This is a genomic window from Rhodococcus sp. JVH1 (assembly GCF_000280725.2).
Classification (GTDB): domain Bacteria; phylum Actinomycetota; class Actinomycetes; order Mycobacteriales; family Mycobacteriaceae; genus Rhodococcus_F; species Rhodococcus_F jostii_A.
The window spans coordinates 634,386-692,056 of the sequence record NZ_CP166290.1 but is presented as its reverse complement, the minus strand read 5'-3'; the positions used below and the strand labels follow the sequence as shown (position 1 = coordinate 692,056).

The 57,671-nt window shown below is 64.3% G+C and carries 50 protein-coding genes and 1 pseudogene (2 of these 51 cut by a window edge); 36 read left to right on the top strand and 15 right to left on the bottom strand.

Going from position 1 to position 57,671, the window contains the following annotated elements; all coding sequences use genetic code 11:
- The 4 genes from JVH1_RS40725 to JVH1_RS40710 form a co-directional block, all read right to left on the bottom strand.
- Window positions 1–193, bottom strand: the start of a protein-coding gene (locus tag JVH1_RS40725; RefSeq protein WP_009472341.1) for a serine/threonine-protein kinase. The gene continues 3,182 nt to the left of window position 1, outside the view; 193 of the gene's 3,375 nt are visible here — the first part of the coding sequence; it begins with the start codon at window positions 191–193; the stop codon falls past the left edge of the window.
- Between the two features lie 226 nt (window positions 194–419).
- A complete protein-coding gene (locus JVH1_RS40720; protein ID WP_009472342.1) occupies window positions 420–1,022 on the bottom strand; it encodes a TetR/AcrR family transcriptional regulator in 603 nt (200 codons plus the stop codon).
- A gap of 220 nt (window positions 1,023–1,242) precedes the next feature.
- Window positions 1,243–2,580 carry a bifunctional lytic transglycosylase/C40 family peptidase gene (locus JVH1_RS40715; protein ID WP_009472343.1) on the bottom strand — a complete coding sequence of 446 codons (1,338 nt, stop codon included), beginning with the start codon at window positions 2,578–2,580 and terminating at the stop codon, window positions 1,243–1,245.
- A 265-nt stretch (window positions 2,581–2,845) separates the two neighbouring features.
- Complete coding sequence (locus JVH1_RS40710; RefSeq protein ID WP_009472344.1) at window positions 2,846–3,892, bottom strand: TIGR03617 family F420-dependent LLM class oxidoreductase; 1,047 nt, start codon at window positions 3,890–3,892, stop codon at window positions 2,846–2,848.
- Window positions 3,893–4,072: 180 nt separating this feature from the next.
- On the opposite strand from JVH1_RS40710, the gene JVH1_RS40705 reads away from it, so the two are divergent.
- From JVH1_RS40705 to JVH1_RS40695, 3 genes are all read left to right on the top strand, one after another.
- The gene (locus JVH1_RS40705; RefSeq protein WP_009472345.1) at window positions 4,073–5,284 is read left to right on the top strand and encodes an acetyl-CoA C-acetyltransferase; all 1,212 of its coding nucleotides are present in this window, start codon (window positions 4,073–4,075) and stop codon (window positions 5,282–5,284) included.
- 17 nt (window positions 5,285–5,301) lie between these two features.
- Window positions 5,302–7,452 carry a 3-hydroxyacyl-CoA dehydrogenase NAD-binding domain-containing protein gene (locus JVH1_RS40700; protein WP_009472346.1) on the top strand — a complete coding sequence of 717 codons (2,151 nt, stop codon included), beginning with the start codon at window positions 5,302–5,304 and terminating at the stop codon, window positions 7,450–7,452.
- A gap of 76 nt (window positions 7,453–7,528) precedes the next feature.
- Window positions 7,529–8,155: a TetR/AcrR family transcriptional regulator gene (locus JVH1_RS40695; RefSeq protein WP_009472347.1), complete on the top strand. Its 627-nt coding sequence runs from the start codon at window positions 7,529–7,531 to the stop codon at window positions 8,153–8,155.
- Here the strand turns inward: JVH1_RS40695 and JVH1_RS40690 are convergent.
- Window positions 8,148–9,101, bottom strand: a complete 954-nt coding sequence (locus tag JVH1_RS40690; protein ID WP_009472348.1) for a nitronate monooxygenase family protein — start codon at window positions 9,099–9,101, stop codon at window positions 8,148–8,150. The genes JVH1_RS40695 and JVH1_RS40690 overlap by 8 nt on opposite strands.
- Window positions 9,102–9,264: 163 nt before the next feature.
- Between JVH1_RS40690 and JVH1_RS40685 the strand changes: the two genes are divergently transcribed.
- The 7 genes from JVH1_RS40685 (at window position 9,265) to JVH1_RS40655 (ending at window position 17,476) form a co-directional block, all read left to right on the top strand.
- Window positions 9,265–10,443: a TetR/AcrR family transcriptional regulator gene (locus tag JVH1_RS40685; protein WP_009472349.1), complete on the top strand. Its 1,179-nt coding sequence runs from the start codon at window positions 9,265–9,267 to the stop codon at window positions 10,441–10,443.
- 261 nt (window positions 10,444–10,704) lie between these two features.
- Window positions 10,705–11,805 carry a LuxR C-terminal-related transcriptional regulator gene (locus tag JVH1_RS40680; protein WP_043777109.1) on the top strand — a complete coding sequence of 367 codons (1,101 nt, stop codon included), beginning with the start codon at window positions 10,705–10,707 and terminating at the stop codon, window positions 11,803–11,805.
- Window positions 11,802–12,998 (top strand): helix-turn-helix transcriptional regulator, encoded by a 1,197-nt coding sequence (locus tag JVH1_RS40675; RefSeq protein ID WP_043777112.1) that lies wholly within the window; start codon window positions 11,802–11,804, stop codon window positions 12,996–12,998. Before JVH1_RS40680 ends, JVH1_RS40675 begins: the two co-directional genes overlap by 4 nt.
- A 348-nt stretch (window positions 12,999–13,346) precedes the next feature.
- Window positions 13,347–13,799: a ketosteroid isomerase-related protein gene (locus JVH1_RS40670; RefSeq protein WP_009472350.1), complete on the top strand. Its 453-nt coding sequence runs from the start codon at window positions 13,347–13,349 to the stop codon at window positions 13,797–13,799.
- Window positions 13,800–13,832: 33 nt separating this feature from the next.
- A complete protein-coding gene (locus tag JVH1_RS40665; protein ID WP_009472351.1) occupies window positions 13,833–14,336 on the top strand; it encodes a ketosteroid isomerase-related protein in 504 nt (167 codons plus the stop codon).
- Between the two features lie 2 nt (window positions 14,337–14,338).
- On the top strand, window positions 14,339–15,913 hold the full coding sequence (locus JVH1_RS40660; RefSeq protein ID WP_009472352.1) for an AMP-binding protein: 1,575 nt from the start codon (window positions 14,339–14,341) through the stop codon (window positions 15,911–15,913).
- A 63-nt stretch (window positions 15,914–15,976) separates the two neighbouring features.
- Entirely contained in the window at window positions 15,977–17,476 is a 1,500-nt protein-coding gene (locus JVH1_RS40655) for an aldehyde dehydrogenase (RefSeq protein WP_009472353.1), read from the top strand.
- Window positions 17,477–18,001: 525 nt separating this feature from the next.
- On the opposite strand, the gene JVH1_RS40650 is transcribed toward JVH1_RS40655, so the two are convergent.
- The 8 genes from JVH1_RS40650 to JVH1_RS40615 are packed head-to-tail and all read right to left on the bottom strand — an operon-like array spanning window position 18,002 to window position 28,433.
- Window positions 18,002–18,604, bottom strand: a complete 603-nt coding sequence (locus JVH1_RS40650) for a TetR/AcrR family transcriptional regulator (RefSeq protein WP_009472354.1) — start codon at window positions 18,602–18,604, stop codon at window positions 18,002–18,004.
- Window positions 18,605–18,608: 4 nt separating this feature from the next.
- On the bottom strand, window positions 18,609–20,213 hold the full coding sequence (locus JVH1_RS40645; RefSeq protein ID WP_009472355.1) for an AMP-binding protein: 1,605 nt from the start codon (window positions 20,211–20,213) through the stop codon (window positions 18,609–18,611).
- 28 nt (window positions 20,214–20,241) lie between these two features.
- Window positions 20,242–21,396 (bottom strand): acyl-CoA dehydrogenase family protein, encoded by a 1,155-nt coding sequence (locus JVH1_RS40640; RefSeq protein WP_009472356.1) that lies wholly within the window; start codon window positions 21,394–21,396, stop codon window positions 20,242–20,244.
- A 38-nt stretch (window positions 21,397–21,434) separates the two neighbouring features.
- On the bottom strand, window positions 21,435–23,225 hold the full coding sequence (locus JVH1_RS40635) for an acyclic terpene utilization AtuA family protein (RefSeq protein ID WP_009472357.1): 1,791 nt from the start codon (window positions 23,223–23,225) through the stop codon (window positions 21,435–21,437).
- Complete coding sequence (locus JVH1_RS40630) at window positions 23,222–24,043, bottom strand: TIGR03084 family metal-binding protein (protein WP_371113138.1); 822 nt, start codon at window positions 24,041–24,043, stop codon at window positions 23,222–23,224. The genes JVH1_RS40635 and JVH1_RS40630 overlap by 4 nt, the downstream gene beginning before the upstream one ends.
- On the bottom strand, window positions 24,043–24,822 hold the full coding sequence (locus JVH1_RS40625) for an enoyl-CoA hydratase/isomerase family protein (RefSeq protein ID WP_009472359.1): 780 nt from the start codon (window positions 24,820–24,822) through the stop codon (window positions 24,043–24,045). Before JVH1_RS40625 ends, JVH1_RS40630 begins: the two co-directional genes overlap by 1 nt.
- Window positions 24,823–26,826, bottom strand: a complete 2,004-nt coding sequence (locus JVH1_RS40620; RefSeq protein WP_009472360.1) for a biotin carboxylase N-terminal domain-containing protein — start codon at window positions 26,824–26,826, stop codon at window positions 24,823–24,825. It lies immediately after the preceding gene.
- A gap of 8 nt (window positions 26,827–26,834) precedes the next feature.
- Window positions 26,835–28,433: an acyl-CoA carboxylase subunit beta gene (locus JVH1_RS40615; protein WP_009472361.1), complete on the bottom strand. Its 1,599-nt coding sequence runs from the start codon at window positions 28,431–28,433 to the stop codon at window positions 26,835–26,837.
- A gap of 226 nt (window positions 28,434–28,659) precedes the next feature.
- Here JVH1_RS40615 and JVH1_RS40610 point away from each other — a divergent pair, with 226 nt between their 5' ends.
- The 18 genes from JVH1_RS40610 (at window position 28,660) to JVH1_RS40525 (ending at window position 46,612) form a co-directional block, all read left to right on the top strand.
- Window positions 28,660–29,220 carry a flavin reductase family protein gene (locus tag JVH1_RS40610; RefSeq protein ID WP_043777116.1) on the top strand — a complete coding sequence of 187 codons (561 nt, stop codon included), beginning with the start codon at window positions 28,660–28,662 and terminating at the stop codon, window positions 29,218–29,220.
- Between the two features lie 47 nt (window positions 29,221–29,267).
- Window positions 29,268–29,855, top strand: coding sequence for a hypothetical protein (locus JVH1_RS40605; protein ID WP_009472363.1), 588 nt, complete (start codon window positions 29,268–29,270; stop codon window positions 29,853–29,855).
- Window positions 29,856–30,292: 437 nt separating this feature from the next.
- Entirely contained in the window at window positions 30,293–30,706 is a 414-nt protein-coding gene (locus tag JVH1_RS40600) for an SCP2 sterol-binding domain-containing protein (RefSeq protein WP_005563683.1), read from the top strand.
- A gap of 46 nt (window positions 30,707–30,752) precedes the next feature.
- The gene (locus JVH1_RS40595; protein WP_009472365.1) at window positions 30,753–31,991 is read left to right on the top strand and encodes an acyl-CoA dehydrogenase family protein; all 1,239 of its coding nucleotides are present in this window, start codon (window positions 30,753–30,755) and stop codon (window positions 31,989–31,991) included.
- 567 nt (window positions 31,992–32,558) lie between these two features.
- Window positions 32,559–33,275 (top strand): ABC transporter permease, encoded by a 717-nt coding sequence (locus JVH1_RS40590; protein WP_230990442.1) that lies wholly within the window; start codon window positions 32,559–32,561, stop codon window positions 33,273–33,275.
- Entirely contained in the window at window positions 33,272–34,126 is an 855-nt protein-coding gene (locus JVH1_RS40585; protein ID WP_009472367.1) for an ABC transporter permease, read from the top strand. Before JVH1_RS40590 ends, JVH1_RS40585 begins: the two co-directional genes overlap by 4 nt.
- A 15-nt stretch (window positions 34,127–34,141) precedes the next feature.
- On the top strand, window positions 34,142–35,335 hold the full coding sequence (locus JVH1_RS40580) for an MCE family protein (RefSeq protein WP_009472368.1): 1,194 nt from the start codon (window positions 34,142–34,144) through the stop codon (window positions 35,333–35,335).
- Window positions 35,335–36,357: an MCE family protein gene (locus JVH1_RS40575; RefSeq protein WP_043777124.1), complete on the top strand. Its 1,023-nt coding sequence runs from the start codon at window positions 35,335–35,337 to the stop codon at window positions 36,355–36,357. The genes JVH1_RS40580 and JVH1_RS40575 overlap by 1 nt, the downstream gene beginning before the upstream one ends.
- Entirely contained in the window at window positions 36,354–37,601 is a 1,248-nt protein-coding gene (locus JVH1_RS40570) for an MCE family protein (protein WP_043777128.1), read from the top strand. The genes JVH1_RS40575 and JVH1_RS40570 overlap by 4 nt, the downstream gene beginning before the upstream one ends.
- A 2-nt stretch (window positions 37,602–37,603) precedes the next feature.
- A complete protein-coding gene (locus JVH1_RS40565; RefSeq protein ID WP_237735051.1) occupies window positions 37,604–38,881 on the top strand; it encodes an MCE family protein in 1,278 nt (425 codons plus the stop codon).
- Window positions 38,881–40,026, top strand: a complete 1,146-nt coding sequence (locus JVH1_RS40560; RefSeq protein WP_043777131.1) for an MCE family protein — start codon at window positions 38,881–38,883, stop codon at window positions 40,024–40,026. The genes JVH1_RS40565 and JVH1_RS40560 overlap by 1 nt, the downstream gene beginning before the upstream one ends.
- On the top strand, window positions 40,023–41,444 hold the full coding sequence (locus JVH1_RS40555) for an MCE family protein (protein WP_043777134.1): 1,422 nt from the start codon (window positions 40,023–40,025) through the stop codon (window positions 41,442–41,444). The genes JVH1_RS40560 and JVH1_RS40555 overlap by 4 nt, the downstream gene beginning before the upstream one ends.
- Window positions 41,444–42,121, top strand: coding sequence for a hypothetical protein (locus tag JVH1_RS40550; RefSeq protein WP_009472369.1), 678 nt, complete (start codon window positions 41,444–41,446; stop codon window positions 42,119–42,121). The genes JVH1_RS40555 and JVH1_RS40550 overlap by 1 nt, the downstream gene beginning before the upstream one ends.
- Window positions 42,118–42,867, top strand: a complete 750-nt coding sequence (locus tag JVH1_RS40545; RefSeq protein WP_009472370.1) for a hypothetical protein — start codon at window positions 42,118–42,120, stop codon at window positions 42,865–42,867. The genes JVH1_RS40550 and JVH1_RS40545 overlap by 4 nt, the downstream gene beginning before the upstream one ends.
- A 34-nt stretch (window positions 42,868–42,901) precedes the next feature.
- Entirely contained in the window at window positions 42,902–43,696 is a 795-nt protein-coding gene (locus tag JVH1_RS40540; protein ID WP_009472371.1) for a hypothetical protein, read from the top strand.
- Complete coding sequence (locus JVH1_RS40535; RefSeq protein WP_009472372.1) at window positions 43,693–44,673, top strand: RDD family protein; 981 nt, start codon at window positions 43,693–43,695, stop codon at window positions 44,671–44,673. The genes JVH1_RS40540 and JVH1_RS40535 overlap by 4 nt, the downstream gene beginning before the upstream one ends.
- 72 nt (window positions 44,674–44,745) lie before the next feature.
- A complete protein-coding gene (locus JVH1_RS40530; protein ID WP_009472373.1) occupies window positions 44,746–45,780 on the top strand; it encodes an ABC transporter ATP-binding protein in 1,035 nt (344 codons plus the stop codon).
- Between the two features lie 223 nt (window positions 45,781–46,003).
- Complete coding sequence (locus JVH1_RS40525) at window positions 46,004–46,612, top strand: TetR/AcrR family transcriptional regulator (RefSeq protein WP_009472374.1); 609 nt, start codon at window positions 46,004–46,006, stop codon at window positions 46,610–46,612.
- Between the two features lie 376 nt (window positions 46,613–46,988).
- Here JVH1_RS40525 and JVH1_RS40520 read toward each other — a convergent pair.
- Window positions 46,989–47,794, bottom strand: a pseudogene (locus tag JVH1_RS40520) (crotonase/enoyl-CoA hydratase family protein).
- A 262-nt stretch (window positions 47,795–48,056) separates the two neighbouring features.
- Between JVH1_RS40520 and JVH1_RS40515 the strand changes: the two are divergent.
- A complete protein-coding gene (locus tag JVH1_RS40515; protein ID WP_009472377.1) occupies window positions 48,057–48,899 on the top strand; it encodes a hypothetical protein in 843 nt (280 codons plus the stop codon).
- A gap of 31 nt (window positions 48,900–48,930) precedes the next feature.
- A complete protein-coding gene (locus tag JVH1_RS40510) occupies window positions 48,931–49,101 on the top strand; it encodes a hypothetical protein (protein ID WP_009472378.1) in 171 nt (56 codons plus the stop codon).
- Between the two features lie 289 nt (window positions 49,102–49,390).
- Here the strand turns inward: JVH1_RS40510 and JVH1_RS40505 are convergent, their stop codons facing one another.
- Window positions 49,391–50,452, bottom strand: coding sequence for an enoyl-CoA hydratase/isomerase family protein (locus JVH1_RS40505; protein WP_043777138.1), 1,062 nt, complete (start codon window positions 50,450–50,452; stop codon window positions 49,391–49,393).
- Window positions 50,453–50,482: 30 nt separating this feature from the next.
- Here JVH1_RS40505 and JVH1_RS40500 point away from each other — a divergent pair, with 30 nt between their 5' ends.
- The 6 genes from JVH1_RS40500 to JVH1_RS40475 all read left to right on the top strand — a co-directional run.
- Window positions 50,483–51,736 carry a CoA transferase gene (locus JVH1_RS40500; RefSeq protein ID WP_009472380.1) on the top strand — a complete coding sequence of 418 codons (1,254 nt, stop codon included), beginning with the start codon at window positions 50,483–50,485 and terminating at the stop codon, window positions 51,734–51,736.
- Entirely contained in the window at window positions 51,733–53,136 is a 1,404-nt protein-coding gene (locus JVH1_RS40495) for an amidohydrolase family protein (RefSeq protein ID WP_009472381.1), read from the top strand. The genes JVH1_RS40500 and JVH1_RS40495 overlap by 4 nt, the downstream gene beginning before the upstream one ends.
- A gap of 650 nt (window positions 53,137–53,786) precedes the next feature.
- Window positions 53,787–54,548 carry an SDR family NAD(P)-dependent oxidoreductase gene (locus JVH1_RS40490; RefSeq protein ID WP_043777141.1) on the top strand — a complete coding sequence of 254 codons (762 nt, stop codon included), beginning with the start codon at window positions 53,787–53,789 and terminating at the stop codon, window positions 54,546–54,548.
- A gap of 153 nt (window positions 54,549–54,701) precedes the next feature.
- Entirely contained in the window at window positions 54,702–55,544 is an 843-nt protein-coding gene (locus tag JVH1_RS40485; RefSeq protein ID WP_043777197.1) for a 3-carboxyethylcatechol 2,3-dioxygenase, read from the top strand.
- 49 nt (window positions 55,545–55,593) lie between these two features.
- Window positions 55,594–57,252 (top strand): FAD-dependent oxidoreductase, encoded by a 1,659-nt coding sequence (locus tag JVH1_RS40480; RefSeq protein WP_043777144.1) that lies wholly within the window; start codon window positions 55,594–55,596, stop codon window positions 57,250–57,252.
- Window positions 57,249–57,671 carry the beginning of an AMP-binding protein gene (locus JVH1_RS40475; protein ID WP_009472386.1) on the top strand. 1,140 nt of this gene lie beyond the right edge of the window, so the window shows 423 of its 1,563 coding nt (coding positions 1–423); it begins with the start codon at window positions 57,249–57,251; the stop codon falls past the right edge of the window. The genes JVH1_RS40480 and JVH1_RS40475 overlap by 4 nt, the downstream gene beginning before the upstream one ends.

Below are 57,671 nucleotides of genomic sequence, written 5' to 3'. Positions count from 1 at the left end.
CGACATCGGTGGTCAGCACTTTGACGGCGACTGTTCGATCGAGGGAACGCTCTGTGCAGCGATAGACCACCCCGAATCCTCCGCGTCCGACTTCCTCCGCGTTCTCGAGTCCGGCCAGGTCCAACTCGGTGGCGATATCGCGGCTCAGATCACGTTGAGTATTCGGCAGGTCGACTTCGTCGAACTCGTCCATCGGTAGCTCAATCCTCGATGTACTTCTACCTCTTTGCGGCAGGTCTAAGGGTGTGTCACGACTGCGGTGCCTCCCATTCGGGGCAAAGTCCGCCGCGAGTGGCTCATACACATCTCCAATCAATGTGATTCAACTCACATGCTAGCGGAGTGCGATTCGGTGCTGTGGCCAAGTCCGAGCCTTTTGACAGCAGAGTGGGGCGGCGGCAGATCGATCTGGTCATCCGCTACCGGCGACGCATGCCCTCGAAGGTCAGGCGTAGGACTGCGTCGCCGAGATCCTCGGATGATCCTTCGGTTCGCGGTCGGTACCACTCGATGAGCGAGTTGAGCATGCCGAACACGAGGCGGCCGGTGAGCGCGGGATCGATGCCTGGCCGGAGGTCTCCCTCCTCGGCGGCCCCGACGACGAGGTCACGCACAAAGAGATCGAACTCCCGTCGCCGGGCGATGGCGCGGCGTTCCACGGGAGTGTTCCCGCGAACGCGCAGCAGGAGGGTGACATAGGGCAGTTCTGCGACGAGGATCTCGGCGGTGCGCCGGAGGAAGTACTCGAGGCGGTCGATGTGTCGGCCGTTGGTGGCCTGCCGTTCGGTGGTGACGGCTAAGAGTGAGTCGAGCGCTCGCGACAATGCTCGCTCCAGCAGTTCGGTCTTACCCGACACGTGGTGGTAAATCGACGACTTCGTGATTCCCAGCCGCTGGGCCAAGGCCTCCATGCTGGTGCCCTCGTAACCCTTGTCGTTGAAGACCTTCACGGTAACGGCGAGGAGTGAGTCGAGGTCATAGCCGGGTCGTCCGGGCCGCTGAGCGGGGTGTGCGGTCCTCATGAGTTACGCACCTTCCCGCGGCGCCCGTGCGACGTTGCAGTGCCCGTCGTGATCGTCAGCCACGTCCGTTCTCGCCGAAGCGACGATCGCGCCGGCTCCGCGGTTTGGCAGGGCTCACCCAGGGTGGTGGTCGAGCCCGTGTCGGAGGCTCCGTGGTGTGTGGGCGGTGTCGGCGTGTCCGTCCGGGTCGGAACACCGCATGGCGCTGGTGGGTGCCGTCTCACACCACTCGCCGAGCCTTCATCCCATCGAACACGGGCGCGATGCGAACCACGTCGCCGGTGGTGGGCGCGTGCACCATTTTGCCGTTGCCGATGTAGATTGCCACGTGCCCGGGGCCGGCGGGACCCCAGTTGCCGAACAGCAGGTCACCTGGCCTTGCGTCGGCGAGGGGAATCTCGGTACCGACGTTCCACTGAGTTTCCGAGGTGCGAGGTAGGGATACGTTCTCTGTTGTTGCGGCGTGGACGGCGTACGAGGTAAGCCCGGAACAGTCGAAACCGCCACCGGAGGGCCCGTTCACGTTGCCGCCGCCCCACACGTAGGGAAGGCCGAGATAGCGCAGGGCGGACTCGACGATCCTGCCGCCGACGCCTCCCCAGTCGCCGGCTCCGGAAGCGAAGAACGACGCGAACCGGGATTCGGCTGCCCGGATCTTCGCCACGTAGGGCTTTGTCTGATTCTCGTAGTCGGGGAGCCCCGAGGGCATTCCGCCCGATCGGCGGACCGCTCCCACGCCGGCGTTGTACCCGGCGAGCGTCAGGTCCAGCACGTCACCTGAGACGATGCCGGCCTGCTTCCACGAATCGATCTCCTCGTACATGTCGCAGAGCAGATGCCCGGACGCCATGACCGAGTCGCCGACAGCAAGTACGTCCGCCTTTCCGTCGCCATCGGCGTCGCGCCCGTATTTTGCCCAGGTGCCGGGCATGAACTGACCGGGTCCACGGGCGCCATCCGGAGACACGGGCGCTGAGGCGCCGTATCGGAAGTTGTTCTCCGCCGAGTACAAGGCCGCCAGGACCGGGGCTTTGATGCCGTCGCAGATACTTCCCGCCTTCTGGAACCAGGGGACGAATACTGCGATCGCCCCCAGCTGTGAGGCTGCCCGGGGGGAGGCGTCGGATACGGTGGGGTGGTAGGAGATCTCGGAGACGGCAAGCGGCGTCGAGTCGAATTGCTCAACGTGGTCACTATATTCGGGGATTGTCCCGTCAGGTTCGGGTTCGTGCACGGTGGAAGGAATCTCGCCCGTGGTGTCACCGGTCGCGTCGGGTGGGGGAGAGGCGCTCTCAGGCGGTGGTGAGTAGGCTTCTATCGTATCCTGGACGGCATCTGCAGTATTGGTGATCGTTTGCTGCACTGCGCCTTGCGTCTCGGGCGGTAGCTGCTCGACGGCGTCGTTGACCTGTTGCCCGATCGCGGGTGCGGCTTCTGTGATCTGTTGTACCTGTTGGGTGCCATAGTCTTTCAAGGCCGGAGGCGCCTCCGATCCGTGTATCGCGCCACCGAGCGCTGTGGCGACTGCGACGATGATCGCCGAAGGATCGACCGACATCTACTTCCTCCCGTGCTGTGACCCAACCCTGTGAAATCTTCTGATGTGATCCAAGTCTCGACCACTGGGCGGCCAAGTTCCTCACACCATTTGGGGATTAGGGTCCACCTTTAGAGAGATTCGCGGGGGTGTGTCGGTACTTCGCCTGTGGGCGAGACGCGCCTCCTCGAATCGAATTGGCCGATCCGACGACCGCGCCAGGCCGGTCCGGCGATGACGTTCGTCGCCTCACCGGGGTGACCGCGGGTGGGCGCGGCCTCGCGGGTCAGGGGGTTGTGGGCCGATTGTGCACTCCGGAGGCAACCGTGCTCTGGGTCGCCGCGTCGAGGCCGTACGGGGTGTACAGGGTGAATCGGTCGATGATGTCGCCGAACCTGCGTGATATCTCGGCCGCGGCCGCGTCGGGCTCGCCGACGACCGCGAAGGTGCGCAGGATGGTGTCGTCGATCAGTCGTGTCATGGACGACCAGTCGTCGAGCTTGGACAGCCGGCGGAGCTCTGTCTGCAGGTCGCCCCAGCCGTGAAGGTCGAGGACTGCCCGGTACGCCGCTGTGGACCCGTAGAAGGCGATCTGTTTGCGCACGGCGGTTGCCGCTTCCTCGAATTGCCGTTCATCTGATCCGGTGACGACGAGTCCGGGATAGGACAGGGTGAAATCCTCGAAGGTCTTTCCGGCCGTGGCGAGGGCGGATTTGATCTGCGGGACGGTCACTTCCCGGAGATATCGTTCGGTGGTGAAGCCGTGGACGAGCATCCCGTCCGCGACCTCGGCGGCGACGGACGTCATCTGCGGGCCTACGGCGGCGATCATCACTTGGGGAGGCCCGAATTCGTTACGCGGAGGTCGGAACATCGGTGTCATCAGGGTGTGGCTGTAGTAATCCCCGCGGAAGTCGAGGGCTGTCTGGTTTTGCCAGCTGTCCCAGATGGCGTGGAGTGCATTGACGAATTCCCGCATCCTCGGCGCCGGCGCGGACCACGGCATGCTGAACCGGCGCTCGATGTGCGGCTTGATCTGTGATCCCAATCCGAGGGTGAATCTCCCGGAGCTGAAGGACTGCATATCGTTGGCGACCGTGGCGAGAGTCATGGGATTGCGTGCAAATGCCACAGCGATCGCGGTGCCCACGTGGAGTCGGGGTGCGTTCTCCGCCGCGAGGAGAAGCGGCAGGAAGGGGTCGCGACTGACCTCCGTCGACCACACCCCGTCGAAGCCGGCCCGTTCCGCGAGTCCGACCTGCTCGTGTATCTCGTGGAGGTTCGCCCCTCCCGTTCCGTCGATGGATCCGCCTATGTTGCCGTCGATCAGCATCCGAACTCCCTAGATTCCAACATCCAGTCAGGGTTGACTGGATGTTGGTTCGACGATACCGTGAGCGAACGGTCGGCGACAGTGGTTCGACCGCAGGTTCTTCACTTCGTCCTCTGTGGCTCTGCGCATCTCGAAGAGCGCCTCCCCAGGGGATTCGTTCACAATCCGAGGAGAGTTGCCTTGTCTGAAGAGGCATTTGTATACGAGGCCATTCGCACGCCTCGCGGTAAGGGCAAGAACGGAAGTCTGCACTCGGTCAAACCGATCGACCTCGTGGTGGGCCTGATCGATGAACTGCGCGCACGGTTTCCGGACCTGGACCCGGGCTACATCGACGACATCGTGCTGGGCGTCGTCTCCCCGGTCGGCGAACAGGGTGGTGATATCGCCCGCGCCGCGGCGCTGGTGGCGGGCCTGCCTCTGACCGTGGCCGGATTGCAGATCAACCGGTTCTGCGCATCCGGACTCGAGGCGACGAATCTCGCTGCACAGAAAGTACGGTCGGGTTTCGAGAACCTCGTGATCGCCGGTGGCGTCGAATCCATGTCGCGAGTGCCGCTGGGCAGTGACGGAGGTGCCCTCTTCAACGACCCGACCACCGCATACGATCTCCACTTCGCTCCGCAGGGAATCGGTGCGGACCTGATCGCGACGATCGAGGGTTTCAGCCGCGAAGACGTCGATGCCTACGCAGCGCGGTCGCAGGCTCGAGCCGAGGCCGCCTGGTCCGGTGGATACTTCGCCAAGTCGGTTGTTCCGGTCAAGGACTTCAACGGTGTCCCGCTGCTCGATCACGACGAACACCGCCGCCCAGGCACCACCGTCGAATCGCTGGCCTCACTGAAACCCTCCTTTGCGACACTTGGTCAACATGGCGGCTTCGATGCTGTTGCACTGCAGAAGTATACGTCGGTGGAGCGGATAAACCACGTCCATCACGGCGGTAACAGCTCCGGCATCGTGGACGGCGCGGCGCTGGTCCTGATCGGCAACGAAAAGGCCGGCAAGCAGTTCGGCCTCACACCCCGCGCCCGGATTATCGCCACCGCTGTCACCGGGGCAGACCCCACGATCATGCTCACTGCCCCCACCCCCGTGGCTCTGAAGGCACTCGATGTCGCCGGACTCACCGTCGACGACATCGATCTGTTCGAACTGAACGAGGCGTTTGCCTCGGTGGTCCTGAAATTCCAGAAAGATCTGGCCATTCCGGACGAGAAACTCAACGTGAACGGCGGCGCGATCGCCATGGGCCACCCCTTGGGAGCGACCGGCGCGATGCTCGTCGGAACGGTGATCGACGAGTTGGAGCGGCGCAGCGACCGGCGCGCATTGATCAACCTGTGCGTCGGTGGCGGCATGGGTATCGCGGCCATCATCGAGCGAGTCTGAAAGGCAACGGCAACAACATGAGTGCAACATCAACCATCACGTGGTCGCAGGATTCGGACGGAATCGTGCTGCTGACCCTCGACGATCCGGCCCAGTCCGCAAACACCATGAACTCGCATTACGTCGAGTCCATGGGCAACGTACTCGACCGGCTCGAGGCCGAGCGTGACTCTGTCACCGGTGTCGTGATCACGTCGGCGAAGAAGACCTTCTTCGCGGGCGGTGACCTCAACGACCTGGTCCGTGCCACCGCGCAGGATGCGGTCAAGTTCACGGACTTCGCGAATGGGATCAAGGCCCAGTTCCGACGTCTCGAGACCCTGGGCCGTCCAGTGGTGGCGGCGGTCAACGGTGCCGCCCTCGGCGGTGGCCTCGAGATCACCCTGGCCACCCACCACCGCATCGCGGTCGATTCGAGATCGGTGATCTTCGGACTGCCCGAAGTCACGCTCGGTTTGCTACCCGGTGTCGGCGGAATCACCCGGACTGTTCGGATGTTGGGGCTCGAGAACGCACTGACGAGCCTGCTGCTGACCGGGAAGACGTTCAGCCCCGCGGCCGCGAAGACGCTCGGCCTCGTCGACGACCTGGTGACCAGCGCCGACGAACTCGTTCCCGCAGCCAAGAAGTGGATCAAGGACAACCCCGAGTCCGGTGTACAGCCGTGGGACCGAAAGGGATTCCGGATCCCCGGCGGCACCGCGCTCAATCCGGCGGTGACGGCGAACCTGCGCCGCACCGTGGCAGGGGCACCCCTCGAGGCGCCGCGGGCCATCCTCGCCGCCGCCGCCGAGGGAGCCTTGGTCGACCTCGACACGGCAGCGCAAATCGAGACACGCTACTTCGTCGGCCTCGTCGCCGGTCAGGTGTCGACGAACATGATCAAGGCACAGTTCTTCGATCTGCAGAGCATCAAAGCCGGCGGAAGCCGGCCGGAGGGGCATCCCAGGTTCGCGGCACAGAAGGTCGGCGTGATCGGCGCCGGGATGATGGGTGCCGCGGTGGCCTACGTCTCGGCCAAGGCGGGAATCGACGTCGTGCTACAGGACGTCTCGATCGAGTCGGCGCGAAAAGGGAAGGCCTACGCCGAAAAACTGGAGGCCAAGGCCCTCGCTCGTGGAACAACGACCGAGGAGAAGTCCGCCGCGCTGCTCGCCCGCATCACCCCGACCGACAATCCGGCCGACTTCGCGAATGTCGATTTCGTCGTCGAGGCGGTCTTCGAGAGCGTGGAGGTCAAACAGGCGGTCTTCAAGTCGATCCAGGACGTCGTCGCCCCCGACGCCGTGCTGGGCTCGAATACGTCGACGCTGCCGATCACCACGCTGGCCGAAGGCGTCGACCGTAAGGAAGACTTCATCGGTGTGCACTTCTTCTCCCCAGTCGAACGGATGCCGTTGGTCGAGATCATCGTCGGCGCACACACCGCACCGGCAACATTGGCGAAGGCGTTCGACTTCGCGCAGCAGATCAAGAAGACCCCGATCGTCGTTAACGACAGCCGCGGCTTCTTCACCAGCCGCGTGATCACGAAATTCCTCGACGAGGCCGCCGCCGCGGTCGGTGAGGGAATCGAACCGGTGATCATCGAGCAAGCGGGGGCCCAGGCCGGCTATCCCGCACCCCCTCTGCAGCTGCTCGACGAGCTGACGTTGACCCTGCCACGCAAGATTCGTCAGGAAGCCCGTGCGGCAGTCGAGGCGGACGGCGGCGTCTGGGTCGAGCACGGATCGGAGGCCGTCCTCGACCGGCTGGTCGAGGAACTCGATCGTCGCGGTCGGTCGACCGGTGGCGGCTTCTACGAGTACGACGAGTCGGGCAGCCGCGTCGGCCTCTGGCCGGGGCTGCGCGAGGCATTCCAGTCGGGGAGCACCGAGATCCCGTTCGACGACCTCAAGGAACGGATGCTTTTCGCAGAGTCCCTCGAGACGGTGCGCTGCCTCGACGAAGGGGTCCTGACCTCGGTCGCCGACGCCAACGTCGGATCACTGCTCGGGATCGGGTTCCCTACGTGGACCGGAGGCGTCCTCCAGTACATCAACGGCTACCCGGGTGGGGTCGCGGCGTTCGTCGAGCGGGCACGCGTACTTGCCGCCCGGTACGGCACTCGCTTCGAGCCGCCCGCCTCACTGGTGGCCAAGGCCGAGCGCGGAGAGACCTACGAGTAACGGCGTCATTTACGATCGGGGTTGGCACCACTGTGGGCAGTGGCGCCAACCCCGTTGAGGGCTTTTCTCCGAACGGATGGAGCTGATGTCGGTGTCGATCAGTGACGCCTCGGTCAAGCGCACCCAGCAAGAACGGCGGGCGATCACACGCAGGCAGATACTCGACGCCGCCGTTGCGGTGTTGTTCCGGGACGGCTACTCCGCCGCCACCACGTTGCGGATCCAACACGAGGCGGGGGTGTCCCGTGGCCGTCTCTTACAACAATTTCCCTCACGCGAAGCGCTGCTCGTCGCCGCCGTCCAGCATCTCGCGACGGCGCGGATGGAGGACATGCGGCATCGCGAAGATTGGCCACACGACCCCACAGAGCGCATCGACTGGGCAATCGAGATTATGTGGCCCACCTTCCACCAGCCGTATTTCTGGGCCGCGACCGAGTTGTGGCTCGCCTCCCGCGCCAACGACAAGTTACGCGAAGCGCTGCTACCGGAGGAGCGCCGGCTGGGCCACCTCGTGAGAGCAACGACCGACGCGTTCTTCGGCAGCGAGTTGTGCGCACGCCCGCGCTACGAGTTGGTACGCGAACAACTCAACACCTCGATGCGGGGTGCCGCACTGACCTATGCGCTCGATCCGCGCGATCCCGCCACCGACCCGCACCTGCACGAGTGGAAACTGATGGCGCGAGAACTGCTTACCTGACGGCCCTTACGGCGGAGCTATCCCGCGCCACCGATCTGGCGCGGGATTCCTCGTATTCCCGGGCGGTCTTCTCGATGAGCGTGGCGACCGAGAGGACCGCGTCCACCCCGGACACGCTGTGCCCACCACTCCACGCCGTGCGGTTGCTGAGCAATCGGTCCTGGCGGAAACCCTCGGATGCGGGATGCTCGGCGGCGTTTCCGGCCTGCCGATTGACCCAGCACTTGAGCAGGCTCGCCGGAATGCCACCTACCTGGGTCGAGAGGACGACGTCGTCGAGGCTCGCCTCGACCAGCGCCCGCCGATAGTCGTTGTCGGCCCGACTTTCGTCGGTGGCGATGAACTTCGTTCCCATGTACCCGAGGTCGGCGCCGAGAACCTGGGCGGCATGCAACGCCACGCCGTCACTGATACCGCCGGCCAGAACGATGGTGCCGTCGAATCGCTCGCGGACGGCGCGGACGAAGGAGAACGGGTTTGCCCAGCCCGTCTGGCCTCCCGCACCCGCGGTCAGGAGCACCAACCCGTCCACGCCCAAGGCGATGGCCCGGTCCGCATGCTGCAACGTCGCGACGTCGGCGTAGACCTGGCATCCGATCGCGCGCAATGGGGCAATAACGGGCTCGGGGGACCCGACACTGGTGATGACGAGTTCTACGCCGTGATCCACCAGGCACGCGAGGTCTTCGCGCAGTCGCCGGTTCGATCGGTGCACCACGAGGTTCGGCGCAAAGGGCGCAGACCTCGGGACCTCGCTCAGGGCCTTCTCGATGCGGGTGAGCCAGTGGTCGAGTTCGCCGGTTGTGACCGCATTGTGGGTGGGCAAGGATCCCACGACGCCTTCGCGGCACGCCGCGATCACCAGGTCGGGGCCGGATACCTCCGTCATCGGGGCGGCGATCAACGGAACGGTCAATCGATTCGTCAACGCTTCGGAAATGGACACGTCAGACTCCTTGCGAGAACCACGAGAGGCAGGTCTGCACCTAAGTAAATGCCGAGAAAGCGGCGATGGCGCATGCTAGGTTGAAAATCAAGCTACAACCCCGGTAAGTAAATCTCAAGCCACATCGAATGCGTCGAAGGGGGCGGGCAGCATCGACGAACTAGTGCGCCCGAGGCGAGCTGGGCTCACGAGCACTCCGCGTCCCCGTAACCGCAGGGCCCAGATCCTGGCCGCCGCGAGCGTCCTGTTCTCCGAACGCGGCTACCACAATGTGGGCACCGAGGAGATCGCCTCGTCCGTCGGGATCACCGCCGGGGCCTTGTACCGGCACTTTCGGAGTAAACAGGAATTGCTCGCCTGCACGGTGGCCGAGAGCTTCGATCAGGCGGGTGAGCTGCTGACCTCACACGGAATCGATGACCTCACGGCACTGCTGCACGGGCTGGCGGAAACGGCCGGCACTCGACGTGACCTCGGAGTTCTGTGGAATCGCGAGATTCGACACCTGCCACCGGAGCAGCAGGCGGGCCTGCGTGACCGATTGCATGATGTGGTGTCGCGTCTCTCCGCAGTGCTCGGCCATTCCGTGCCGGGGGTGAGCGGCGTTGACGCGGAACTGCTGGCGTGGTGCATTCTTGCGGTTCTGACCAGCCCGGGCTATCACCGCACCGAGATCCTGCCGGGCCGTTTGATCGAGCTGCTCGCCACCATGGCCATGGCCGTAGGCGCGGCGCCGTTCGGCAGTGCAGCTGAACCGGCCGCCGATCTTCCCGGACGGACCGGCATGGCGCCGGCATCCCGCCGCGAGGCACTCCTGGGCGCGGCCACCAGACTGTTCAGCGCGAAGGGATACCAGGCAGTCACGATGGACGAGATCGCAGCCGCTGTGCAGGTCCACAGCGCCAGCGTCTACCGACACTTCGATACGAAGGCCGATCTCCTGGCCGCGGTGATCGACCGGGGCGCGGAACCGCTCCAGTTGGGGCTGTCGCAGGCACTGTTCTCCGCGGACACCTCCCAGGAGGCCCTGGACGCCGCGGTCGATGCGTACATTGAGTTCGCGATGATCCACTACGACCTGCTGGCCGTGCTGACCTCCGAAGTACTCAGCCTTCCACCCACCCGACGACACGCTGTGCGCAGCGCGCAGCACGACTACGTCGGGCAGTGGTTCCAACTGCTGCAAGAATCCCGGCCCGAACTCGAGGACACCGAGGTGCGATTTCGTGTCCACGCTGCGCTGACAATCGTCAACGACGTATCCAGGACGGTACGGTTGCGCTGCATGCCCAACGTGCAGGAACGTGTGCGCCTGGCTGCCCGCCGCGCATTGTATGGCTGACTCCCCCTGGCTCCATAGTTAAGGACAATTCACTACCGACCGCGGGTCAACCCTGCGCGATTCCGGCACAAACCCCCTGACAAGGGGGTATTCAAAGTCGCCGCGTTGACAATAGTGATGCGGGTCACCACAATGGCAGACGTAAGTAAATGGTGAGCCACGACATGGTGAATTGAAGGCAGGTGCAGTGCCGCAGCATCCCGAGGATGAACGTCGCCGATATGGCGGCATGGATGCCCCGCACCTCGACATGGAGGAACAGTGAATACTTCCGCCGCCCAGCCGTCCGTCGCCCACCGGCTGAGCGAGATGGCGGCCGCGATGCGAGAAATAGCGGGGGTGGAGTTCACCGAGACCCGAAACGAGGATGACACGATCGATGAGACCGGTACGTTGTCCGCCATTCTCGAGGAGCTCCACCAAGCGCAAGGCGTCCTCTACGAGCAGGCCTGCCTGACTCCCCAGCGCGGTCTGGAACGCGTGCTCGGTTCGCTGGCCCGCCTGCGCTCGTCGGCGGCCGGGCCCGCCCAGTTCTTCAGTAGTTCGGCCGAAGAACTGTGTACTGCAGGAAGATTCGACCGGGTTCTGGTCTCTCGCATCCAGGGTTCGATGTGGATTCCGCACACCCTGCACCTGGTCTCCGAGGCCATCTCCGCCGCGCTGCGCAACTATCTGAGCGATCTCGAGATCCCCTTGAGCGCGTCGCCGCTCGAGGCCGATGTTGTACGGCGCCGGATCCCGATGCTGGTGAGCGATGCCGGTTCAGAAACCCGCACGTATCGTCCGCTCATCAGGTTGTCGAGGACCACCAGCTATGTCGTTGCGCCAGTGGTGGTCGACGGAACAGTCGTCGCCCTGCTTCATGCCGACACCAATATCTCGGGCCGGGTGCTGACGTCCGTGGACCGTGACATCGTTCGGCTCTTCGCCGACGGGCTGGGACCGATCTACGAACGGATGGTGCTCACCGAGCGACTGCGTGAACAGCGTGATCGGCTCGGCATGGTCTTCAGCGCCACGGAAGCGATGATCGACGACGTTCACGGTGGCCCGCTGACCCTCGACCCCCCCGTCGAGATGTTGTCTCCGGCGGCTGTCGATCCTTCTCGCCGAGATCGCAGATCGTCGGAGGTGCCAGTCGCAGGGCGGCCCGAACGGCTCTTGACCGCACGCGAGGTCGATGTGGTGGAACTGCTGTCGAAAGGCGCCTCGAACGCGGAAATCGCCGCCCACCTCACCGTGTCCGAGAGCACGGTGAAATCCCACGTAAAACACATCTTCCGCAAGTTGGGCGCCACCAACAGGGCCAGCGCCATCGCGCGATACGGGAAGATGAAACGCTCGATGGGACGGACGCTATGACACAGGCATTGATCGCAACAGCGCAGCACCAGACGGCACGGGGATCCTTGCAGGGATGGCGACGCAAAGACATCGAGCTGATCACTCGGCTGGAGGCCATCCGGGACGAGATCTTCGCTGATGTCGGTTCCACCACTCTTCCGGGGATTCGGCACGAGCGTCCTGCCCATTCTGCAGAGGCGATCTCGGTCCTGACGCATCACTGCGTCGACGAGCTGCGACGGGCCGCGGCAGCCGACACCGCCAAGGTGGAGCGGCTGACCAAGACTGTGCTCGACCTGCAGCAGTTGGCGATGGATCTGTACCTGAACGAAATGGGCCGCAGGACCGAGCGTCTGGCCGAGTGTTCGGCGGGACTCCACCGGTTGCGGACCGTTCCGAGCACCTCCGACCTTCTCGACCGCCTCTGTGAGGACGTGGCCGTTCGTTGCGGATTCCGGCGGGTGGTGCTGTCGCGAGTCGAGGCGGGAACCTGGAAGCCGTGGAAGGCGTACCTGGGCGAGGGCGATGAATCGGACTCATGGTTCACCGACTGGATCGATCGCGGGATACCGTTCGATGAGCGGGCTCCTGAAGCGCGGCTGCTGACCGATCATCGGCCGGCGATCGTCTACGACACGGAAAGTGCGCCGGTATACCGGCCGATCATCGTCGAGTCGGGTCGCTCACGCTCGTACGTGGTGTCGGCCCTGGTTCTCGACAACAACGTTGTCGGTTTGCTTCATGCCGACCATTTCCCGGTTCCGAGTCGGATCGACGAGATCGACCGCGACGTCCTGTGGGCCTTCACTGAAGGGGTCGGCTACATCTACGAGCGGACGTCGCTGATGGAGCGGTTGCGGAGCCAACGCGACCAGATCAGGGAAATCCTCTCGTCGACGGTGGCGACGATGGACGAGCTGTGCGAATCGGGGATGGCCTCGGCCGGCCGGGCAGACTCCGATCCTGCCGGAGCCGACTCGTCGGCGGAATTCGCCTCGCGTCCTAGCTTGGTCCCTCTCGCCGAATTCACCTCCCGCGAACAAGAGGTGTTCACCTTGATGGCGGCGGGGGCGACCAACAACGACATCGCCGAGTCCCTCGTCATCACCGAGGGGACGGTGAAATCGCATGTCAAGCACATCCTGCGGAAGCTCGGTGCGACCAACCGTTCACAGGCCATTGCCTGGTCGATCGGCAACCGTATCGCGTAGTCGATTTGGCACCATCTGCTCAGCGTCACGCCGTCCGGCACTCTGCCGGGCGGCGGTTCTATTCCGGTGCCAAACCATGTTCCCCGGGTGCGCCCGTTTCGGTACTGACGACCGCTCGCAGCTGCGTCGGCATTCCCGACCGGACCTGCCGGCTCGATAGTCGAAGTCTCCGAGCCCCGGTGCCGCGTCCTCCGAGTATCCCCCTGTTGAGGGGTGGGTTTCCTCCCCAAGTAAGTCGCCGCCGGTGTGACCTACGCAATACCTTGAAGGTGTTCCTGAAGTGAGCGGAGCACATCGATATTCGAGTATCCGCGGGGACTATGACAACCACCGAGGAGAGCGATATTCATGAGTCATTCCTTTGCTGTCAAGTGGCTGAAGGCCTTCCGTGAGAGCCCCGAAGCGGTCGTTGCGTTGTACGCCGACGACTTCCTCTTCGAAGATCCCATCCTCGGCCAGAAGATCACCGACAGGGACGAACTCCTCCGTGTCTTCGGGCCGTACGCCAACAAGGACACCGAAAACGGGATCGGCATCAACAACTTTCGGATCGATGAGGTCGTCGGCGACGAGAAGTCGGCGATCTACCGGTGGACCTGGAAGGCGCCCACGGCGACCGCTTTCGTCGGCGTCCCGACCAACGGGAAGGTGCCCGGAGCGCGGGGACTGACGTTCCACATCTACAACGAAGCCGGCCTCATCACCCGGGAAGCGAGCCTGTGGGACATCGCGACGGCAGCGGCGGACCTGGGACAGCCCGTCGACCCGTCCAGCGTGACCAAGTCCGCTGTTCTCGTCTGACACCGAACCCTGCGAAAGGAAACTACGAGCACCATGAGTAAGCACGAAGAGCACGCCCGGCGCTGGATCACCGCGTTGACCTCCGACACCGCGGCGGCAGTCGCCCTGTACGCCGATGACCTGGTCTACGACGACCACGCCGATTCCGACCACGTCACCGACACCGCCATCACCAAGGATGAGCTGGCGCCGAAGCTCGCCCCGTACGCGAACACCGACACGGCCAACGGTGTCGGCCTACACTCCTTCGAGATCACCGACTCGTTCCCGGTGGCCGGCGTGGCCGGAAATCCGGCCGTTGTGATCCTGTGGAACTGGACGGGCACCGGTCTCGAGACCTACAAGGGAGTTCCGACCGAGGGCAAGACGCTGTCCACCCGCGGCATCACCTGGCACCAGCTCGACAGCGACGGTCAGATCGTCCGCGAAACGACGTACTGGAACGACACCCCTGTGCTGCAGGAACTCGGAATCCCGATCATCACGCCGGAGTACTGGGTCGAAGGATTCGACCCGTCCGTTCTCGTTGGATCCTGACCATGTGGGGGCCGTTGCCGGACGTGCTCGATCGGGCATGTACCTACTACAAGGACAACGTCGCGATCGTCGATGGTGATCGTCGGGTGACCTATCGCGAGCTTCTCGACTGGCGCAACCAGGTAGCGAACGGACTCGTCTCTCTGGGGCTGCAGAAAGGCGAGCGCGTCGGCCTACTGATGCCGAACTGCTTGGAATTCATTCCCACGCAGCACGGAATCTGGGCTGCCGGCGGGGTGTTGGTGCAGATGCCTACACGTAATGCTGCCAACGCATTCCGGTCGAGTCTCTCCCAGACAGATGCCACCACGCTGATCTATCACGCCCAGTTCGACGCAGTCGTCGCCGAGATCAGAGGTGACCTGCCGAAGCTGCAGACCGTGATCCGGATCGGGAGCAGTCCGGCTTCGGCGTCCCCCGAGATCGGCGAAGTGTTCGGCTACGATGGACTCTTCCGATCGCAGCCGACGGTTCGTCCCGAGGTGGAGATCGACGTCCACGACGAGGCGTACGTCCTGTTCACCTCGGGGAGCACCGGGGACCCCAAGGGTGTGGTCAACTCGCACTTCACCTGGGGCCACTACAGCATCACCGCGGGTCTCGAGATCGGTGACATCGCCTGGGGTGAGGTCTTCGCGCACGGTGCGCCATTGACCCACTACACGCAGATCTTCGTCATGCCGACGTTCCTGCGGGGCGGCACCAACGTGATGCTGCCCGGGTTGGACGTGGACAAACTGCTCAGCACCATCGAGCAGGAGAAGGTGACCGCGACCGCCGTCGTTCCCACCATCATCTACCTGCTGCTCGACCATCCGCGCCGCGAAGCGCATGACCTGTCTTCGCTGCGGACTATGGTTTACGCAGGATCTCCCATCTCACCCGACCGGCTGCGTCAGGCGTTGGACGTGTTCGGCCCGATCTTTATCCAGGCCTATGCCGGGACCGAACCCGGTTACGTCTCCTGTCTGCGCAAAAACGAGCACCGGGTGGACAGCGAGGTGTGGATCAAACGGCTCGCCTCGGCCGGACGGCCTCTGTTCCACGTCGACGTGACAATCCAGGACGAAACGGATCAGGTGTTGCCGCCCGGCGAACCCGGCGAGATCGTGTCCCGCCAGCTCGGGCAGATGCTCAGCTACGTCGACGTCTCACGCAACGCCGAGGCGCTGCGTGACGGTTGGGTGCACACCGGCGATATCGGTCGCCTCGACGAGGACGGGTTCCTCTACATCGTGGACCGCAAGAAGGACCTGGTGGTCACCGGCGGGTTCAACGTGTTTCCGCGGCAGGTTGAGGACGCCCTGGCCGGCCACGCCGCAGTTGCACAGGCAGCAGTGATCGGAGTCCCCCACGAGAAGTGGGGCGAAGCGGTACACGCGGTAATCGCTCTCAAGAGCGGTGTCACGGCAACCGAGCAGGAACTGATCGATCACGTCAAAAGGGAGATGGGCAGCGTCCACGCGCCCAAGACGGTGGCATTCGTCGACACCCTCCCGGTCAATCCGGCCGGAAAGATCGACAAGAAATCGATCCGTGCCCCGTTCTGGGAAGGGCGGGCCCGCCAGATCAGCTGACCATCGCAACCTTCGACACCGCACTGCTGTCGCTAGTCACATCAGAGAAAGAGGAGCACGCCGATGAGCGTCCCGCACTACTCGCTCTATATCAACGGCGAATGGGTTGATACCGGCGAGAACTACGAAATTCGCAGCCCTGCAACCGAAGAGCTCGTCGCCACCGTCGCCAAGGGCGGCGTGACACAGGTCGACCAGGCCGTCGCCGCGGCCAAGGCGGCGCACGAAGAGGGCACCTGGCGGCGTACCCCGCCCGCGCAACGCGCGGCCCTGCTCAACGATGTCGCAGGCAGGCTCGGCGGCCGTATCGACGAGCTCGCCGCGCTCCAGACACGGGAGAACGGCGCCACCATCCGGATCACCGGGGCCCTGCATATTGGGTTGTCGATCGCTCAGATGCAGTACCTGGCCGACCAGGCCGCCACGTACGAGTTCGAGACGGCGGGCCCCGAGATCGGTCCGGTGCCGGCCGAAGGCCTCGTCCGGCGCGAGCCGCTGGGTGTGGTGGCGGCGATCGTGCCGTGGAACATTCCGCTGCTGGTCATCGTGTGGAAGATCGCCCCTGCCCTCGCGGCGGGCAACACGGTCGTCCTCAAGCCCGACGAGCATGCACCTCTGGTGGCGCTCGAGCTGGCGAAGGAGTTCGAGGCGGCGGGACTGCCGCCCGGCGTGCTCAACGTGGTGACCGGCGACGGAGAACCCGTCGGCGCGCACCTCAGCGGGCACCCCGACGTGCGCAAGGTGGCCTTCACCGGTTCCACCGCGGTCGGCAAGAGCATCCTGCGCCAGTCGGCCGACACCGTGAAGCGAGTGACCCTCGAACTCGGCGGCAAGGGACCGAACATCATTCTTGACAGCGCCGACCTCGACACCGCGATCGACGGCTCGCTGTTCGCGGCCCTGGCCAACAACGGCCAGGCCTGTGAAGCCGGCACCCGACTGCTAATCCCTTCGAGCAAACGCGACGAGATCGTCTCGCGGCTGGTCGAGCGCGCCCGCACACTGAAGGTCGGTGATCCACTCGACCCCGCGACCGGAGTCGGGCCGATCATCTCCAAAGTCCAGCATCAGCGGATCCTCGACTACTTCGCGATCGCCGAAACCGAGGGCGCCAAGGCCGTGATCGGCGGCGGCGTTCCCACCGGTCCCGGGTTCGACAAGGGCTACTGGATCGAGCCGACGATCTTCGTCGGTGTGACCAACGATGCCAGGATCGCACGTGAAGAGGTGTTCGGACCGGTCCTGGTCGTGCTCACCTACGACTCGGTCGAGGAGGCGATCAAGATCGCCAACGACACCGATTACGGACTGTCCGCCGGGGTATGGGGCGACGAGGAACAGGCGATCGAGATCGCCCGCGAACTCGATGCCGGCATGGTGTGGATCAATGACTGGCACGTCATTCATCCGGCCTACCCGTTCGGTGGATTCAAGCAGAGTGGTCTGGGCCGTGAAGGCGGCCCCCACGCACTCGACGAGTACACCGAGGCGAAGTTCATCTCGTTGAATCGCTCCCCGGGTCCGGAGGCGCGTGCCTTCGCGATCGTGATCGACCCGGTCTGATAGACACGGCCCCTGCACGATTCATCCCTCGGGATCGTGCAGGGGCCGCCATCCGTTCCGCGTCGATATCTGGGACCGCAGCGCAAGTGGTATCGCCACCGTGCAATTGCGGGATAGTGAACCGCGGAAAATTGGCGCACGTATTTCGGATCTTCGACCACCCCGCCCTCAGGTCTCTCGCGGGACCCCGGGTTGTCGCCCTCACGGTCGGCGCCACCGTGCTGCGTCAGCGCTCATGTCGCCCCCGGCCGGACTGTCCGGCACCTTCGTTCTCTTCCCAGGCACTTTCATGGGAGTGAAAAGTCGGCGCCGACTGGGCCAATGATCATTGCACTGCACGACGCGACCCCGTCGACCCGGCTCGTGGCGATCGATTGCCGATCTCGTGGGGCCTCTTGGCGTCATCCGCGGTGCGGCAGTTTCGTTCCGAAGCGTCGGAGACAGCGGCGGCGGCCCCGACTCTGCGGATCCAACAACGAATCCTGCAGCGGTCATCCTTATACCGCCGCAGGATTCGTTGTGGTGCTAGGTCGTTGTCGAACTCACGCCGAGGACCGCGAGTGCCGAGTCAGCGAGGATCTGCCGTAAACGTTCGACTGGAAGCCCGACGCTGTGAAACAGCGTCGATTGAAGTGCACCGATGGCGGCGTGCACGACTGCCCTGGCTTCCCCGTCGTCGAGGTCTGTGCGCAGTTCGTCGACCAGATGTACCCATTCCTCGATGTAGAGCCGCTGCTTCCGCCGCAGGCGTCGGCGGTCGTCTTCGGGGAGGTTGTGGATCTCGTTGTGGTAGACCTGCGCGACCTCGCGTTTTCCCACGACGAATTCGATCTGTCCATCGACCAGCTCACGCAGCGCCTGCTCGAGTCCGATCCCGCTATCCAGGGTTCGTTCAGCGTCTGCGAGCAGGCGATCTATCGCGATGTCGAAGAGTTCGACGAGAACGGCGGACTTGCTGTCGAAGTGCCGGTAGATCGCCGAGCCGGTGATACCGGACGCCGCACCGATGTCGGCCATCGACACGGAATTGAAACCGTTTCGCGCCACAAGGTCCGCCGTGGCGGTCAAGATCCTGTAGCGGCGCGCCGGGTCCCGTGTGCGTACCGGCTCGGTTCTGTCGTCGATCATCCCACTACTCTCCACCATCGTCGTCCCACCTTCTTTCATAGTGCTCGGCAAACCGCTCGCGAACCACATTCTTCTGGATCTTGCCAGTCGAGGTTCGGGGGAGCGCATCGACCACGATGATTGCTTTGGGGGTCTTGTACGGATCGATCAACCGTTTGATCTTGTCGATGAGCGTCGCGGGATCGACCTTTGCGCCGGATGCCGGCACCACGACCGCGGTGATCGCCTCGCTCCATCGGTGGTGGGGGAGCCCTACGACAGTTGCTTCCGCGATGCGCGGATCGGCCTGATAGATGGCGCGCTCCACTTCGAGGGAGGAGACGTTCTCGCCGCCGGTCTTGATGACGTCCTTGAACCGGTCGGTGAACCAGAGGATGCCGTCGTCGTCGAACCGACCGATGTCGCCGGAATGGAACCACCCGTGGTCGAAGGCCTCCGCGGTGGCCTCGGGGTTGTCCAGGTATTCGGTCATGGTGTGCGGGCTTCGGTAGACGATCTCTCCCTCGTCCCCCGTGGGCAGGAGTCCGCCGTCCTGTCCCATGATCGCCGCTTGCACCCCGATCACCGGCGTTCCGACAGCGCCGATGTGGGTCAACTGGTGTTCGGGACGGAACAGCGTGGTCGTCGGACTCATCTCCGTCTGGCCGAACAACAGGTAGAAATCGCATGCAAAGACCTCGATGCAGCGTTCGATGAGATGCCGCGGCATGGGGGCCATGGCGTATAGCGCGCGGCGAAGAGAGGAAAGATTACGGGAACCGATGTCCGAATGCTCGAGCATTTCGCTGTACATCATCGGGAGGGCGAAGATTTGGGTGATTTGTTCGGATTCGATCAGGGCTAACAGGCGGCGAGCGTCGAAGCGTCGTTCGATGAAGATTGTGGCTCCGACGAGGATTGCAGCGGTGCAGTGGGTGTTGAGTTGAGCGGTGTGGAACATCGGCATCATTGCCACGAACCGGTCGTCCTCACGGAACTGCGCCTCGAGCGCCATGGTCATCGACTCGAGGTAGATGGCGGCGTGGTTTCCGACCACCCCTTTCGGGAACGAGGTGGTGCCACTGGTGTAAAGGTACGATAGCGGTGCGCGGTCGGCGATCGCATGCTCAGGTTCGGAATCCGGTGAACCACTGGCCAGCTCCGCGAAGGCGGCGAGTGTGGGATCCCCTGTGTCGACCTCGCCGTCGACGAGAAAGATGTCAACGACGCTGACTGTAGCGCCCAGAGCGTCTTGAACTCTCGGTAGAAATTCGTTCTCGACGACGACCGCTCTGGCCGCCGAATGGTCGAGGACATAGGAGATTTCGCTTGTGCCCCATCCAAGATTGATCGGGACGCACACGAGCCCCAGTTTCGCGCAGGCGTAATAGGTGACGAGGAACTCCGCGCAATTACCGGACGCGAGGGCGAGCGCGTCGCCGCTGCGAAGACCGTGACGATGCAACCCGTGTGAGACCCGGTTGACCCAGCTGTTGAACTCGCGGTAGGTGAATCGGCGGTCTCCGTCGACCAGCGCCAGCGCCTCGGGTCTGCGCCAGGCCGACCGGGTGAGGCTGTCACCGACGTTGATCCGGTGGATCAGATTGCGACCGATTTCGGTGGTGGACATCGTGTTCCTCGGTTCGTGGGAGGCGCTGTCAGTAGGACCGGGGCAGTTGCAGGCTGTGCTGGGCTACGTAGTTGAGGATCATCTCGCGGCTCACCGGGGCGATCCGGAGAAGCCGGGCAAGCCCCCACTGCGGGAGAAGCCCGTAGTCGTTGCTCAGTCCGTTGCCGCCGTGCGTCTGGATGGCGGCATCCGCCGCCGCGACCGCCGCCTCGGCGGCCGCGTACTTTGCCACGTTCGATGCTTCGGCTGCGGGTTTTCCGTGCTCGTACAACCACGCGGCCTTCGCAGTGGCCAGGGCGGCCAGTTGTACCTCGACCTGCGCCTTTGCCAGCGGGTGAGACAGCCCCTGATGCATCCCGATCGGCTGGCCCCAGACCGTGCGTGTCCGGGCGTACTCGGCCGCGCGGCCCAGGGTGAACCGGCCGACTCCGACACAGATCGCGGCGCCGGTAATCCGCTCGGGGTTCAGGCCATCGAAGACTTGGGAAAAGCCCTCGTGTTCGACTCCCAGCAGGCTGTCGGCCGGAACCCGTACGTCGTCGAAGTGCAGGGTGAACTGCCTTTCGGGGAGCGCGACGCCGACCGGGAGCACGTTTTTGACCAGCCCCGGAGCATCAGTGGGGATCAGGAACAACGACAGTTGAGCCCGCCCGGTCACCTCGTCGTGCCCGGTACGGGCGACGACCACAAGCGCCTCCGCCTCATCGACACCCGAAATGTAGTACTTCGTGCCGTTCAGAACGTAGTCGTCGCCGTCGCGAACGGCGTGCGTGGACAGTTGGTGCGTATTCGACCCTGCGTCGGGCTCGGTGATCGCGAAGACCGCCTTGGTCTCGCCCGACGCCATGCCCGGAAGCCATCGCTGCCGTTGGTCGTCGCTGCCGTACTTGGCGATCAATTCCCCGGAGATGGCGCTGGAGACGAGTAGGAGCAGAAGCGGGCAGCCGTGGGCGGCGGTCTCCTCGCACACTAGCGCCAACTCCGTCATGCCGGCGCCGCCCCCGCCGTACTCTTCCGGGAGGTTGATGCCGATGAAACCGCTGTTACCCAGTGCCTTCCAGAGATCCGTGGTCGGTTCGTGGGCCAAGGCGTGGCGGGTGTAATAGTCGGGACCGAACTTGGTGGTGATGGCGGCGACCGCCTCGCGGATCGCGACGTGCTCGTCGGATTCGATGAAATCCATGGTGGTTCCTCCGTGGGGCGGCGGTCGCCGCCGGTGCGTCAGTTGGTCTCGGGGAGCAATGTCGTCGGGATGTCGGTGTGACGGGCGCGTAGGTACTCACCGAGACTCTTGGCCTGTGCATCGGTGCGGGTCGAGGACGCCACGCCGTCGCCCAGGAATCCGACGATGACGAAGTTCAGTGCCCGAAGGTTCGGGAGCTCGTAGCGGTGTACGGGCAAGGACGCCGCCTCGGGGACCAGGTCGATGAACTTCTCGACGGTCAGGTGACGGCGCAGCCAGCTCCACCGTTCCGGGGTATCGGTCCACACACCGACATTCGCCTTGCCACCCTTGTCGCCGGAGCGGGCGGCAACGACGGACCCCAAGGGCAGACGAGTGGTGGATACCATGTCGGCCACGTCCGTGTGCGGCGTCGACGGTGCCGGCGTCAGCGGCGGTCTCTGGGTCCGCGGGCAGTGGTCGATGAGTTCCTTGGTTCCGTTGGCATGGAGGACCACATGTTCAATTTCGTTCGCCGGGATGAGCGAGGGCCAGTAAACACCGAACTCCGATGCCGAAGACGGCGGAGTGGTGGTGTGGAAACCCGCATAGCCGGCGACGGCGATCTCGGTGACCGAGTTGGAGAACGCGCGGTCGACTTTGGCGCGATCGGCATCTTTGACAGTCACCCGCAGGTGCGCTGTCGATTGGGCGGCGGTGGGCGGGTCGGGAATGTCGTAGCGGAGCAGTTGGACGTCGACGTCGTCGAACTTTTCTTTCCCGCCGAGGATCTCGAACAGCTCGTCGATCGCCCAAGCGGCCTTTTCTTCGACGTCGAGTCCGGTGAGGACCAGGGTCATCGTATTCCGGAAGCCGCCGATGTAGTTCATCGCCACCTTCAGGTCGGGCGGCGGGGGACTTCCCGTGGTTCCAGCCACCCGGACCCGGTCGGGTCCTTCTTGGGTGATCTCGATGGTCTCGAAGTGCGCGGCGACGTCCGGGTTCAGGTAGAGGGGGCCATCGATCTCGTACAACAACTGGGCCGTGACGGTTCCCACGGACACCAGGCCTCCGGTTCCAGGGTCCTTGGTGATGACAAAGCTCCCGTCGTGCGCAATTTCGGCGATCGGGGAGCCCGGGTACCGACGATCGTGCACTTCCCGGATTTGTGAATAGTTGCCCCCCGTTGCTTGCGGGCCGCACTCGATGATGTGTCCGGCTGCTACCGCCCCGGCAAGGGCATCGAAGTCGGTGCGTCCCCAGCCGTGCCACCACGCGCTGGTGCCGACAACGAGTGCTGCGTCGGTGACGCGTGGACAGATCACCACGTCGGCACCGTTGTTCAGTGCCGCGGCGATACCCCAGCCACCGAGGTACGCGTTCGCCGACACCGGGTTCACCCCGGCCTCTGCCAGCGTGGTGCCCTTGTCGAGGTGCCGGAACTCGTGCCCGTCGGCCAGGAGTGATTCGAGTCGGGGCCGGATGTCATCGCCCTCGAGATGCGCGACGGACAGGTCGAGCCCCTGATCGGCGATGAGCTTGCGGACCTCGTCGGCTAGACCGGCAGGATTGAGGCCGCCCGCGTTCACGACGATCTTGATTCCCTTGGCGGCGCAATCGGCGAGTGATTGACGGGCCTGGGTGAGGAACGTTTTCGCGTAGCCGGTGGCGGGGTCCTTCTTGCGGGCCTTCCAGAGGATGAGCATGGTCAGTTCGGCGAGGTAGTCGCCGGTGATCACGTCGACCGGGCTGCCGTCGACCATGTCGCGGAAGGCGGAGAGCCGGTCGCCGTAGAATCCCGATGCGTTGCCGATACGGATCGGCCGACGCGGGGCGTCAGACTCTCTCATCGGGTTCCTCCAGTGGTTGACGGTGCGGCGAGACTGGGTCGGCCGGGGCCGGGGGCCCCGGCGAAGGCTTGGGCGATGCCCATCCAGGTGTGGGCGACGGGGCCGGTGACGACGAGGCGGGTGTCGGCCACGTTGCGTCGTTGCGTGACGACGAGGACGAAGTCCTCGGCCGGACCCACGACGGCGTTCTCGGCGTCAGCGGGCCCCCACGTCCACGCATTGGCGTCGGGGTGCGGGGCTTGCAGTACCACCCGGACAGGCTGCTCGGGCACCGGTAGTCCATTGAGCTGATGGGCGAAGGCAAAGGTACTCACCCCCAGGTGCGCGATGCTGCGCAGACCTGGACTGGCCTGGTGTCGTAGGCCGAGGGCATCGTAGATATCCCGGCCGTGGGCCCACGTCTCCATCAACCGTGCGGTTGCCGAGGAGGCGGCACTCATATCGGGTCCGTACCAGGGCATCCGTGCTTTCGGATCGGTTCGTCGCAGCGTCTTGAGCAATTCGCTTCGAGAGTGCACGAACCAGTCGATCAGGTCCTGGTGGGACATTGTTCGCAGGTCACGAGCGATCCGGTCCGGAAAATCCATTCCGCCGGCGATCAGGACGGCGGATTCTTCGCGGAACCGCTGGGGATCGTCCATCGCGGTTTGTGCGGCATCGTCGAAGAAGGCCAGATGCGAGACCTGATCGCGCAGGGCCCAGCCCTCGGCTGGGGTATCGATCTCCCATTGACCCGGTGTGAGGTCGCGAAGAACGAGGATCAGCCGTACCGTCTCGACGTCGAGGTCGTCGAGAAGTGCCTCATAGTCCAGTGCCATCAGTGCCCCTTCCAGTGGGGGCGCCGTTTTTCGTTGAAGGCGAGCATTCCCTCTTGTGCGTCGTCGCTGAGGTACACGGGTTCCCAGATCTTTTCGGCCATCTCGAACGCGCCGGACAGGGGATGCTCGGCGGTCAGCTTGGCCGTCTTCTTTCCCGCACTCACCGACAACGGGGCATTCGCTGCGATCAGTTCGGCGAATTGTTGTGTTGCGTCGGTAAATTCGCAGGGCTCGACGACCTGGTTGACGAAGCCGATCTCGTAGGCGCGCTGGGCGGTAAGGGCCGCGCCGGTGAGCACGATTTCCATCGCGATCCGCGGCGGGACCATCAATGGCAGCGGAGCCGCCCAGGGCGAGCCGCGGCCGATCTTCACCTCGGAAATCGCGAAGGTGGCCGTACTCGAGGCGATGCAGAGGTCGCAGGTCTGTGCCAGTAGGAAACCGCCGGCGAAGGCGGCGCCGTTGACCGCCGCGATGGTCGGCTTGTCGACCTCGATGTTCCGCCCGAACTGGGGGACGAAGTCCACGGGCGGGACGGTGAGTTGTTCCTGGCTCATCTCCTTGAGATCCCCGCCGGCGCAAAACGCCTTGTCGCCGCTGCCGGTGAGGACGAGGACCTTCGCGGACTCGTCGTCGTTGAAGCGCCGGACGCCGGCGAACAGGCCCTCTCGGACCGCGCGGTTGAGACTGTTGCGTGCATCGGGACGGTTGATCGTGAGCCAGGCGACCGAATTGCGTACCTCGTAGGTGACCGCCGCGGTGGAGGTGTCGTGTGCCATCTATGCGTCCTCCTGCCCGTCGTGCACCACAGCGAGCACGGTGCCGGAGTCGACCTGCTGGCCGACGGTGACCGGAATCTTTGTCACCACCCCGTCGATGGGGGCCTTGACCGTGTGCTCCATCTTCATGGCCTCGAGCACGACGACGGCGGCCCCGGCCGTGATTTCGTCTCCCTCGGATACCTCGATCCGCACGACCGAGCCGGGCATCGGCGCGAGCAGGGAACCGGACTCCTGCACATCGCTCGGATCGGGGAATCGCTCCACCTCGTGCAGTTCGGTGGCACCGAGGGCGCTGTTGACGAAGTGCGCGGCACCATCTCGGACGATCGAGTAGCGGCGGCGCACACCCTCGATGACCGCGTCGACGAGAGTGGGGGAGGCCTCGATCAGCTCGATGTCTTCGATGTCACGTCCGTCGGCGGCCGCGTTGATCCGGTCGCGGAGAAACTCGTAGGCGATCTCGATCTCGTTGTCACCGTTGCGGAACAGCACTGCCTGCGGTGCGCTGCGCACGGTGCGGAAGCCGGAGGGTAGTCCAGGCAGCGTCGCCGTCGTCGCTCGGCGCTCGGTCTGAGCAGCGAGTGCGGCGACGAGCGCGTGGGTCGCGGTAGTGGCGTCACCGGTGACGCAGCCGGCGGTCAGATCGGCGACCGAGTGCCGGTCGAGGTAGCCGGTGTCGGTCTGCCCGTTGCGGAACTCGGGTTCGCGGAGAATGCCGATCAACAGGTCACGGTTGGTGGTCACGCCGTGGATGAGTGATTCGTCCAGAGCCCGGGCCACCCGATCGCAGGCTTCTTCCCGGGTCCGGCCGAATCCGATCACCTTCGCCAGCATCGGATCGTAGAAGGTACTGACGGTAGACCCAGACGCGAATCCCGCGTCGACGCGGATACCGGGAAGGTCGGCGATCTCGAAGGTGGTCAGCTTTCCGGACACCGGCACGAATCCGGCCGGTACGTCCTCGGCGTAGAGCCGAACCTCGACCGCGTGTCCGTTGAACTCCGGTGATTCGATCTCGGGGGGCAACTTCTGGCCGGCGGCAACGAGGAGCTGACCGCGCACCAAGTCTGTCCCGGTGACGAGTTCGGTGACCGGATGTTCCACCTGTAGGCGGGTGTTGACCTCGAGGAAATAGAACGCGCCGTCGGGTGCCATCACGAATTCGACGGTGCCGGCACCCTCGTAGTTGAGTGCCTTGCCCGCCGAGACCGCGGCGGCGCCGAGTTCTTCCCGCAACTCCCGGTCGACCGCTGTCGAGGGCGACTCCTCGACAATCTTCTGGTAGCGACGCTGGATGGAGCACTCTCGTTCACCCAGATGAACGACGTTGCCGAAGCTGTCACCGAAGATCTGCACCTCGATGTGCCTCGGCGACTGGACGAACTTCTCGAGGAAGACGGTGCCGTTGCCGAACGCCGACTGTGCCTCGCGGCGGGCGCTGCGGACCGCTTCGACGATCTCGTCGCGGTCGTTGACGATCCGCATCCCGCGGCCGCCGCCGCCGAACGCGGCCTTGACCAGCACCGGCAATCCGATGTCGTCTGCTGCCGACCGCAGCCGCTCCGGATCTTCGTCGGATTCGTTCTCGATCACCATTCCCGGCAGCACGGGAACTCCCGCATCCGCCATGATGCGCTTGGCCTCGATCTTCGATCCCATCGCCGCGATCGCTTCGGGTGAGGGGCCGACAAAGATGATGCCCTCGTCCTTGCATCGTCGTGCGAAGTCCTCGTTCTCAGAGAGGAACCCGTAGCCGGGGTGGATGGCGTTCGCGCCGGTTCGGTGTGCGGCGGCGATAACCAGATCGACCCGAAGGTAGGTGTCGGTGGGAGTGGTGCCCGGGAGGTGGATGGATTCGTCGGCCTCGAGCACGTACGGCGAGTGCCGATCGGCGTCGGAATAGAGCGCCACCGTCGAGATGTCCATTTCGCGCGCCGTCCTGATGATGCGCGACGCGATTTCGCCTCGGTTGGCGATCAGCAGCTTGGTGATCGTTGACACTGCGGTACTCACATTCTGAAGACGCCGTAGCCACGCTGGCCGGCAATGTGGTTGGAATGGGCGGCGGACAATGCGATCGCGAGGATCGCACGGGTGTCACGCGGATCGATGACGCCGTCGTCGTAGAGGCGTCCGGAAATGAAGAAGGGATGTGACTCGGCTTCGATCTGCTGCTCGATTGCTGCGGTGCGCGCGGCATCGGCCTCCACGTCGAATTCACGACCTGCGGCCTCTGCGGAGGTCTTGCCGACGATCGACATCACACCGGCGAGTTGCTGGGCACCCATCACCGCGAGCTTGGCATTGGCCCACGTGAACATGAAGCGGGGGTCGTAGGCCCGGCCGGACATTCCGTAGTTTCCGGCACCGAAGGAACCTCCCACGTTGATCGTGATGTGCGGGACCTTGCTGTTGGTGACCGCATTGATCATCTTGGAACCGTCCTTGATGATGCCGCCCTGCTCGTACTCGGTTCCGACCATGTAGCCGGTTGTGTTGTGCAGGAAGATCAGCGGGGTGTCGGTCTGGTTCGCCAACAGAATGAATTCGGTGGCCTTCTTGGCCTCTTCGCTGAAGAGGACGCCGCGGTGGTTGGCGAGGATTCCGACCGGAAATCCGTGGATCGACGCCCAACCGGTCACCAGACTCGACCCGTAGCGCGGTTTGTACTCGGAGAACCTCGAGCCGTCGGCGACACGGGCGATGACATCCCGAGGATCGAACGGGACCCGCGGGTCCCCCGAGGCGATGCCGAGGAGTTCCTCGGGGTCGTACAGCGGGTCGTCGGCGGCCGCGGACGGGGCGGGCCCGAACTTGCGCCAGTTGAGGCGGCTGACGATGTCGCGGCCGATTCTGATGCAGTCGTTCTCGTCGACGGCGAACTGGTCGGCCACACCGGAAACGCGCGAGTGCATGTCGGCGCCCCCGAGGTCCTCGTCGTTGGCGTCCTCTCCGGTGGCCATCTTCACCAGCGGGGGGCCACCCAGGAACACCTTGGCCTGTTTGTCGACCAACACCGCGTAGTCGCACATTCCTGGGACGTACGCGCCGCCGGCGGTCGCGTTGCCGAAGACCAGCGCGATGGTCGGAATTCCCATCGACGACAGTTCACTCAGGTCGTGGAAGATCTTGCCGGCGAACACGAAGAGTTCTGACTGGGTCGGCAGGTCCGCGCCGCCGGACTCCACCAGGTAGACCACTGGCAGTCGGTTGACGCGAGCGATCTCCAACGCACGCAGATTCTTCTTCAATGTGAAGGGGTTCATCGTTCCGCCCCGCACCGTGGGGTCGTGGGCGATGATCATGGTTTCGACGCCCGAAACGACGCCGACGCCCGTGACGATGGCCGCCCCGACGTTGAACTGAGTTCCCCACGCCGCCAACGGTGACAACTCCATGAACGGAGCATCGCGGTCGATGAGGAGTTCGATCCGTTCGCGGACGAGTAGGCGCCCGCGATCGTGGTGGCGTTGAGTGTACCGCTGGCCACCCCCCGCGATGACGAGGTCGAGTTGCTCATTCAGCGCCGCGACCGCGGCGAGCTGAACTCTGCGGTTCTCCTGGTAGGTATCCGATGACGTGTCGATCACCGAGTCGAGTACGGGCATCCGTACGCCTTTCTTTCAGATCTGGGGACTCTCACCGACGAGGGCGAGCATCGAAGCTGTGACCAGAGTAACCCAAAAGTGAATCGCCGTACACTTACATCTTGAGATCACCACGGCTCGGCGCTATCGTAGGAGGTAACGCAGCGGCAATCTCGGCTCATGTACATCACGCTTCACTAAATGCTGAGGAAGATCGCAGTCGGCTGCAGAGAACCCTTCCGCTTGAATGGAGAAACCGGTGTCCCAGTCCCTTGACAACTCCGCCCACAGGGCGGGAGCGTCCACCACCATCGATGCCGATCTCTACCGGACGGCACTTCGTCGCCATCCCGCCGGCGTCACGATCATCACCCTCGACTCCCCGAACGGACCGGTCGGGTTCACCGCTACCTCGTTCTCGTCTCTGTCACTGAACCCGCCACTGGTGTCCTTCAATATCGCACACACCTCGTCGAGCATCAGTGCCCTACACCAGGCGCAATCGTTGATCGTCCACCTGGTCGGAGATCATCAAATCCCACTTGCGCAACGCTTTTCCGCGAGTGCCGATCAGCGATTCGCCGACGAATCGGCCTGGGTGACATTGTCCACCGGCGAGCCCCTCCTGCGCGACACGCACTGCTGGTTGCGGACCGGTGTGCATCAGCTGATCGAGGCCGGGGATCACACCTTGGTCATCGGGGCGGTCGAGGAGATCCACATCGATGACGCCGACGGAACGTCGGACGCGGCCCCACTGCTGTATCACGAGGGCCGCTACCACCGGGCCGTACCGTTCGGGTCGTAGACCGCCACGGCCACTGCCTCCCCGCACCCAACTGGAGAAAATGTGCCATGACAAGCCTGAAACCAACGACCCGACCCGCCCTGAGGGTCGCCGCGGAACTCAACGGCTACGGCCACCACCCCGCGCTCAGCATCGACCCTCGGGCCGGACGTCCAGAGCCTCGCTGGGTTGACCTGCGCCGAGCCGACGACGACGGTGGTCTTCCGCACGATCACGCGACGATCGTGCGGATACAGGCGGCAGACATGGCCCAAGCTCATCGAGAGCGCGCGACGCTGCGATCGGAGATCCAGGCCAAGGGAGGGCATCCCGACGATATCGCGGTGCTCGTCGACATTGCGGTGCTCATCGCCCCTGAGGCCCGGTCCGCGCGCAAGGAACTGATGACGCTCGACAGCATGCTGCCGGTCCCGCGACCGAGCGAGTCCTTGGAATACATCGGCACGCCCATCGGACTCGCCAGCCTGATCGCGGATCTGTACGTCGTCGGTGTCGTCGACGGAGTCACCCTTCTGCCCATATCGGAACCCGCAGTGCTGGATCAGGTTGTGAATGAGTCACTGCCGTGGTTAACGCTGCGAGGCGTCTACCCGCCCCCTAGAGGGGCAGCCCTGGCACGAACACCCTTCCGGTAGATCCGTTGCTGGAACTCGCACACGAAGGCCGCGTCGATGACGCCGCGGCCTTCCGCGTTCCACGAGGCGGGCGCCTGCCATCCGCCGATCTGAAGATCTGTGGGACGCAGGAAGCGGGTGAGGTGCGCCGGGCCTGCCCTTCCTCTGGCTGCCACCCCGAGCCAGATCCGGCGAACCCTTCGATCCCGTCCTGCCGAGTCTGAGCCGCCGACGCTCTCCCGCCGTCCCGCTGGAAACTGTTGCGAAATAGCCGATCTCGGGTACCAGGGAGCTCGTAGCCGGCGCACACATGCACCTTCAGGCCCGTGCGGGCATCTGGAATTGCGTCGCCGGCTTATCTCCCCAACGTGGGGGTGAAATCCCTCTTCAGAGGGGTGTGGACACGGAGTGACCGCTGCCACACTTGGTTCATCCAGTACCGGAATCGAAGGGTCGACATGAGTACATTCGCCAACGCCGACGAGGTCTACACCTATATCGGTGGAATTTTCGACAGAGCCACGAAGGAAAAGACCTTCATCGACGCGACCGCGGGGACCGGTCTGGTGATCAAGCTGATCCAGACAGATCCGGACGCGGTGATGATCATCGATTTCCCGGGGCAGAAGGTCACCACGGGCGATGCGACCGAGGGGATGGCGTCCACGGTGCAGTTGCGGATGTCGTCGGACAACAGCAACAAGTTCTGGCAGGGCAAGCTCAACTTCACCCTCGCCATGGCGCAGCGGAAGGTCAAGCTCGACGGCAAACGCTCGGTGGCGCTCAAGCTTCTCCCACTCACCGGCGGCCTGTTCGACGTCTACAAGCAGCTTCTGAAGGAAAACGGCCGCGAAGACCTCTTGATCGACTGACACCACGCTTGAACAACTCATTAACGACACAGCAATTGGAGTGCACATGCTAGAGCAGGACCTGACCGACGAAGAATTCCAGCCCTACTTCGAGAAGGCGGAAGAACTTTCCAAGTTCTTCCGCGAGATCGGCCCCAAGTACGACGCCGAAAACACGTTCGCGTACCCGTCCATCAAGGCGTTCAAGGAATCCGGACTCGGATCCCTTCCGGTGCCGAAGGCGTTCGGCGGGCCCGGCGGCAACCTGCTGCAGGCCTCGAAGGTCATCAGTGAGTTGTCCAAGGGCGACTCCGCAATCACGTTGGCCTACAACATGCACTACATCATGGTCGGCATCGCCGGCAACCTGATGAGTGAAGAGCAGAACAAGTACTGGCTCGGGCGCGTTGCCGACGGCGAGATCATGTTCGGTCCGTTCTCCGAGCAGCGAGCCGGATTCAGCGGTCTCGCCGACATGAAGGCCATTCCCCAGCCCAACGGCGGATGGAAGCTCTACGGCAAGAAGACGTGGGGAACACTCTGTGAGGCCGCGGATATCATCACCACCAACGCGACCATCACCGATTCCGAGGGAAATCTACCGGAGGACTTCCAGGAGCGCGTCAACGCGGAAAGCTTCTTCATCGGCGACTTCAACGTCGACGAGAACGGCCAGGGTGACGGAATCCGCATCGAAAAGACCTGGGACGCTCTCGGTATGCATGCCACCGGTACGCAGACCATCCACTTCGATGGCTACTTCGTCCCGGAAGACGGGTTCATCTGTGAGTGGCGCTCCGGCGCGTTCGGCGTCCTCGAGTGGGCATCGCTGATGTTCGCGAGCATCTACCTGGGTATGCAGTACCGCGTTCTCGAGGAATCTCGCGCCACCCTGTCGAAGAAGACCCTCGGCGCCACCTTCGGGGCCATCGTCGCAGAAGACACCAAGGTCTCCGGCGTCGGGCACATCATCGACGGTATCGGCGACATGGCCTCACGGGTGGAGATCTCGCGCCGGGTGCTCTACCAGACCTGCCAGGAACTCCTCGACGGCAAGGACGACGAATGGCCGTTGGAGCTCCGCTTCCCGTACATCGGTCTGGCCAAGACCTTTATCGCCGAGAACGTCATGCACATGACCAGGCACGCCATGAGCATGGCCGGTGGGTCGTCGTTCCGTAAGGGGGCGATCTTCGAGCGTCTGTACCGCGATTCGGCGGCCTCGATGTTCCAGCCGCTCAACTCCGATCAATCTCGCACGTACATCGGCGAGTATCTTCTGCAGCCCGAGCAACTCAACGACTGATCGGCTTCCACGAAAGCCCTCCGGTTTCCTGTCCTGAGCAGGACACCGGAGGGCTTTCGCGTACGCGTCCAGAACCCCATCCGCGCGCGGCGACAGGGCCTGTAGTCACGTCGTCGGCGGTTGTCTCCTTGCCGCTGGCCAGGTCGGCCGTTCCATACGCCGCTACGGGAGATCCCATGGGTAAAAGTACATTGCGGATCACTTTCTCCTCCCCTCATCCCCCCTTGGGGGGAACTCCGACGCGGTTTCCTGCCACTTCGGGGTGAGATTGCTCCCCCGAACGGAGGAAGTGAATAGCAATTTACTTGTGTTGTGATCTAGCGTAGCCCTACCATTCCAATGTGATGCGGCGCACAACATATCTGGTTGTGGATGGGCCCGAGTAGCCCGATCAGTCGCTCGACACACTTCATTTTCCATTTGACGAGGAGGAAACCGGTGACCGGTTCCCCACCGCTCGCTGTAGATCCGCGTGCACCGGGCCCCGACGACGCGCCTGTCCGCAAGCCCGGGAAGGCTCGGAGCTGGGCCGAATCGGCACTGCGGCCCCTGGGCGCATTCTTCGAGATGTGCGCGGCGACATTCCGGGCGCTGTTCCGGCCCCCGTTTCAATGGCGAGAGTTCGTTCTGCAGTCCTGGTTCATCGTTCGCGTCGCGTTGCTGCCCACCCTGCTTGTCGCGGTGCCGTTCACCGTTCTGGTGGTCTTCACGCTCAACATCCTCCTAGTCGAGTTCGGAGCTGCCGACCTGTCCGGTGCGGGTGCGGCACTCGGCGCGGTAACCCAGATCGGCCCGCTCGTTACCGTTCTCGTCGTGGCCGGCGCCGGAGCCACCGCGATCTGCGCCGACCTCGGAGCCCGGACGATCCGCGAGGAGATCGACGCCATGAAAGTACTGGGAATCGACCCGATTCAACGTCTGGTGGTCCCGCGAGTGCTCGGCTCCACCCTGGTGGCGCTGCTCCTGAACGGGCTGGTGATCACGATCGGCATCGTCGGAGGTTTCTTCTTCTCCGTCGTCTTCCAGAACGTCACCCCGGGCGCATACGTGTCGTCTCTGACCTTCGTCACCGGTTTGCCGGAGGTCATCATCTCCGAGGTCAAGGCGTGCTTGTTCGGGCTCATTGCGGGTCTGGTGGCGTGCCATCGTGGGCTCACAGTGAAGGGCGGCCCGAAGAGCGTCGGCGACGCCGTCAATGAGACGGTCGTGTACGCCTTCATGGCCTTGTTCGCGGTGAATGTGATTGTCACCGCCATCGGCGTGAAATACGGAACGGGGCGATGACCGTGGCCAACAGCCTGACCGGAAAACGACGAGTATCGAAGGTCGCGGCGGCGCCGCTCCGGTTCCTCGAATCCCTCGGTGAACAGGCAGTCTTCTTCTGGCGAACAATCCGGTTCACTCCGCACGCCCTGAAGACATACTCGCGCGAAACCCTCCGGCTGATCGCCGAAATCGGCATGGGATCCGGGGCCTTGGCGGTGATCGGCGGCACCGTGGCGATCGTGGGATTCATGACCTTCGCCGGCGGAACCCTCGCCGCTATCCAAGGGTTCAACTCGCTGGGCAACATCGGTGTGGAGGCACTGACCGGGTTCTTCGCAGCGTTCTGCAACGTCCGGATCATGGCACCCGTGGTCGCCGGTATCGCGCTGGCCGCGACCATCGGTGCGGGCGCCACCGCCCAGCTGGGGGCGATGCGGATCAGCGAGGAAATCGACGCACTCGAAGTGACCGGCATCCGGTCGATGTCCTACCTGGTGTCGACCAGGGCCATCGCCGGCATCGTCGCGATCATCCCGCTGTACTCCATGGCCGTCATCATGTCGTTCCTCGCTGCGCAGGTGACGACCACCGGGATCTACGGCCAGTCCGCCGGCGTCTACAACCACTACTTCTTCACCTTCTTGCGGACGAGCGACCTGTTCTGGTCCTTCCTGGAGGCCCTACTGATGGCCACCGTGGTCATGCTGATCCACTGCTACTACGGCTACAACGCCGCCGGTGGCCCCGCCGGCGTAGGCGAGGCGGTCGGACGGGCCGTACGCACATCACTGATCGCGGTGGTGATGGTCGTTCTGTTTGCCTCACTTGCGATTTACGGAACATCCGGCAATTTCAACCTGGCCGGTTAGACGGGGGACGCGCTGATGGGAACACGCAACAAATCACACTACAAACAGCCACCGCTCCGGGTCGCCGGCGCCGCGATGCTGGTCGGCGTCATCACGGCCCTGGTGCTGTGTATGCAGACATTCCGCGGGGCCTTCGAGGAAACCGTTCCGTTGACCGTCGTCGCCGATAGGTCCGGCCTGGTGATGGAACCCGGGGCCAAGGTCCAACTCAATGGAGTCGAGATCGGCAGGGTCAAGGAAGTCCAGCAGTTGGCCGGTACCTCGCGACTGAGCCTCGATATCGATTCGGCACGGTTCGACCTGCTCTCGGCCGACACCACCGCCGAGATCAAAGCGACGACGGCGTTCGGCGCCAAGTACGTCGCGCTGACCAGCGCCTCAGGGCAGGGACAGCTCGCCGCGGGAAGTGAAGTCCGGTCGGGCAACGTCACGACGGAGATCAACACCGTATTCGAGAACTTGACGTCGGTGATGCACCACGTCGACCCGGCGAAGCTGAACTCGGCACTCGGCGCGGTCGCCGAGGGTCTGCGCGGCCGAGGGGAGCAGTTCGGCGACACCATGGTCAAGGCCGATTCCGTCCTCACCCGACTCAACCCGGTCCTGCCGCAACTTCAGAGCGACCTCCGCGACACGTCCACCGTCGTCAACACCTATGCGGATGTCGCGCCGACCATGATGGAGCTGCTGAAATTCGCCTCCACGACGTCGGATTCGGTCGTCGAGAGAGAGGAACAGCTCGATTCGACGCTGACCGCAGCGGTGAACTTCGGAAACGACGGCGCGGCGCTGACCAATGACCTCGAGCGCGGGCTGGTCGATTCCATGCGGCTACTGCTGCCGACGACAGGCCTTCTGTCCAAGTACAGTCCCGAAATCACCTGTCTACTCCAGCAATCGGTCGACACCCGCGACGTCTTGTCGAACTCGTTCGGTGACAATACCGGCTACTCCCTCGACCTCGATGTCGGGTTCCTTCCTGGCGACGACCCCTATCGTTATCCAAAGAACCTACCGAAGGTCGAGGCATCCGGGGGTCCGGGCGGGCAACCGGGGTGCTATCCAATGATCACCAAAGACATGTACCCGTCGCCCGTGCTGGTCACCGACACCGGTGCATCGATCGCCGATTCGACCAGCCCCCGTCTGGGTTCCCCGTTCTTCGTCGACTATCTGTTCGGGAATATCGTGGGAGGGCCTGCGCGCTAATGAAAATCACTGGAACCATTGCACGTTTGGCGCTCTTCGCGGTGATCATGGTGCTCTTCACCGCCGCGGTTGTCGTGGTCTTCTCCCAAGTGCGGTTCGGCAGCGAACGAACCTACAAGGCCGCCTTCGCGGACGCCTCCGGTTTGAAGTCGGATGAGTTCGTGCGGGTCGCCGGCGTCGAGGTCGGGAAGGTGAAGTCCGTCGAGATCGTCGACGAGGCCACCGCCCTGGTCGAGTTCTCGCTCACCAAGGCCGTGCCGTTCACCGAATCCACCAAGCTCGCCGTGCGGTACGAGAACCTCATCGGAGCCCACTACCTCGAACTGCTCGACAGCCCCGGGTCCAACACCACACAACCCGAGGACGCAACCATCCCGGCAGATCGCACGATGGCCGCGCTGGATCTCGATGCCCTGATCAACGGCTTCCGGCCACTGTTCAAAGCACTGGACCCCGATCAGGTCAACAAGCTCTCGACCTCACTGGTGAATGTTCTGCAAGGACAGGGCGGAACGGTATCGGACTTCCTGAAACAATCCGGCGAACTGACCTCCGCACTGGCCGACCGCGATCAGCTGATCGGCTCCGTGATCGACAACCTCAACCGGGTACTCGGCACGGTCGACGAACACAACAAGCAGTTCGACGAAGGTATCGACAAACTGCAGCAAGTCATCAGTGGACTCTCCGAGCAGTCCGACCCGATCGGCGATGCCCTCGTCCGCGTCAACGACGCGTCCGCCTCCGTCGCCGACCTCCTGGTGAACGCCCGCCCGGCGATCAGGAACGACGTCACCGAGATCGGACGAGTCGCCGGCAACATCAATGCCGACAAGGACTACGCCAACTGGGCGCTCAGCACACTCCCCGACGCGTACGGCCGCCTCGCCCGACTCGGACTCTACGGCGACTTCTTTACGTTCTACCTCTGCGATGTCACATTGAAAGTCAATGGCCCTGACGGTAATCCCGCCCTCATCCCGATCATCGGACAGCGGGCAGGAAGGTGTACAGCACAGTGAGTCGAACACAGAAAACCAACACGGTACGCACCGGTCTGATCGGCGTCCTGGTGGTCGCGGCCCTGGTGCTGATCTCGGTCAACTTCGACCGTATCGCTTCCACATTGAGCTCGTCGGTGACCTACACCGCATACGTCGGTGACACAGGCGGGCTCGAGACCGGCGACAAGGTGTTCCTCTCCGGCGTCCACGTCGGGGATGTCGAAGACATCGACCTCGATGGCGACAAGGTCCGGATCGCATTCAGCGTGGACGGACCGCGTCTGGGCGTGGACTCCGAGGTCTCGATCAAGACATTGACCGTGCTGGGACGAAAGTTCCTGCAGGTGACGCCAAAGGGGGACAAAGCGCTCTCACCGGATCAGCCGATCCCGCTCGAGCACACCTCCACCCCCTATCTCCTGACCGATGCGCTCGGCGACCTGTCCACCACTGTGAGCAATCTGGACACCGACCAGGTCACCAACGCACTGGACACCCTCAGCCAAACCCTTGATCAGACCGCACCGAACCTCAGTGCCGCGCTCGACGGAGTCTCCCGGCTCTCGGACACCGTGGGCACCCGCGATCAGATGGTCAAGGACCTGTTCCACAACGCGGAATCACTGACCAAGGTCCTCGGCGGACGTAGCGAACAGATCAACAAGCTGCTCCTCGACAGCAACACCCTCTTCACCGCGCTCGATCAGCGCCGACAGGCAATCGACACACTCCTGGTGAACCTGTCCGCCGTCACCGCGCAGGTGGCGTCACTGGTCGATGACAACGAAGCCCAACTCCGGCCGGTACTCGATCAACTCAACAGCGTGACAGCACTCTTGAACGAACGTAAGGACGATGTGAAGAAGGCGATCCTGCCGGCAAGCCAATACATCACCTCGCTCGGTGAATCGGTGGCCTCCGGCCCATTCTTCAAGGCCTACATCATGAATCTGCTTCCCGGCCAGTTCCTACAGCCCTTCATCGACGCCGCATTCCGGGAACAAGGCGTCAACCCCGGCACGCTCAACGGGCAAAACCAATTCCCGGTGACATGTGGACACAACGCGGCCCCGGGGCTGACCCCGCCCGGCCACACCACCCCGCTTCCCGATCCGAGCACCTGCCCCGTCCAGCCCGGCGACCCCGCCGCTCCTGCAGCCGCTCCGGCCCAACCCGGACCACCCGCACTGCCTGGCCTGCCTCAGCTGCCGCCACTACCGCAGCTGCCTGGACTTCCGCCGCTACCCGGATTGGGAGGATGACCATGTTCGCGTCTTTGATGACACGCGGATCGACCCGACGGCGAATCACCATCCTGACCATCGTCGTCCTGCTCGTGGCCGGAACGCTCGGCCTCGCATGGCGCGCGTATGACCGAGTCACCACGAGGTCCGCGGTCGCGTACTTCGAGAACACCAACGGTCTGTACGTCGGGGACAAGGTCAAAATCCTCGGCGTCGACGTCGGGGTGATCGATTCCATCGATCCGGCCGGCGAGCGGATGCGAGTGGGGTTCCACTACGACGCCGACTACAAGGTCCCTCAGCAGGCCAAGGCGGCGGTACTCTCACAGAGCCTGATCTCCTCACGTGCGATCCAACTGACACCCGCGTACACCGGCGGTCCCGAACTGAGTGACGGCGGACAGATCCCGATCGAACGCACCGCGGTGCCAGTGGAATGGGACGACCTTCGGGAACAGCTGCAACACCTCGCCGAATCGATCGGCCCGACCGAGGCCAACAAGGCCGGCTCTCTCGGCGAGTTCGTCGAGACGGCAGCCGAGTCGTTGGCCGGCAAGGGTGACGACATCAACTCGACATTGACCAAGCTCTCCGATGCCATGTCGACGATGTCGGACGGCCGCGACGATCTCTTCGCCACCGTGCGCAACCTGCAGGCATTCATGACCGCACTCGCCGCCAGCGACGATCAAATCGTCGAGCTGAATCAGAACGTCGCCTCGGTGTCGTCGGTGCTCGACAACTCCGATCAAGAACTGGCGACCGCATTGCAGAACATCGATGCGATGACCAGCCGGCTGGGGCAGTTTGTGAAAGACAACCGCGACGGGCTCAGCAAATCGGTGAGCGACCTCGCCACCGTGACAACGTCGTTGAACGAGATTCGGCCCGACATCGAGCAACTCCTGCACGTCGGTCCGACGGCAATCCAGAACTTCTACAACATCTACGAACCCGCACACGGGTCCTTCACCGGCGCGCTGGCTGTCACCCAGCTCCAGAACCCGGTGCAGTTCATCTGCGGCGCAATCCAGGCGGCAAGTCAGCTGGGTGCGGCCGAGGCGGCGAAACTGTGCGTCCAACAGCTCGCACCGGTATTGCAGCTCGTGCAGATGAACTACCCACCGGTCGGAATCAACCCGGTGGCCGGCAAACAGGTCAGACCCGAGCAGATCGACTACAGCGAAGAATGGCTGCGCGGTACGGTCCCCGCTCCCGCAGCTGTCGAGCCCGTCGGCGCACCCGCCGGACTGGCAGGGCTACTCGGAATCCCGGCACCCGCTGGAGGTGGGCGATAATGGCCAACAACAAACTCACCCGAGGTGCCCTCGTGGCACTCGTCGGCGGATTCACCCTCACGGTGTCGGGGTGCGATTGGCAAGGCGCCAATTCCCTGCCACTGCCAGGAACCGCCGGTTCCGAAGACGGCTCGTACACCGTCAAGATCGAGATGCCGAACGTGACATCGATCCAACGGAACAGTCGGGTACGCGTCGGCGATGTCACGGTAGGCAACGTCGACGACGTGCAGCTCGCCGGATGGCACGCCGTCGTTACCGTCTCACTCGAGTCCGACGTCCACCTCCCCGGCAACGCAACGGCGAAGGTGGGGCAGACCAGTTTGCTCGGTTCGTTGCACATCGAACTGGCACCACCACTGACGGAACCGCCCGCGGGCGAACTCCGCGACGGTGACACGATCCCGATCGACAACGCCAGCACGTATCCGACCACGGAACAGACACTGGCGTCGGTGTCGACCGTGCTCAACGGCGGAGGCCTCGCACAGATCCAAGAGATCAGTGGTGAACTCAACGCCGGGTTGTCCGGGCACGAGATAGAAGTCCGCGACCTTCTCAATCAAGCGAATACGTTCAGCGGCAGTCTGAACGAACAGCGCGACGACATCATCACCGCCGCCGAAGGCCTCGATCGCCTCGCCTCGACCGTCGACCAGCAGAACGCCGTACTGGCCGGCGCGCTCGAACGGATCCCGCCCGCGCTCGCCATCCTCGACGAACAGCAGAGGAAGCTAACCGACACGGTGACCTCCGTCGGCAACTTCGCCGACTCGGCGAACCGGGTTGTCACGGCGAGCTCGCAGGACGTCCAGACCAACGTCCGTGAGCTCGAGCCGGTATTGCGTGAGCTCGGCAACTCCGGTTCCGACCTGACCCAGGCATTGGGTCTCCTACCCACGTATCCGTGGCCGCTGGAAAACATTCCGAAGTTCTTCAAAGGCGACGCCGGTAACCTCTCCGCCACCGTCGATCTCACCATGGGTCGCCTCGACCGAGGATTGCTGCAGGGCACACCCCTCGAGGGGTCGCTCACGAACGCCGAAACCGCCCTTGGTCGTACGGAGGGTCGAATTCCGGCGGTCTCGACGAAGAACCCGCTGACGGCGGGACTCGACAACGTTGTGATGAGGGGTACCCGATGATTCTGTCGAAATTCGTCAAGATTCAGCTGATCATCTTCGCCGTCCTCACCGTGATCGCCCTGATCACGATGAGTGTCGTGTACATGCGGTTGCCCGCGCTGGTGGGCATCGGGCGCTACTCGGTCGCCGTCGAACTTCCGACGAGTGGTGGGCTGTACAGCAGCGCGAACGTCACCTATCGCGGGTCGACCATCGGTACCGTCACCGATGTCACGCCCACCGCCGGCGGGGCACGTGCCACGCTGAATCTCGATAGCTCGGTCAGCATCCCGGTCACAGCCGAGGCCCAGGTGCACAGCAGGTCCGCGATAGGCGAACAGTACCTCGACTTCGTTCCCAGCTCGCTCGAGGGACCGTTCCTCGAGGATGGGGCGGTCGTACCAGCGAGCCAAGCGAGTGTGCCGCAAGACATCGGACCGATGATCGACACCCTCAACGCCAGCCTCACCTCGATCCCGCAGCAACAGCTGAGCGCACTGATCGACGAGACACACACCGCCTTCGAGGGATCCGGCCCCTCACTGCAACGAATCCTCAACGGATCCGACCGTATACTGGATCAGGCCTACACCGACGCCGACGCCACCACCACGTTGATCAACGACGCGGCACCATTTCTGGACTCCCAAAAAGTCAGCAGCCCCGCCATCCGCGAGTGGGTGGCGAACCTGGCGGGAACCGTCCAACAGGCCGAAGCGAATGACCAGCACGTCCGGCACATCCTGGAAACCAGCCCCGCAGCGGCCAGTGAAGCAAGTGCACTCTTCCAGCAACTGCACCCCACCGCTCCACTCCTGGCGGCCAACCTGACCAGTCTCGGTCAGGTCGCGGTCACCTACAATCAATCACTGGAACAGCTGCTGGTCCTGCTGCCCGCCAGCGTCAGCGCCCTCAAGACGATCAACGTCCCCGATCAGGGAACGTCCAACGGCGCATTCCTCGACTTCAACCTGAATCTGAACGCACCCCCGCCCTGCACGACCGGGTTCCTCCCGGCCTCCGAGCGGCGCGATGGCTCTGCCGTCGACGCACCGACACGCACATCCGACCCGATCTTCTGCGCGGTGCCGCAGGACTCGTCGGTCGCCGTGCGCGGCGCACGGAACCTGCCGTGCATGGACAACCCCGGCAAACGCGCCCCCACCGTGGAGATCTGCAAGAGCGACGAGCCGTACACCTCGTCGGGAACCAATCCCTGGATAGGGGACCCGACACCGACCACCGGCAACTCCGCCGCCCCCGCGTCCCACACACAAGAACCGGCCGCCCCTCAGATCGGGACGGCAAGCTACAACCCGCGGTCCGGCCAGTATCAGGGCAGCGACGGCAGAACATACACGCAAACAGATCTCAGCCGCACGGGATCTGCGCACGGTGAAACATCGCCCGTACAGGCGATTCTGACAGGAGGCCACTGATGCTCCGACGCAAATCCGAGACCGTGTCGGATGTCGCCGCCGTCCGCGCCGCACTCGACGCAAGGCAGGCCGCCGAGGCGGCCGTCGAAGCGGCCGAGGCAGCGGAAGCCGCGGCCGCCGCACAGGAAGAAGGCGATACCGGCGACATACCAGCCGTCCGCCACGATCCGCGGCGCCCCAGACCAGGTGCCCGCCGATGGAACACCCTCGCCGCGGCGCTGTTCGCGGTCGTTCTGGTGGGCCTGTTGGTGGCCGCGGGCGCCCTCGCACACGCGCACCGCAACAGCCAGGACGCCCGCGATCAGGATCTGGCCATGCTCGGCGCTGCCCGGCAGTCAGTCCTCAACCTGATCTCCCCGAGCTCGCAGGATCCCGCGGCTGGCGCGGATCGGATCATCAACGACGCGACCGGATCGTGGCTCACCGAATTCGAGGGAACAAAGGATCAGTTCGTCTCCGCCATCGCGGAGTCGAAGACCGAGTCGAGCGGCGAAATTCTCGGTGCGGGCATCGAGGGCAGAAACGACGACGGCAGTACGACCGTCCTGGTATCGGCGGTGTCGAAGGTAAGCAACGCCGCCGGCGCCAAGGACGAGCCACGAACCTGGCGTCTACGAGTCGGCATCGTCGATGTCGACGGGTCCTACAAACTGTCAAAAGTGGAGGTCGTGCCATGACCTGTGAACTCGAGAACAAAGATGTCGCAGCGGAACCGACACAGGAACCGCCCGCCGCGGCCGCACCGAACCCGGCCACCGCCCGGCAGGCCGTCTTCCTCAGATGCGGACTCACTGCGGTCGCACTCGCTGCCCTCGTGGCCACCGGGGTTGTTCTCGAGTTCCCCCTCTGGTTCATCCTTTCGGGCACACTCGGTGTCCTCGCCATCGGCGCTCTGACCTACCGCAGTGAAACCGCGTTCACCCGCTCAGCCACCATCAGAGGGCGGCGCACGCGCACACTGGTTGCGGTGGCGCTCCTGGCCTCTTCGACGGCAACCTTCGCCGTCGTAGCGCACCTGCACCTCACCGTCTCCGACGAACGCACCGAACGGACACGGGCCGCTGTCGCAGAGAGTGCCGGTGAACTGACCGCGGGGGTCCTGACCTACAAGGCACCCACCGTCGAGGACGACGTCGCCCAGGCCAAAAGTCATCTGACCGGCGAATTCTTGGACTCGTACTCAACTCTTACCGCCGAGACCATAATCCCGCAGGCGAAGCAAGGTCAGGTCGAGACGCATTGGGAAGCGAGCGGAACGTCGGTGATTTCCGTCGAACCCGACTCCGCGGTGGTACTCGTTTTCCTCCGCGGCACCACGGCCAGCGCCGCGAAACCGGATCCGACGTACCTCTTCAGCAGTGTACGAGTACGCATGGAGGCATCCGGCGATCAGTGGCTCATCTCCCAACTCGAGCCCCTGTGAAATGCCCCGTCCCGAAACGTCCAAGGAGGCTGGGATGATGAAGACATCCACCAACACGCCACGATCGCGGATCGACGACGACACCACGACCCTGCGCGCTCACGCAATCGAAGCGCGAGCGGCCGCGGTGGCCGCACTCGCTGCCGCCGAGCGCGCCGCGAAAGCCGCCGAACCACGTCCGCCGGACGATTCCCCAGACCCGGCTGCCGACGAGCAGCCACAGCGTCCGGCAAGACGGGGTGGTGCGTCGCCAGGGCGCCGGGGTACAACGATCTACCGCGCCGCGGTCGTGCTCCTCGTTGTGACGTCCCTCGCCGGATCCGCCTCCGGTGTCAAGGCATGGTGGGATCACCGTGCGGTCGAACAACGCGATTCGGCGGACCAGGCCCTGATGCATTTTGCCGAAGACGCAGTTGTGCAGCTTATCTCGACGAGCAAAGAGGACCCCGACGCCTACGTGCAACGCATCCTCGACAATGCAGCCGGTCAGTGGCACGACGACTTCGACGCCCGCAAACAGACCGTCCTCGACACCATGAAAGCAGCGGGCAACGTCACCGTCGGCAATGCCGTCGAATCCGGCATCGAGCGACGAAATGACGACGGCAGCACCACTGTTCTGGTGGCCGCATTGGCGGACGGCAACGTACCGCTCGCCGGACCCGGTTCCGCTGACCCGGCCACAGGAGGGGCCGGAGATCAGGCCCAGCCGTCGGGCGATGATCCCGGTATGACAGCGACGATCGAGCCGCAGGAGTACCAACTGCGCGTGGACGTTGTCGACGTCGACGGTCAACTCAAATTGTCGAAGGTGGGATTCGTCCAATGACGACACTGAACATCGATACCCAGGTGAAAGAAGAGAGCGCAGAGCCCGAGCGCAACAGCGCGGGGGAGCAGGGAGCATCGCTCGTTCGCCGCGCCCGCGCACTGACAGTAGACATGTGCCCGCCCCTCGCCGCGGCGGCCTCTGCAGGGGCGCTGTCCCACATTCTGGCGGGGCAGGCATGGGCCGTCCTGTGTTGGGGCATCGCGGCGGTGTCCGGGCTCGTCATCGTCGCCAACAGCATCGTCTGCCATGGTCGCACCGGACGAACCGCCGGCAAGTACCTCGAGGGCCTCCGCACGGTATCCACCACCACGGGGGCTCCGATCGGTGTCTTCCGTGCACTCGTCCGCCTAGGGTGCCTGCCCGTCGACGGGGTCTTGTTCCTCATCGGGTGGTTCTGGCCCCTCCATCGAGGAGAGCGGCGTACCTTCGCCGACAACATCGCCGGATCAGTGGTCAAGACCTCCGATACGGAGGGACCAACCGACGCTCGGCGCCGACTCGGCATGACCGCCGCAGCGGTGATCCCGCTCGGTGCAGTCCTCGTCCTCGTCCTCGTCCAACTGTTCGTTCAACGCGCCGGCGACCAGGAAATCGCGGCAGCGCACGGATCCGTGACGCAGGTTGCTTCCGACGGTGCCGTAGCGCTTCTGTCGTACAAGCCCGACACCGTCGATCAGGATCTGGACGCCGCACGTGGCGTGCTGACCGGCGACTTCCTCGAAACATACACAAAGCTGGCGAAAGATGTGGTCGCGCCGACGGCAAAAGACAAGCAGGTAACGATGCAAGCGTCCGCGGCAGGTTCTGCCGTCGAGTCGGTGTCCGCAGACCAAGCATCGGTTCTCGTTTACATCAACCAGAGCACGACGACGGCAAGCAGTCCCGAAACGACGCAGTCGCAGAATGCCATTTGGGTCGGCCTCACCCGCGTCGACGACACCTGGTTGATCAGCCGATTCGAACCGTTGTTCTGACAAATACTGCAGCGGATAGTGGCCACCGCTGCTGCGAAACACCAATCCCTAGGCCGTGAGAGTGAGGAAACAATGGGTGTCGAGGTAGCGGTCACCAATCTGACGAAGTCCTTCGGATCGCAGAAGATTTGGCAGGACGTGTCGCTGACGCTTCCACCCGGTGAGGTCAGCGCGTTGCTGGGCCCATCGGGAACCGGTAAGTCGGTGTTCCTGAAGTCGCTGATCGGTCTGCTCCGCCCGGAGCAAGGATCGATCGTAATCGACGGCACCGACATCCTGGAGTGCTCGACGAAGGAACTCTACGAGATCCGCAAGCTGTTCGGAGTGCTGTTCCAGGACGGCGCCCTATTCGGCTCGATGAACCTCTACGACAACGTGGCCTTCCCGCTGCGCGAGCACACCAAGAAGAGCGAATCCGAGATCCGCACGATCGTCATGGAAAAGCTTGAACTGACCGGACTGATCGGCGCCGAGACCAAACTGCCCGGCGAAATCTCCGGCGGCATGCGCAAGCGAGCCGGCCTGGCCCGCGCCCTGGTGCTGGACCCACAGATCATCCTGGTCGACGAGCCCGACTCGGGCCTGGACCCGGTACGCACCACCTACATCTCCCAGACCCTGATCGACATCAACGCCGAGATCGACGCAACGATCCTGATCGTCTCGCACAACATCAACCTCGCCCGCACGGTGCCGGACAACATCGGCATGCTCTTCCGCCGCCAACTGGTGATGTTCGGACCCCGCGAGGTGCTGCTCACCAGCGAGGAGCCGGTGGTCAAACAGTTCCTCAACGGCACCATGATCGGCCCGATCGGCATGTCCGAGGAGAAGGACGACGCGCAGATGGCAGCAGAGCAGGCCATGGTCGACGCCGGTCACCACGCCGGCGGTGTTGACGACGTCGAGGGCATCGTCCCGCAGATGAAGGCGACTCCCGGCATGCCATTCCGCCAAGCCGTCGCCCGCAGGCAAGAACGGGTGCGCGAGATCATGGACACCCTGCCCTACAGTGCCCAGCTCGCGATCCAGGAGAGCTTCGAATCAACGGCACTGACCGAAGAGTTTTCGGCGGTCATCACGGACGAGATGTACGCCGTCGACTAGCGCGAGGCGAATCCGATCAACCCACGAAGAAGAGAGATCACATGATCATCGACCTGGTAGACCCGATCCAGAACCTCGTGACCGCGATTGCGTGGTTACTCGTCAGAGGTCACCTCCCTCCACTGTAGGAATCATGACACCCCGAACCGAAAGACGAGCGACGCAGGCAGGACCGATGGCTTCACGGCGGCGAGTACCGTCCGCAATATTCGACGAGGCAACAGTGGTACTCGACGAACCGGATTGGCGACACTTCGAACAACCAGAACTGTCACCGATCCTTCGCGGAGCCCTGGATGCCTTCTACGAAAACGGTTTTCGTGGCACGACGGTGCGAGATATTTCTCAACGCGCAGGAGTTACGATGCCGACGCTGTATTACTACCACGGCAACAAGGAAGGCATCTTCACCGCATTGCTCGAGTGTGCGACCAAGGACGTTCTCGCACGCGCGTATGCCGCACGCGATGATGGTGACAACGATCCGGCGCGCAAGCTTGCCAATGTCATCGAATCGATGATTCTGCGGACCCTCACCTTCCCACGACTGGTAACCCTGGAAGCGGATGTTCGGTACCTCAGCACTCCCAACCGAGATCGCTTTGACACCGTGCGAACAGAAATCGAAGGGGTGGTCCGTGGGATCATTCGAGAGGGAAACAGGAGGGCACTGTTCAGCACTTCAGACCCTATCGTGACCGCACGAGCCCTACTCGTCATGTGTGATGCCCTCCAGTGCTGGTACGAGAACTGCCCGCCGAAACCCCGCGCCGTGGCCAGGAAGTACGGCGCCATCGCCCTGAAAACAGTGGGATTCCGCGCAGGTACATAGCCACCGGCCAGGGCGAACCCTGGCGCACCCCAGGCCAGCTGCATCCACCGACTCGGGTCAAACGGCTCGGCGAACGCTGGGATCTCACCGGAAACTCCACCTTGTCCCCACACGCCGAACGGGTGGATGCGCTGTGCCCCTATGGGCTCGGGGCAGGGTCGAGCGATGCAGCCCCATCGTTGGTTGCACCATACGAAAAGCGGTTGCGAAGCTGCGAACTCTTGCGAATTCCGACGCAGGGCGCGGCTGGCGGTGGTTCGGGATCGGGTCGACGATGATCACGTCGGTCGGGGCGGCGGTGCGGAGCACGCTTCGACCGGGCAATACGGGCGGCGACCCTCCCGTCGTTAAGCTTGTATAGACCTGAGAAGCCGGTTCAATACGGGTCGACGAACGAGGGGGCTTTCCCGGAGACACCAGCAGCGACAGCAGCCTTCTGATTCGGGCTGCCGAGAAGCCCCTTCTGGAGTTCGGACTCGAGGGCAAGTGCACGGGCGGGGTGTGTTCCGGTCCAGGTCTCATCGTAGAGGCGTTTCGCGGCACGGACGGCATCGGGAGATTGCTTAGCGATTTCGTCTGCTAGCGCAAGTGCATCGGTGAGTGGATTTCCGCTGTACGAGTGACCAACCCAAGGGCGCTCGCCTCTAGACCCGACACGATACGTCTGGTGAATGTGAGCTCCTTGGCTACGTCGATGCCCATAACGCGCGGCAGCGTCTGAGTAATCGCCATGTCCGGCACCAGTCCCCATTTCACCTCCATGAGGGACAATCGTGCAGTGGGCGAGGCTATTCGGATGTCCGCGCCGAGGGCGATCTGCATCCCCCCGCCGAAGCAATTGCCGCTGATCGCCGCTATCACCGGCACGGGAACAGTGGACCAGTCATATGCCGCGCGCTGAACGAAGTTGGCAAGCCGATGATCGTCGCGGACGAAGAGGGCATCGACCCCTACCTTGGAGTCGGCAAGAAAGCTCGAGACGTCGATTCCCGAGCAAAATCTTTCTCCCTCGCCGTGAAGTACGACAGCTCTGGCCTTGCGATTAGCAGCTAGCTGACTGGCGGCGTCCAGCAGGCCCTCGAACATCGATCGGTCCAAGGCATTGTGCTTGTCGCTGCGGGTCATGGTGACCGTCGCGACGCCACTATCGCTAATGTTCGTCCGAATTCTACTATGGCTCATGGGATGTGAGCTTACCCCTGAAGTCGGGTGTCATGAAGGCTCGGCGACAGCTTCGGCTTTTGTTCAATGAGCTGACACCGCGAGTGCCTTGCTCATGTGGTCCCTGGTTCGCGACCATGCGTATCTCGAAATGGGCATGCCCCTGCCCCCGTGGGGGGATGTGCTGCATGACACAGCGGACTTAGTGTGCAAGGTGTCGCGAGTCTAAGCCGCAGCCGAGTGGAAGCGGTCCCTAAAATCACAAGTTGGAGCAGGAGTCATCATGGGTCGCATGCCATCCGAGGTCATGCAGCACGAACTAGACTTGATGTGGCAGAGCATCTTTACCTGGGCAAGTTGGGTGATTGTCTCCTTGATGCTGGCCATCGCATTTCGAATGTGCATCCAGCAGCGAACCCCCTTCTACCTGCTGGCATGCCTGGCTGCCGGTGTCGCGGCCTTCGCGGAGCCGCTCTATGACGTAGCCTTTGACCTCTGGTTCTATGACGTTCATAACGGTGAGTCGGGGGCTATGTTTTCTCACTTCACGGCGTTCGGGGTCGTTCAGCCGAACTGGACGCATAGCGGCTACATTATCCTGTACGCGAGCGCGTGTCTCTACGCTGGCCGCCGCTTGTACGAGGGGCGCCTGAGGCGCAAGCATCTGTTCCTGATCTGGGGCGCGGAGATTATCACTTCGTGCGTATTTGAGGTCATCGGCACCGGAACAAATGTCTACACCTACTACGGCCCGTACGAGTTGCGAATTTGGAACTACCCGTTGGTCATCGGCGTACTGGAGGGTACCCAGGTTGTGCTCTTTACCGTGCTGGCGGTGCAGCTCTGGCGCCGGGTGTCGACTGCGTGGGGCCTAGTCGGTCTGCTAGCGGTCTTTCCAGTCACAATGTTCGGTGCGAACTTCGGTATCGGCGCGCCACTCATCATCGCGCTGCACCTCGGCGAGGACGAATTCTCCGGCGGATTAGTCTGGGCCGCCACCTTGCTCACCATTGTGTTGTGTGTTCTTGCGGTGAACGGCGCGAGCAAGTTCATGCCGCGGCCGGTCGGTACGTCTGAGCCGGATGGGGTGGCCGCCCCTCGGAAGGACACGGTCGTCGCCACCTGAGGTCGCGATATGACGCCAAGCCCGGCACTGCATGGCGTCCGCGACACGATGGCTAGATGTTTCGCCATCCGGCTCCGGTGCCGCGCTCCTGGGCTGCATCGCGCAACACCATCTGTGGGGATTCATGGCGGCCGCGGCGGTGATGATCGCGGTCAGCGCCCGCGCCGCCCTCGCCCACAAAGCCCAGATTAAGACGTCCTGAACTGCGCATACGACCCTTCCCAATGGTGCTTCCGCCGTCCTCGAAGGCCTGTGCGGCCTCGTACTGCGTCGTGTCGGGATTCGCATCGTGAGGCATAAACCCTGTCCAACAGATTCGCGGCAATTTCCCGCAGTCCTGCTCGGTGGTTGCAACTGAACGTCTTGCGGGCATTTCATACCCGCGTCAGCACGCGACTTTAGCCAATCCGATAGCAACATCGTCTGACGACCACCAAACTAGACTGGGTGGGCCGCTGGTGAGGTGAAGCCGCGAGCGCGGGGCTGGGTCGTTAGCTGGTCTCGTCGACAAGGCCCCATGCCAGCGCGGTGTCGGTGTCGAGGGCGGCGCCGGTGGCGCACAGCCAGAACGCCCGCCATCGGCCGATCCGCCGCGGCACGCTCACGGTTCCGCCGGCTCCGGGGATCAGCCCCATGGATACCTCCGGCAGTCGGAACACGGTGCCCGGCGCGGCGACGATCCGGCCCGCGAATGCGGGTACCTCGATCCCGGCGCCGACGCAGCTGCCGTGCACCCGGACCTCGATGCGATCCGCCAGCTGCGCTACCAGCCGTCCGGCGCCGGCGCGGGTGCGTATGAGGTGCGCGGTGGTGAGGTCGGGGGTGGTGCCGAACTCGTCGAGGTCGCCGCCCGCGGAGAACGAGGGCCCCGCCCCGTCGAGCACGATCGCGGTGATCGTGTCGTCCGCGATGGCCAACCTGAGCGCGTCGACGAGCCCGTCGCGGACCTCCGCGCCGTAGGCGTTGCGGCGCTCGGGCCGGTTGAGGGTGATCAGCAGCCGCTCGGCATCGCGCCGCACGAGCACCGGTTCCTGCGGCGACGGCGGCGGCAACGGGCGTGGTCCGCGCTGCTGGAGCCACCGTTGGAAGCCCGGCGTCCCCAGGAGCGTGGAGTAGGCCAGCGATTCGACGTCGATCGCCTGTGGCACCGGGAGATCTTCCGACAACCGCAGAACCTGGCCGAGCACGATCGCGGAGTGCACGTTCCCGGCCACGACGCCGTGCAATTCGGCGAGCGCGGTATCCAGATCGTCCACGCCGACGACCCACCGGTCGGCCGGGTCGGCGGCGGTGGCGAGGGTGGTGTCGAGACCGGCAGCGAGGTCGGCGATCGTTTCGGGAACGGGGCCCGGAGTGCGGCGCACACCGACCAGTAAACGGTCGGTGCGCCGCGCCCGCGCGGCGGCTCGCGCCGCGATGTCCTCGTCGACCGCGACATCGAGATCCACCATGAGCAACGGAGCATCCACGACGGCACCCGCTGCGAGCAGGGGAGTGTCGGCGACGCCGTCCACCAGGTCCTGTGGGGTGATCACGGGCTGCGAGGTATCCACGGATGACAGCTTGCAGCATAGGATCGAGCGGTGTTCATCCCGCCCCCGCACGCGTATCCGGCGCCGGATCCGGTGCGGGACTGGGCCGAAAGTGGAGTAGTAGCCCTCACCGGCCGGGTCGACGGGCCACCGATCGTCCCTCCCGGTCGGGCGGCGACGGTGGCGCGTGCGATGGCCGCGTGGATCGCCGACGTCAGCGCCCTCGGTGGTCGGCGGATCGGAGTCGACGGTGCCGGGTTGCTGTCGGAGCGGGCGGCGTTCACCGGTTTCCGGCGCCGAGGCGATGTGTCGCTGGGCGGCAGCTGCCGGTTGCTCCCGGCCGCCGACGGGTGGGCCGCCGTCTCCTGCGCCCGGCCCGACGATCCCGCGCTCCTCGGCGCCTTGGTGAGCACCGTCGTGGACGAGGACGATCCCTGGCCGGTCGTCGCCGACTGGGTACGCCGGCACCGCGGCACAGAGTTGGCCGAACGGGGGGCTCTGGTGAGCGTCGCAGCGGGCCCGGTGTCGAGGGCGCGCACACCTCCACTCCCGCCGATGCCGCTGCACCCTCGGCCCGTCGACGGGTTGCTGGTCGTCGACTTCAGTGCCCTCTGGGCGGGCCCGCTGTGCGCCCATCTGCTCGGACTCGCCGGAGCACGCGTAGTGAAGGTCGAGACCCCGGACCGCCCGGACGGCGCGCGCCGCGGGAACGCGTCGTTCTACCGGCTACTTCACGCGGGCCACGAATCGGTGGTGCTCGATCCCGCCACGACCGAGGGCCGTCGTGCCCTGACCGCGCTGGTCGCTGCCGCCGACATCGTGATCGAGGCGTCCCGCCCGCGCGCACTGGCGGGTTTCGGACTCGACGCCGCCGCCGTCGTCGACCGTGGGGCGACGTGGGTGTCGATCACCGCGTCCGGACGGTCGTCGGACCGTATCGGCTTCGGTGACGACGTGTCCGCGGCCGCAGGGCTGGTCGCTCGTGATGCCAAAGGTCCGGTCTTCGTCGGTGATGCGCTTGCCGACCCACTGACCGGGGTCATCGCGGCGGCGGTCGCGATGTCCGCCCCTGCCGATGGGGCGGGGCAACTCTGGGATCTGTCGATGTCGGATCTGGTCGCGTCGACGCTGACGGACGACCCGGTGCCGAAATCCACTCTGCGTGACGGCCGGTGGGTAGTCGAGACGGCGTCGGGGGTCGTTCCGATCGCCGAACCGCGTGCCCGGACAGCGGCCGGGTGTGCCCCCGAATCCGGCGTGGACACCGCGGCGGTGCTGCGGTCGTTGGGGATCGCGGCGCCGTGACCGGCCTCGTGATCCGCAACGCGGAAATCGATGGCGTTCCCGGAATCGACGTGTCGATCTCCGACGGCCGGATCACGGGGGTCGGGCCGAATCTGCCCTCGACGTCGGCGGACGTGATCGATGCCGATGGCGGCGCACTGATCCCCGGTCTGCACGATCACCACCTGCACCTGCATGCGATGGCCGCTGACGCCGCGTCCGTGTATTGCGGGCCGCCGGGTGTCCGCGACGCCGCCGCCCTGGCCGACGCTCTCGGGAGGGCGCCGGGTGACGACAACGGCTGGGTCCGTGGCGTCGGCTACATCGAGACTGTCGCGGGCGACCTCGACGCCGACGCACTCGACCGCCTTCACTCGGCCCGGCCGGTGCGCGTCCAGCATCGCAGCGGCGCGATGTGGCTGCTCAACGGTGCCGCCGTCACCGCCGTGCGGTTGGCCGACGCGGCGCATCCCGGAATCGAGCGCGCCCCGGACGGCCGTCCCACCGGCAGGGTGTGGCGCGCCGACGCCTGGCTGCGTGACCGGCTCCCGCCGTCCGGTCCGCCGCGCCTCGATGCGGTCGGTGCCGCCCTCGCCCGGTGGGGGATCACGGGGGTCACCGACGCCAGCCCGGACCTCGACCCCCGTTCACGCGCCGCGATCGAGTCGTCGGTCTCGGACGGCAGCCTGCCGCAGCGAGTGCACCTACTCGGGGCACCGCCCGACAGCGACATGACGTCACCGCAGGGCCGGGTCACCGTGGGCCCCTACAAGATAGTGCTGGCCGACTCCGGGCTTCCCGATCTCGACGACCTCGCCGAACGGATCCGCGACGTCCACGACCGGGGCCGGGCGGTGGCCGTGCACTGCGTCACCCGGGAGTCGTTGCTGCTTCTGCTCGCGGTTCTCGACGACGTCGGAACACGTGCCTGTGACCGGATCGAACACGGCTCGCTCATCCCCGGGGAGACGATCGACGGCCTCCGCCGACGTGGACTCACCGTCGTGACCCAGCCCGGCTTTATCGCACACCGTGGCGACGACTACCTGCGCGACATCGACGAGATCGACCACCCCGACCTGTATCGCTGCCGATCATTGATCGAGGGGGGCGTTCGGGTCGCACTCTCGAGCGACGCCCCGTACGGACCATCGGATCCGTGGGCTGTGATGACCGCCGCCGTCAACCGGCGGGCGCCGACCGGTGAGGTCGTCGGAGGTTCCGAACGCCTCACTGCCGCAGATGCATTGACGCGGTATCTCACCCCTGCGGACGATCCCGGCGGCAGGCCCCGCGCCGTCCGTCCGGGCGTAGCCGCGGATCTGGTACTTCTGCACGCTCCGCTCGCCGACGTCCTCACCGCGCCATCCGCCGATGCCGTCCGAGCCACCCTCTTCGGCGGAATACCGGACCGAATCTGAAAGGCCCGTCAGGGGCGGGCGAACACGGCGCCGGCGTAACTTCAACACCCAGACGCGCCGCTGGGAACGGCTGATCCGGCGTTCGAGGTTGAACTCGTCCAGACTGGCACGGCCGTGACGGTCCCAATTCAAGCCACACGCGCGGTCTGGTAAAGGGTCCAACCGGGCTTCAAGCAACCAGGGCTCCGATGACGCCGGCGATGGCATGTCTTGTGGTTCCAGGTGGCGATCGCCGCCGCAGTTCTTCCCAGCTGGTCAGGCGTTGTCGGTCGAAGACTTTCCGCTGCGAGAGTGCGATGAACGATTCCATAGCGCGTTGTGGCCACACCTCCGGACCCGCCCATGGAATCGTGTAATCCGTCGTTGAACATCGCTTCCCCGAATGCGAGAGATCGGACGAGACTATGGCGATTCGTCCGCGATCGTACTGCTCGGATCCCTTTGTGCGATGCGTTGCGCCGCGCGGACCGGGCCAATACGGCCGTCTCGCGCTCGACGATCGAGACCAACGATATGAACCATATGTCAGATATATGGGGTGAACGAGATGCGGACTTGCGCATACCACGTACCTTTGTGTCGAAACATATTGTGAAAAAGCCATGAGTAACAGGATGGCACCCACCTGATCGAGGAAGCAAGGGAACGCAATGTCAGATATCCTGCAGGGTAGGCGCATTATCATTACCGGAGGGGCCAGCGGAATGGGAGAAGGCCTTGTGCGGGCGTTTCCTGCCCTCGGGGCCGAAGTGGTATCGCTCGACCGCGCCGAGCGTGAGGGACGTGAGATCGCAGAGTCCAGCAAGGCTCGATTCGTCCAATGTGATGTTTCGGAACAGAAGTCGGTCGATGCGGCGTTCGCGCAGGCCGTCGATTCGCTGGGCGGTCTCGACGTCCTCATTCATGCAGCGGGCATCGCTCCAGGGGGAGCGGCCGAAGAGATTCCGCTCGACACCTGGAATCGGGTCATGGGCATCAACGCGACAGGCACGTTTCTCACGAATCAGGCGGCGTTCCGCCATCTGAGGGACGGCGGCGGACAGATCATCAACTTCGCGTGCGCCGCCGGGGTCCAGGGCTTGACGAATAAGGCTGCGTACTCGGCCAGCAAGGGTGCTGTGGTCGCGTGGACCCGCACCGCCGCTCAGGAATGGGGAAAATACGGCGTCACCGTGAACGCCATCGCGCCGGCAATCTGGACTCCCATGTACGACAAGACCCGTGCATCGATGACGACGGAACAACTGGCCGCGCACGACGCGTACATGGCGAAAGCCGTCCCGCTCGGGGGCAAGCTCGGTGACGTCGAGAAGGATTTCGTTCCGGTGCTGGCCTTCCTCTCCGGTGAGGGTGCTCGGTTCATGACGGGGCAAATCTTCCCGGTCGACGGCGGAACTCTAATGATGCGGTGACCGAAACGCGGCACACCCTCGACGTGACGCCGATAACCATCTAACGTTTGTGTCATGTTTGATTTCGTGCCACGGACCGACAGCGTTCCCCGGCGACGAGTCAGGTTCGAGGAGGGTGTCTTGAGTGAAGTGAAGCGGGCGACTGCGAACCGGATGGTGGTGTGCGCGAGCCACAGCCCAGGAATGGAGCGAGATGTCGACCGAGTGTTCGGTACCACGTTCCGAACGGGGTTGGCGCGCGCGAGTTCGATCGTCCGAGAATTCGATCCCGATTACATCGTCCTGTTCGGCGGGGACCACAGGCGGGCATTCCGGCACGTCGTCCCCACTTTCGGGGTGGCACTGTCTGCCGGGATCATGGCGGAGGCCGGGCATTCTGCAGGCGCATTGAACGTCCCCCAGGGCACTGCGAGAGGCCTCGCCGAGCATCTGCTCGACTCCGGGATAGATATCTCGGTCTGCCGGGATGTGCAGCTCGACCACGCGTTCGCACAGCCTTTGCGTGATCTGACCGGCAGCGTGGACGCGTATCCCGTCATCCCGCTGCCCATCAACTGCGCAACGGCGCCGTTGCCCAAGGCCGAGCGGGTGCTCGCGTTCGGGGACGCGGTAGGCCGATATCTGTCCGGCACCGGCGATCGGGTCCTGGTCATCGGTACCGGCGGTCTTTCGCATTCGCCACCCAGTCTCGAAGTGGACACGTACGACATCAGCGACGAGGAACGCGCCAGGATCATCGCGGAGGGTTCCGCCGCCGCGCGGAAGAAGATCAAACCTGCGTGGGACAAGGCCTTCCTGCACGCATCCGCGACCTGGGACAGGGAGGCCCTCGCGCGTCTCACCGACAGCGCGCACGCGGATGCCGGTGCGGGAGCCAACGAGGTGCGGACCTGGCTGGCTGCGGGTGCGGCCGGCGGCGGCGTTCCGCTCGAGCCGCTGATCTACGAGCCGGTGGAGGAGTGGATCACCGGCATGGCTGTCGCAGTGTCGGCGTGATCTGACAGATTGTCGATAAAACTCCGCGGTCCTTTCTCTGCACGGAGGTGTGTTCGTGGGCTCGTCGTTCGATGTGGTGATTCTGGGTTCGGGTGCTGCCGGTTTGACGGCGGCCTTCACGGCGGCAGTGAGCGGTGCCCGGGTGGGGGTGTTCGAGAAGGCTGACAAGGTCGGCGGTACGGCCGCGTGGTCGGGCGGGAACGTGTGGGTTCCGAACAATCCGCTGATGGGTGCTGCCGGCGTCGCGGACTCCGAGGAGGAGTCGGTGGAATACATCATGTCGCTGTCACGGGGCTTGCTCGACGAGGACCTGGTGCGAGCGTTCGTGGTGGCGGGGCGCGAGATGGTGACCTTCCTCGACGCGGAAGCCGGAACGGAATTTTATGTTGCCGAAGGGTTTCCGGACTACCACGCCGAACATCCGGGCGGCAAGGCCGGTGGCGGCCGGACGTTGGAGACCCCGCTGTTCGCGTTCGACGAGTTGGGAGAGTGGGCGTCCCGGGTGACACCGGGACCCTATTTCGCGAATCTGCACCTCGTGCAACGTGAGACACCGATCGGCGCCGCAGTGCCGCGGCCGCCGACGGACGCGGAGATCGCTCGCCGCCGGGAACGCGACGAGCGGGGACGAGGACAGTCGTTGGTGGGCCGGCTACTCGCTGCCTGCCTCGGGGCCGGGGTGGAAGTGTTCCCGGGCATGCGAGCCCGGAGATTGGTGACAGCGTCGGCGCCGGACGGTCGTGTGGCCGTGACGGGAGTGCATTTCGAGTCGGCCGGCGGTGAGCACGTTGAGGTGACTGCCGGGTCTGGTGTGGTGCTGGCGACCGGGGGATTCGAGTGGAACGAGGAATTCAAAAGGGCGTTCCTGCGGGGTCCGCTGACGCATCCGGTCTCGATGCCCACGTGTGAGGGCGACGGCTTGTCGATGGCGATGCGGGTCGGGGCGATGCTCGGGAACATGAGAGAGGCGTGGTGGAGTCCGGTGGCCGAATTGCCGGACGGTGTGAACGAGATGAACCGGGTGATGGTCAACGCGGACCGCACACGGCCACGGTCGATCATGGTGAACCGCTCGGGGCGGCGTTTCACGAACGAGGCGGCGAACTACAACGCCTTCGGTGGGGCATTCCACCAGGAGGATGTGGCCGCCTTCCGCTACGCCAACCTTCCGTGCTGGTTGATCTTCGATCAGGAGTATCTGCGGCGTTACGGCACGGTCGGACCGTGGCCGCCGGGAGAGGTAGCGCCGGAATGGATGACACGGGCCGACAGCGTTGCGGAGTTGGCGGCCGCCCTGGGGATTCCGGGCGACGCGCTGGAACAGACGGTCGAGCGGTGGAACGGACAGGTGGCGGAGGGATGCGATCCGGACTTCCACCGCGGTGAGAGTGCGCACGACCGATGGTGGGGCGACCCGCACCTGAAGGGTGCCGTCGAGGGCACCCTCGGTCCTCTGACCGAGGCGCCGTTCTATGCGGTGCGGCTCGAAAGCGGGGCGTTGGGGACGAAGGGCGGTCCGAAGGTCGACAAGCACGGCAGAGTGGTGGACCTCGACGGCGGGGTGATCGGCGGGTTGTTTGCGGCGGGCAACGTGATGGCGTCGCCGTTCGGGATGACGTACGGCGGCGCGGGTGGGACGCTGGCACCGGCAATGGTGTTCGGATATCTCGCCGGTCGCCACGCCGCATCGAGGCCGGTGCACCCATGACCTCGGGTCGGATCTCGGAACTGCCCGGACATCTGCGCGCGGACACCATCTTCGACCTTGTGATCGCTCGGGCGGAAGCAACGCCCGACGACACCCTCTTGATCGACGAGCGTCGGCGCACCATGAGCTTTCGGGAGTTCCGAGAATCCGTCGAGCGGGTTTCCGCGGGCCTGGCCGAACACGGCGTCACCGCGGGCGCGGTGGTCTCCTGGCAGTTGCCGAGTTGGACCGAGACCATGGTGCTGACCATGGCACTCTCCCGGATCGGCGCCGTGCAGAATCCTCTGATCATGATGCTGCGCGAACCCGAGGTGGAGTTCATCTGTCGTCAGGTCGGCAGCCGGCTTCTGATCGTCCCGGAGGAATTCCGCGGTTACGCCCACGGCAAGATGGCACGTTCGGTGGCAGCTCGGCTGCCC

Coding starts and splice junctions, on each gene's coding strand:
- JVH1_RS40530 (WP_009472373.1), top strand. CDS start 44,746: ATGGGTGTCGAGGTAGCGGTCACCAATCTGACGAAGTCCTTCGGATCG.
- JVH1_RS40655 (WP_009472353.1), top strand. CDS start 15,977: ATGAGCGTCCCGCACTACTCGCTCTATATCAACGGCGAATGGGTTGAT.
- JVH1_RS40485 (WP_043777197.1), top strand. CDS start 54,702: ATGGTGGTGTGCGCGAGCCACAGCCCAGGAATGGAGCGAGATGTCGAC.
- JVH1_RS40590 (WP_230990442.1), top strand. CDS start 32,559: ATGTGCGCGGCGACATTCCGGGCGCTGTTCCGGCCCCCGTTTCAATGG.
- JVH1_RS40575 (WP_043777124.1), top strand. CDS start 35,335: ATGAAAATCACTGGAACCATTGCACGTTTGGCGCTCTTCGCGGTGATC.
- JVH1_RS40610 (WP_043777116.1), top strand. CDS start 28,660: ATGGAGAAACCGGTGTCCCAGTCCCTTGACAACTCCGCCCACAGGGCG.
- JVH1_RS40490 (WP_043777141.1), top strand. CDS start 53,787: ATGTCAGATATCCTGCAGGGTAGGCGCATTATCATTACCGGAGGGGCC.
- JVH1_RS40510 (WP_009472378.1), top strand. CDS start 48,931: ATGGCGTCCGCGACACGATGGCTAGATGTTTCGCCATCCGGCTCCGGT.
- JVH1_RS40660 (WP_009472352.1), top strand. CDS start 14,339: ATGTGGGGGCCGTTGCCGGACGTGCTCGATCGGGCATGTACCTACTAC.
- JVH1_RS40600 (WP_005563683.1), top strand. CDS start 30,293: ATGAGTACATTCGCCAACGCCGACGAGGTCTACACCTATATCGGTGGA.
- JVH1_RS40635 (WP_009472357.1), bottom strand. CDS start 23,225: ATGAGAGAGTCTGACGCCCCGCGTCGGCCGATCCGTATCGGCAACGCA.
- JVH1_RS40615 (WP_009472361.1), bottom strand. CDS start 28,433: ATGCCCGTACTCGACTCGGTGATCGACACGTCATCGGATACCTACCAG.
- JVH1_RS40540 (WP_009472371.1), top strand. CDS start 42,902: ATGATGAAGACATCCACCAACACGCCACGATCGCGGATCGACGACGAC.
- JVH1_RS40535 (WP_009472372.1), top strand. CDS start 43,693: ATGACGACACTGAACATCGATACCCAGGTGAAAGAAGAGAGCGCAGAG.
- JVH1_RS40645 (WP_009472355.1), bottom strand. CDS start 20,213: ATGTCCACCACCGAAATCGGTCGCAATCTGATCCACCGGATCAACGTC.
- JVH1_RS40630 (WP_371113138.1), bottom strand. CDS start 24,043: ATGGCACTGGACTATGAGGCACTTCTCGACGACCTCGACGTCGAGACG.
- JVH1_RS40700 (WP_009472346.1), top strand. CDS start 5,302: ATGAGTGCAACATCAACCATCACGTGGTCGCAGGATTCGGACGGAATC.
- JVH1_RS40675 (WP_043777112.1), top strand. CDS start 11,802: ATGACACAGGCATTGATCGCAACAGCGCAGCACCAGACGGCACGGGGA.
- JVH1_RS40565 (WP_237735051.1), top strand. CDS start 37,604: ATGTTCGCGTCTTTGATGACACGCGGATCGACCCGACGGCGAATCACC.
- JVH1_RS40545 (WP_009472370.1), top strand. CDS start 42,118: ATGACCTGTGAACTCGAGAACAAAGATGTCGCAGCGGAACCGACACAG.
- JVH1_RS40625 (WP_009472359.1), bottom strand. CDS start 24,822: ATGGCACACGACACCTCCACCGCGGCGGTCACCTACGAGGTACGCAAT.
- JVH1_RS40605 (WP_009472363.1), top strand. CDS start 29,268: ATGACAAGCCTGAAACCAACGACCCGACCCGCCCTGAGGGTCGCCGCG.
- JVH1_RS40650 (WP_009472354.1), bottom strand. CDS start 18,604: ATGATCGACGACAGAACCGAGCCGGTACGCACACGGGACCCGGCGCGC.
- JVH1_RS40515 (WP_009472377.1), top strand. CDS start 48,057: ATGGGTCGCATGCCATCCGAGGTCATGCAGCACGAACTAGACTTGATG.
- JVH1_RS40585 (WP_009472367.1), top strand. CDS start 33,272: ATGACCGTGGCCAACAGCCTGACCGGAAAACGACGAGTATCGAAGGTC.
- JVH1_RS40580 (WP_009472368.1), top strand. CDS start 34,142: ATGGGAACACGCAACAAATCACACTACAAACAGCCACCGCTCCGGGTC.
- JVH1_RS40560 (WP_043777131.1), top strand. CDS start 38,881: ATGGCCAACAACAAACTCACCCGAGGTGCCCTCGTGGCACTCGTCGGC.
- JVH1_RS40595 (WP_009472365.1), top strand. CDS start 30,753: ATGCTAGAGCAGGACCTGACCGACGAAGAATTCCAGCCCTACTTCGAG.
- JVH1_RS40555 (WP_043777134.1), top strand. CDS start 40,023: ATGATTCTGTCGAAATTCGTCAAGATTCAGCTGATCATCTTCGCCGTC.
- JVH1_RS40550 (WP_009472369.1), top strand. CDS start 41,444: ATGCTCCGACGCAAATCCGAGACCGTGTCGGATGTCGCCGCCGTCCGC.
- JVH1_RS40640 (WP_009472356.1), bottom strand. CDS start 21,396: ATGGATTTCATCGAATCCGACGAGCACGTCGCGATCCGCGAGGCGGTC.
- JVH1_RS40715 (WP_009472343.1), bottom strand. CDS start 2,580: ATGTCGGTCGATCCTTCGGCGATCATCGTCGCAGTCGCCACAGCGCTC.
- JVH1_RS40695 (WP_009472347.1), top strand. CDS start 7,529: ATGGAGCTGATGTCGGTGTCGATCAGTGACGCCTCGGTCAAGCGCACC.
- JVH1_RS40670 (WP_009472350.1), top strand. CDS start 13,347: ATGAGTCATTCCTTTGCTGTCAAGTGGCTGAAGGCCTTCCGTGAGAGC.
- JVH1_RS40720 (WP_009472342.1), bottom strand. CDS start 1,022: ATGAGGACCGCACACCCCGCTCAGCGGCCCGGACGACCCGGCTATGAC.
- JVH1_RS40710 (WP_009472344.1), bottom strand. CDS start 3,892: ATGCTGATCGACGGCAACATAGGCGGATCCATCGACGGAACGGGAGGG.
- JVH1_RS40665 (WP_009472351.1), top strand. CDS start 13,833: ATGAGTAAGCACGAAGAGCACGCCCGGCGCTGGATCACCGCGTTGACC.